Origin of the sequence: Erwinia sp. AnSW2-5 (assembly GCF_045107195.1) — a bacterium.
Lineage (GTDB): Bacteria > Pseudomonadota > Gammaproteobacteria > Enterobacterales > Enterobacteriaceae > Erwinia.
The window spans coordinates 57,672-102,280 of record NZ_JBJGXA010000015.1 but is presented as its reverse complement, the minus strand read 5'-3'; the positions used below and the strand labels follow the sequence as shown (position 1 = coordinate 102,280).

45 protein-coding genes, 1 pseudogene and 1 CRISPR repeat array (1 of these 47 only partly in view) are annotated in these 44,609 nt (G+C 54.8%); of the genes and pseudogenes, 20 read left to right on the top strand and 26 right to left on the bottom strand.

Annotated elements, in window-relative coordinates:
- The first annotated feature begins 108 nt into the window (after positions 1-108).
- From ACFL9S_RS13220 to ACFL9S_RS13195, 6 genes are all read left to right on the top strand, one after another.
- On the top strand, positions 109-297 hold the full coding sequence (locus tag ACFL9S_RS13220; protein WP_405262360.1) for a YhfG family protein: 189 nt from the start codon (positions 109-111) through the stop codon (positions 295-297).
- The gene (locus ACFL9S_RS13215; protein ID WP_405262359.1) at positions 290-871 is read left to right on the top strand and encodes a putative adenosine monophosphate-protein transferase Fic; all 582 of its coding nucleotides are present in this window, start codon (positions 290-292) and stop codon (positions 869-871) included. Before ACFL9S_RS13220 ends, ACFL9S_RS13215 begins: the two co-directional genes overlap by 8 nt.
- Positions 872-940: 69 nt before the next feature.
- Positions 941-1,645, top strand: coding sequence for an SDR family NAD(P)-dependent oxidoreductase (locus ACFL9S_RS13210; protein ID WP_405262358.1), 705 nt, complete (start codon positions 941-943; stop codon positions 1,643-1,645).
- 12 nt (positions 1,646-1,657) lie between these two features.
- Positions 1,658-2,332, top strand: a complete 675-nt coding sequence (locus ACFL9S_RS13205) for an energy-coupling factor ABC transporter ATP-binding protein (protein WP_405262356.1) — start codon at positions 1,658-1,660, stop codon at positions 2,330-2,332.
- The gene (locus tag ACFL9S_RS13200; protein WP_405262355.1) at positions 2,329-2,973 is read left to right on the top strand and encodes an energy-coupling factor transporter transmembrane component T family protein; all 645 of its coding nucleotides are present in this window, start codon (positions 2,329-2,331) and stop codon (positions 2,971-2,973) included. Before ACFL9S_RS13205 ends, ACFL9S_RS13200 begins: the two co-directional genes overlap by 4 nt.
- Positions 2,973-3,509 carry a biotin transporter BioY gene (locus ACFL9S_RS13195; protein ID WP_133842257.1) on the top strand — a complete coding sequence of 179 codons (537 nt, stop codon included), beginning with the start codon at positions 2,973-2,975 and terminating at the stop codon, positions 3,507-3,509. Before ACFL9S_RS13200 ends, ACFL9S_RS13195 begins: the two co-directional genes overlap by 1 nt.
- Positions 3,510-3,620: 111 nt before the next feature.
- On the opposite strand, the gene ACFL9S_RS13190 is transcribed toward ACFL9S_RS13195, so the two are convergent.
- The gene (locus ACFL9S_RS13190) at positions 3,621-4,607 is read right to left on the bottom strand and encodes a zinc-dependent alcohol dehydrogenase family protein (protein WP_405262354.1); all 987 of its coding nucleotides are present in this window, start codon (positions 4,605-4,607) and stop codon (positions 3,621-3,623) included.
- A gap of 46 nt (positions 4,608-4,653) precedes the next feature.
- Here ACFL9S_RS13190 and ACFL9S_RS13185 point away from each other — a divergent pair, with 46 nt between their 5' ends.
- From ACFL9S_RS13185 to ACFL9S_RS13175, 3 genes are read left to right on the top strand one after another with little or no spacing between them, the layout of a single operon-like run.
- Positions 4,654-5,085, top strand: a complete 432-nt coding sequence (locus tag ACFL9S_RS13185) for an acyl-CoA thioesterase (protein ID WP_405262368.1) — start codon at positions 4,654-4,656, stop codon at positions 5,083-5,085.
- A gap of 5 nt (positions 5,086-5,090) precedes the next feature.
- A complete protein-coding gene (locus tag ACFL9S_RS13180; RefSeq protein ID WP_405262353.1) occupies positions 5,091-6,602 on the top strand; it encodes an AMP-binding protein in 1,512 nt (503 codons plus the stop codon).
- The gene (locus ACFL9S_RS13175) at positions 6,565-7,770 is read left to right on the top strand and encodes a thiolase family protein (protein ID WP_405262352.1); all 1,206 of its coding nucleotides are present in this window, start codon (positions 6,565-6,567) and stop codon (positions 7,768-7,770) included. The genes ACFL9S_RS13180 and ACFL9S_RS13175 overlap by 38 nt, the downstream gene beginning before the upstream one ends.
- Before the next feature lie 2 nt (positions 7,771-7,772).
- Here ACFL9S_RS13175 and ACFL9S_RS13170 read toward each other — a convergent pair whose 3' ends face one another.
- Together ACFL9S_RS13170 and ACFL9S_RS13165 are read right to left on the bottom strand one after the other, a co-directional pair.
- Positions 7,773-8,555 carry an enoyl-CoA hydratase/isomerase family protein gene (locus ACFL9S_RS13170; protein WP_405262351.1) on the bottom strand — a complete coding sequence of 261 codons (783 nt, stop codon included), beginning with the start codon at positions 8,553-8,555 and terminating at the stop codon, positions 7,773-7,775.
- The gene (locus ACFL9S_RS13165; protein ID WP_405262350.1) at positions 8,552-9,493 is read right to left on the bottom strand and encodes a LysR substrate-binding domain-containing protein; all 942 of its coding nucleotides are present in this window, start codon (positions 9,491-9,493) and stop codon (positions 8,552-8,554) included. Before ACFL9S_RS13165 ends, ACFL9S_RS13170 begins: the two co-directional genes overlap by 4 nt.
- Positions 9,494-9,594: 101 nt before the next feature.
- Between ACFL9S_RS13165 and ACFL9S_RS13160 the strand changes: the two genes are divergently transcribed.
- The 3 genes from ACFL9S_RS13160 (at position 9,595) to acnB (ending at position 15,095) form a co-directional block, all read left to right on the top strand.
- Entirely contained in the window at positions 9,595-10,599 is a 1,005-nt protein-coding gene (locus ACFL9S_RS13160; RefSeq protein ID WP_405262367.1) for an aldo/keto reductase, read from the top strand.
- Positions 10,600-11,782: 1,183 nt separating this feature from the next.
- Positions 11,783-11,995: an RNA chaperone/antiterminator CspA gene (gene cspA / locus ACFL9S_RS13155; protein ID WP_133842250.1), complete on the top strand. Its 213-nt coding sequence runs from the start codon at positions 11,783-11,785 to the stop codon at positions 11,993-11,995.
- Positions 11,996-12,497: 502 nt separating this feature from the next.
- On the top strand, positions 12,498-15,095 hold the full coding sequence (gene acnB / locus ACFL9S_RS13150) for a bifunctional aconitate hydratase 2/2-methylisocitrate dehydratase (RefSeq protein WP_405262349.1): 2,598 nt from the start codon (positions 12,498-12,500) through the stop codon (positions 15,093-15,095).
- A gap of 52 nt (positions 15,096-15,147) precedes the next feature.
- On the opposite strand, the gene ACFL9S_RS13145 is transcribed toward acnB, so the two are convergent.
- A complete protein-coding gene (locus tag ACFL9S_RS13145; RefSeq protein ID WP_405262348.1) occupies positions 15,148-15,333 on the bottom strand; it encodes an XRE family transcriptional regulator in 186 nt (61 codons plus the stop codon).
- A 252-nt stretch (positions 15,334-15,585) separates the two neighbouring features.
- On the opposite strand from ACFL9S_RS13145, the gene yacL reads away from it, so the two are divergent.
- Positions 15,586-15,948, top strand: coding sequence for a protein YacL (gene yacL, locus ACFL9S_RS13140; RefSeq protein ID WP_133842246.1), 363 nt, complete (start codon positions 15,586-15,588; stop codon positions 15,946-15,948).
- A gap of 120 nt (positions 15,949-16,068) precedes the next feature.
- Here the strand turns inward: yacL and ACFL9S_RS13135 are convergent.
- The 4 genes and pseudogenes from ACFL9S_RS13135 to ACFL9S_RS13120 form a co-directional block, all read right to left on the bottom strand.
- A pseudogene (locus ACFL9S_RS13135) lies at positions 16,069-16,347 on the bottom strand (SDR family NAD(P)-dependent oxidoreductase); the annotation flags it as partial.
- Positions 16,348-16,412: 65 nt separating this feature from the next.
- Complete coding sequence (gene speD / locus ACFL9S_RS13130; RefSeq protein WP_133842235.1) at positions 16,413-17,222, bottom strand: adenosylmethionine decarboxylase; 810 nt, start codon at positions 17,220-17,222, stop codon at positions 16,413-16,415.
- 27 nt (positions 17,223-17,249) lie between these two features.
- Positions 17,250-18,107 (bottom strand): polyamine aminopropyltransferase, encoded by an 858-nt coding sequence (gene speE / locus ACFL9S_RS13125; protein WP_405262347.1) that lies wholly within the window; start codon positions 18,105-18,107, stop codon positions 17,250-17,252.
- 102 nt (positions 18,108-18,209) lie between these two features.
- The gene (locus ACFL9S_RS13120; RefSeq protein WP_048914955.1) at positions 18,210-18,557 is read right to left on the bottom strand and encodes a YacC family pilotin-like protein; all 348 of its coding nucleotides are present in this window, start codon (positions 18,555-18,557) and stop codon (positions 18,210-18,212) included.
- A 206-nt stretch (positions 18,558-18,763) separates the two neighbouring features.
- Here ACFL9S_RS13120 and cueO point away from each other — a divergent pair, with 206 nt between their 5' ends.
- Positions 18,764-20,368 carry a multicopper oxidase CueO gene (cueO, locus tag ACFL9S_RS13115; protein WP_405262366.1) on the top strand — a complete coding sequence of 535 codons (1,605 nt, stop codon included), beginning with the start codon at positions 18,764-18,766 and terminating at the stop codon, positions 20,366-20,368.
- 145 nt (positions 20,369-20,513) lie between these two features.
- Positions 20,514-21,022: direct repeats of the CRISPR family, unit length 28 nt; unit sequence GTTCACTGCCGTACAGGCAGCTTAGAAA.
- Positions 21,023-21,492: 470 nt separating this feature from the next.
- Here cueO and ACFL9S_RS13110 read toward each other — a convergent pair.
- On the bottom strand, positions 21,493-21,816 hold the full coding sequence (locus tag ACFL9S_RS13110) for a microcin (RefSeq protein ID WP_405262346.1): 324 nt from the start codon (positions 21,814-21,816) through the stop codon (positions 21,493-21,495).
- 485 nt (positions 21,817-22,301) lie between these two features.
- The gene (locus tag ACFL9S_RS13105; RefSeq protein WP_405262345.1) at positions 22,302-23,579 is read right to left on the bottom strand and encodes a cystathionine gamma-synthase family protein; all 1,278 of its coding nucleotides are present in this window, start codon (positions 23,577-23,579) and stop codon (positions 22,302-22,304) included.
- Between the two features lie 254 nt (positions 23,580-23,833).
- Here ACFL9S_RS13105 and hpt point away from each other — a divergent pair, with 254 nt between their 5' ends.
- Positions 23,834-24,370 carry a hypoxanthine phosphoribosyltransferase gene (gene hpt / locus ACFL9S_RS13100; protein WP_405262344.1) on the top strand — a complete coding sequence of 179 codons (537 nt, stop codon included), beginning with the start codon at positions 23,834-23,836 and terminating at the stop codon, positions 24,368-24,370.
- A 97-nt stretch (positions 24,371-24,467) separates the two neighbouring features.
- Here the strand turns inward: hpt and can are convergent, their stop codons facing one another.
- Entirely contained in the window at positions 24,468-25,130 is a 663-nt protein-coding gene (gene can, locus ACFL9S_RS13095; protein WP_405262365.1) for a carbonate dehydratase, read from the bottom strand.
- 107 nt (positions 25,131-25,237) lie between these two features.
- Here can and ACFL9S_RS13090 point away from each other — a divergent pair, with 107 nt between their 5' ends.
- Both ACFL9S_RS13090 and ACFL9S_RS13085 read left to right on the top strand, forming a co-directional pair.
- Positions 25,238-26,164 (top strand): ABC transporter ATP-binding protein, encoded by a 927-nt coding sequence (locus ACFL9S_RS13090; protein ID WP_405262343.1) that lies wholly within the window; start codon positions 25,238-25,240, stop codon positions 26,162-26,164.
- Positions 26,161-26,931: an ABC transporter permease gene (locus ACFL9S_RS13085; protein WP_405262342.1), complete on the top strand. Its 771-nt coding sequence runs from the start codon at positions 26,161-26,163 to the stop codon at positions 26,929-26,931. Before ACFL9S_RS13090 ends, ACFL9S_RS13085 begins: the two co-directional genes overlap by 4 nt.
- A gap of 118 nt (positions 26,932-27,049) precedes the next feature.
- Here ACFL9S_RS13085 and panD read toward each other — a convergent pair whose 3' ends face one another.
- From panD to sfsA, 8 genes are all read right to left on the bottom strand, one after another.
- The gene (gene panD, locus ACFL9S_RS13080) at positions 27,050-27,430 is read right to left on the bottom strand and encodes an aspartate 1-decarboxylase (protein WP_405262341.1); all 381 of its coding nucleotides are present in this window, start codon (positions 27,428-27,430) and stop codon (positions 27,050-27,052) included.
- 65 nt (positions 27,431-27,495) lie between these two features.
- Entirely contained in the window at positions 27,496-28,350 is an 855-nt protein-coding gene (panC, locus tag ACFL9S_RS13075) for a pantoate--beta-alanine ligase (RefSeq protein ID WP_405262340.1), read from the bottom strand.
- Positions 28,351-28,364: 14 nt separating this feature from the next.
- Complete coding sequence (gene panB, locus ACFL9S_RS13070; RefSeq protein ID WP_405262364.1) at positions 28,365-29,159, bottom strand: 3-methyl-2-oxobutanoate hydroxymethyltransferase; 795 nt, start codon at positions 29,157-29,159, stop codon at positions 28,365-28,367.
- A gap of 150 nt (positions 29,160-29,309) precedes the next feature.
- On the bottom strand, positions 29,310-29,789 hold the full coding sequence (gene folK / locus ACFL9S_RS13065) for a 2-amino-4-hydroxy-6-hydroxymethyldihydropteridine diphosphokinase (protein WP_405262339.1): 480 nt from the start codon (positions 29,787-29,789) through the stop codon (positions 29,310-29,312).
- Positions 29,786-31,207 carry a polynucleotide adenylyltransferase PcnB gene (gene pcnB, locus ACFL9S_RS13060; RefSeq protein WP_405262363.1) on the bottom strand — a complete coding sequence of 474 codons (1,422 nt, stop codon included), beginning with the start codon at positions 31,205-31,207 and terminating at the stop codon, positions 29,786-29,788. Before pcnB ends, folK begins: the two co-directional genes overlap by 4 nt.
- Before the next feature lie 58 nt (positions 31,208-31,265).
- Positions 31,266-32,174 (bottom strand): tRNA glutamyl-Q(34) synthetase GluQRS, encoded by a 909-nt coding sequence (gluQRS, locus tag ACFL9S_RS13055; RefSeq protein ID WP_405262338.1) that lies wholly within the window; start codon positions 32,172-32,174, stop codon positions 31,266-31,268.
- A gap of 65 nt (positions 32,175-32,239) precedes the next feature.
- Positions 32,240-32,695, bottom strand: a complete 456-nt coding sequence (gene dksA / locus ACFL9S_RS13050; RefSeq protein WP_133842225.1) for an RNA polymerase-binding protein DksA — start codon at positions 32,693-32,695, stop codon at positions 32,240-32,242.
- A gap of 369 nt (positions 32,696-33,064) precedes the next feature.
- Complete coding sequence (gene sfsA, locus ACFL9S_RS13045) at positions 33,065-33,769, bottom strand: DNA/RNA nuclease SfsA (protein WP_405262337.1); 705 nt, start codon at positions 33,767-33,769, stop codon at positions 33,065-33,067.
- A gap of 183 nt (positions 33,770-33,952) precedes the next feature.
- Between sfsA and hrpB the strand changes: the two genes are divergently transcribed.
- Complete coding sequence (gene hrpB, locus ACFL9S_RS13040; RefSeq protein WP_405262336.1) at positions 33,953-36,403, top strand: ATP-dependent helicase HrpB; 2,451 nt, start codon at positions 33,953-33,955, stop codon at positions 36,401-36,403.
- A 78-nt stretch (positions 36,404-36,481) separates the two neighbouring features.
- Here the strand turns inward: hrpB and ACFL9S_RS13035 are convergent, their stop codons facing one another.
- The 7 genes from ACFL9S_RS13035 to ACFL9S_RS13005 form a co-directional block, all read right to left on the bottom strand.
- Positions 36,482-37,174 carry an amino acid ABC transporter permease gene (locus ACFL9S_RS13035; RefSeq protein WP_405262335.1) on the bottom strand — a complete coding sequence of 231 codons (693 nt, stop codon included), beginning with the start codon at positions 37,172-37,174 and terminating at the stop codon, positions 36,482-36,484.
- Between the two features lie 19 nt (positions 37,175-37,193).
- Positions 37,194-37,901 carry an amino acid ABC transporter permease gene (locus ACFL9S_RS13030; protein WP_405262334.1) on the bottom strand — a complete coding sequence of 236 codons (708 nt, stop codon included), beginning with the start codon at positions 37,899-37,901 and terminating at the stop codon, positions 37,194-37,196.
- 68 nt (positions 37,902-37,969) lie between these two features.
- Positions 37,970-38,797: a transporter substrate-binding domain-containing protein gene (locus ACFL9S_RS13025; RefSeq protein ID WP_405262333.1), complete on the bottom strand. Its 828-nt coding sequence runs from the start codon at positions 38,795-38,797 to the stop codon at positions 37,970-37,972.
- A gap of 17 nt (positions 38,798-38,814) precedes the next feature.
- On the bottom strand, positions 38,815-39,555 hold the full coding sequence (locus ACFL9S_RS13020; RefSeq protein WP_405262332.1) for an amino acid ABC transporter ATP-binding protein: 741 nt from the start codon (positions 39,553-39,555) through the stop codon (positions 38,815-38,817).
- Positions 39,556-39,593: 38 nt separating this feature from the next.
- Positions 39,594-40,160, bottom strand: a complete 567-nt coding sequence (locus ACFL9S_RS13015; protein ID WP_405262330.1) for a peroxidase-related enzyme — start codon at positions 40,158-40,160, stop codon at positions 39,594-39,596.
- Complete coding sequence (locus ACFL9S_RS13010) at positions 40,157-40,639, bottom strand: hypothetical protein (RefSeq protein ID WP_405262329.1); 483 nt, start codon at positions 40,637-40,639, stop codon at positions 40,157-40,159. The genes ACFL9S_RS13015 and ACFL9S_RS13010 overlap by 4 nt, the downstream gene beginning before the upstream one ends.
- A complete protein-coding gene (locus ACFL9S_RS13005; protein ID WP_405262328.1) occupies positions 40,636-42,099 on the bottom strand; it encodes an NAD(P)-binding domain-containing protein in 1,464 nt (487 codons plus the stop codon). Before ACFL9S_RS13005 ends, ACFL9S_RS13010 begins: the two co-directional genes overlap by 4 nt.
- Positions 42,100-42,267: 168 nt before the next feature.
- Between ACFL9S_RS13005 and ACFL9S_RS13000 the strand changes: the two genes are divergently transcribed.
- Both ACFL9S_RS13000 and mrcB read left to right on the top strand, forming a co-directional pair.
- Positions 42,268-43,230 carry a LysR family transcriptional regulator gene (locus ACFL9S_RS13000; RefSeq protein WP_405262362.1) on the top strand — a complete coding sequence of 321 codons (963 nt, stop codon included), beginning with the start codon at positions 42,268-42,270 and terminating at the stop codon, positions 43,228-43,230.
- Between the two features lie 164 nt (positions 43,231-43,394).
- A protein-coding gene (mrcB, locus tag ACFL9S_RS12995; protein ID WP_405262327.1) for a bifunctional glycosyl transferase/transpeptidase crosses the window boundary here: on the top strand, positions 43,395-44,609 show its 5' portion. The gene runs 1,323 nt beyond the window's last position; only the first 1,215 of its 2,538 coding nucleotides appear in the window; its start codon is at positions 43,395-43,397; its stop codon lies beyond the right edge, outside the window.

Here is a 44,609-nt window from a genome sequence, read left to right as displayed (position 1 = left end):
TCCAGGTTTTGGGGTTCAGTTCATGCGGGAGCCGTTTTGCTTTGTGTCTGAGCTGTAATAAGCCGTTCGGGCGCGCTATAATAGGTGAATAAAACAGCAGGAGGTATGATGCCAGCCAAATCAACAGAGCAAACCAGTATGCTGAATCATAGTGATGCTTATCAGCGCTTTGAAGAGACTAAAAGAAAAAACTTTAGCAACAGTTCACGTCTGGAGGGTATCCGGCTGTCTGCGGATAAGGCCGACGTTACGCTGGAGGCTGTACTGAAACGGTATCAGACTAATGTGAATGGATAAGTATGATGCTTCTAACGATCATTACTGTTATCCCGGTTCTCTGGTATTACAAAATAAATTAGGTATTCAGGATGCAGATACGCTGATACAGGCAGAAAGAGATATCACCCGTATCAAGATTGAAGATATCCACTATTTTCCTCCTCCCTGGGATCTCACGTACTTCCAGCACCTCCATTCCATACTTTTTTCCGATCTGTACCCCTGGGCAGGTCAGCTCAGAACGGTTGATATTTCTAAAGGCGGAACACGCTTTTGTCGCAGCGGACGGATTATTCCTGAAATACAGAAACTGTTTCAGTTACTGGATCAAGAGCAGTGGCTTAGTGGTTTGTCACGCGAAGAATTTTGTCAAAAAATCGCTGAATACTACTGTGAATTCAATATGATCCATCCTTTTCGCGAAGGAAATGGCCGTGTGCAGCGTTTATTCTTCGAACATCTGACGTTGTCGGCAGGCTTTACACTCGATTGGGCCGATATCACGGTTGAAGAATGGATACAGGCAAATATTGATGGTGTGTTCGTGAATTATGCACCTATGCAGTCGATTTTCATGCGTATCGTCAGCTGACGTTTTTGTATTTTTTTACCAAAATAGCGTATCTTTGCTGGCAATTTCTGACCGGTCAAAAGGCTCGTTGTGTCGAATAAAGTTGCCCTGATCACCGGTGCCTCACGTGGTATCGGCCACCATCTTGCCCGCCATCTCTATGCTGCGGGCTATCACCTGATATTAATTGCACGGGATGCGCAGGCGCTGAACGCCTTCGCCAGCACCCTCGATCCTGCACGCGTGCAGACGCTGGCGCTGGATGTTTGCGATTATCCGGCGGTTGCACAACAGGTGCAGCAGGCGCTGAGCGCGCACTCACAGCTTGATGTGCTGATCAACGCGGCGGGGATCTTCCGTGCCGGATCAACGCAAACGCCGTTGGATGATTTCAGCGCCATGCTGGCGACCAACGTCACCGCCATTCACCATCTCTGCCAGCTGTGTGTTCCCTGGCTGTTGAAATCGCCTGAGGGCCGCATCTTTAATCTCGCGTCGGTGAGCGGCGTGCAGCCTTATGGCAGCGTGGCCAGCTATGCCGCCAGTAAGCATGCGCTGGTCGGATACAGCCGATCGATTGCGCGTGAGCTGGGTGCGCAGGGAATTAAAGTCACCACGCTCTGCCCCGATGTGGTGGATACCGATATGGCGCAGGGTTCGGGTCTGGCAGCCGATGAGATGCTGAGTACCGACGATCTCTGTCGCGCCGTTGATTTTGTGATGTCGTTGTCCCCGGCAGCGGTTGTCGAGCAACTCACCATTGGGCGGCAGTATCGCCCGCGTAAACCCGTCTGACCAGGAGACATTATGCTGGAACTGAAAGGGGTATCGCATGCTTATGGTGAGCGTAAAGTCCTCAATAATATCAATCTGCAACTGGCAGAAAAACGCATCGGTATCGTCGGCAGCAACGGTTGCGGCAAAAGTACCTTTGCCCGTCTGCTGAACGGCCTGCTGCTGCCGCAACAGGGCGAGGTACTGGTGGACGGGTTGAACACGCGTCAGCAGGGGAAAGCGGTACGGCGTAAAGTTGGCTTCGTGTTTCAGAACCCGGACAACCAGATCGTCTTCCCGGTGGTTGAGGAAGATCTCGCTTTCGGTATGAAAAACCTCGGGCTGTCCAAACAGGTGATCCGTGAACGTACCGATGCGGCGCTGGCCCGTTACGATATGCAGGATCTGCGTCAGCATCCGGCCCATCTGCTAAGCGGCGGGCAAAAGCAGCTGCTGGCGATCTCCGGTGTGCTGGTGATGGAACCGGAATATATCGTTTTTGATGAGCCAACCACGCTGCTCGATCTGCGTAATAAACGGCGCATTGCGCAGGCGATTGCCGATCTCGATCAGACAGCGATCGTGGTGTCTCACGATCTGGAATTTTTACAGGATTTCGATCGCGTGCTGGTGTTTGATCACGGCCAGGTGGTGATAGATGACGTACCCGCCGTGGCGCTGAAAGCGTATGTCAGGATGATGTCATGATGTTAAGCGATTACGTGCCGGGAAACTCGTTGGTCCACCGGCTGCCGCCTGGTCTGAAAATCCTCTCGCTGGCGCTGCTGGGGACGCTGCTGTTTGTCTTCCCCCGGCTGGAAACCTCGCTGGCGGCGCTGCTGCTGGTCGGGCTGCTTTACCCGCTGGCGCGTATCTCACCCCGTATTATGCTGTTACAGCTTAAACCGTTGTTATGGGTACTGGTGCTGCTGTTTGCCGTGCAGTGGTGGATGGTCAGCTGGCAGTCCGGCGTGCTGGTGATCGCGCGGCTGGCGGCGCTGATGCTGATGGCGGCGCTGGTGACCCTCACCACGCGCACCACGGAGATGATTGATGCGCTGGAGAAAGGGCTGTTCTGGTTGCGCTATTTACGCATCAATCCGGCGAAAGTCAGCCTGGCGCTGTCGCTGGCGATGCGTTTTATCCCGGTGCTGGCGGCGATTGTTGCTGAAGTGCGGGAGGCGCAAAAAGCGCGTGGGCTGGACCGCAGCCTGATCGCCATTGCCATTCCGGTGATCGTGCGTACCCTGAAAATGGCCGATGATATTGCGGCGGCGCTTGAAGCCCGCGCTTATGACCCCCAACTGCGCCGTGAGCGCACCGATGCTGAGAAAGTGAGAGGATCTTAATGTCCACCCGAGATATTGTTTATATTGCGCTGTTTGCCGCCATCACTGCCGCGCTGGGCCTGTTTCCGGCGTTCAGTCTGCCGGTGATTGCTGTGCCGATCACCGCGCAGACCTTAGGCCCGATGCTGGCCGGTGCCATTGCCGGGGCGAAGCGCGGTGCGCTGGCGCTGGTGCTGTTTGTGGTGCTGGTGGCGATTGGCCTGCCGCTGCTGGCAGGGGGGCGCGGTGGTCTGGGGATTTTCCTCGGCCCAAGTGGCGGCTTTATTCTGGCCTGGCCGCTGGCCGCGCTGCTAATTGGCTTCCTGTATCAGCGTAACCTGCGTTCACTGACGCTGGTCAAAGAGGTGCTGTTCCTGGTGTTGGGCGGGGTGGTATTAATCTACTCGGCGGGTATTCCGTGGATTGCGGCGGTTGCCGGATTGTCCCTGAAGCAGGCGGCGCTCGGCTCACTGGGCTTCCTGCCGGGCGATATTGTTAAAGTGGTGCTGGCGGTACTGATTATTCGTGCGGTACGCCGGGCGTATCCGACGCTGTAAGTAAACGGGTCGGGCATGCCCGACCCCTACGGGGATCTGTTCCGGGCATACGCGATGCTGTCTGCGTAGGGGCGAGGCATGCCTCGACCGGGTCTTGCCCGGAATAATGGATTACAGCCGCAGTAAAACCTTCCCTTTCAGCTCACCTGATTGCACGGCTTTCACCGCGTGGTCGATCTCTTCCAGCGCATATTCTGCGACAATTTCGGTGGCAATCACGCCGTCGCGGATCAGCGCCATCACTTCATTGATCTTACGCTGCACCACGCTTTTCTCGTGATTATGCACCCACAGGCGCAGATGGAAGTTCGAGAAGCGGATATCCGGGCGGCTGCGCCAGAAGGCTGGCGGGATCGGCTGACCCGACAGCAGGCCATAGTGGATAAACTGCCCACCCGGCATCAGTGCCTGAGCCAGCGTCAGCGACTCATCGCCGCCGATACAGTCGAAAATAGCCGCGATGCCGCCGCTTTGTGCGAATGCGGCCAGCGCCTGTGGGTAATCTTGCGCGCTGCTGTTCAGCACCTGCTCAGTGGCATATCCGCTGAATAAGCCGAGATTTTCTGCTTTACGCACAATCGCAATCGGCGTCAGCCCCAGATGATTGGCGATGCGGATCAGCATTTTGCCGATGGCCGAGTTCGCCGCATTGATGATGATGCGCATCCCAGGGGTGAAATGCATCTCCTCGGTCAGCATCAGCAGCGCGGTCATTGGGTTGACGTAGCTGGTCGCCGCCTGCTGGTCAGTGACGAAATCTGGCAGGGTGAAGCACCACTGCGGATCGCTGTCCTTATAACTCTGCCAGGCACCCATGCTACCGACGGGCAGTACACGCTGGCCGACAGGCAACCCGGACTCAATGCTCTGGCTGATTCTGCCCATGCCTTCGAAGCCTGGCACAAAGGGCAGGGCGATACGTGAACGATAGGCGCCAGAAATAGTAATAATATCAGAGGGGTTGATGGTGGCGAATGCCATTTTCACCCGCACCTGGCCTGCGGTTAATTCTGTGAGCTGGCTCGGTTCAAGCTGCATCACCTCACCGATATTGCCGAACTCCCGGACGACTGCTCTGGTGAATAAAGTCTCTTTCATGGTATATTTTCTTCAGTGTTGTCCGGTTGACAGGTTAATGATTTTTATGCAGGAACAGTATAATAGCGAAACATTTCGCGTATCAATGCGAGATATAGATTTAAACGGTCACGTGCATAATTCTGTTTATTTAGACTATTGCGAAGATGCCGTGGTTAATGCGTTTCGCCGCGCTGATATTCTGCCTTTATTTCGACCGCATACCGCCGGTGTGGCCTACCACGTGAAAAAATGCGAAGCCACTTTCTCTCATCCGCTGTCGGTGGATGACGTGGTGTTACCTCAGGTCTTGATTGAGAAAATCGGTAACAGCAGTTTAATTTTCACCATCCGGTTGATGAAGGACGATAAAACGACGCTGTGCGCCGAAGGCAAATTCATCTGGGTCTGCGTGAGTCTGACGGATAATAAGCCGTGTCCGATCCCGGATGAAGCCCGTCAGGCGCTCACCCGGCACTTTCCGTTTGTCGGGGCCTGAGCGTCATGCCGGTTCACGACAGAGTTAAGCATCATGCAGAAACCCATCCCGACCTGACCGCCGTTGATATTGAAGGCAAAACGCTAAGCTGGCAGCAGCTGTGGCAGCGTGCGCAGGCACTGTACCAGCAGCTGCGCCAGACGTCGTCTGCCCGCGAAAATTGCATTGTGGCGATGGCGATCGGTAACGATATTACCTTCCCCGTTGCCTGGCTGGCAGCCACTGCGCAGCCTTTTACGGCGGCGATTATCGATCCTCAGGCGCCAGCGGAACAACGTCACGATATGCTGCAACGGCTGGCTCCGGATCTGCTGCTGCTGAAAGCAGAGGACCGGGCGCTGATCGCACAGGCTGAACAGCTGGCGATCCGCTGGCTTGCCGTCGATGGCGAACCCGATCCACAGATTGTGCCGGACGATCCTGCGTTTACCGCCGGGATGCAGGCTGACACGCCGTTTCTGATTAACTTTACCTCCGGTACTACCAGCTTGCCGAAAGCCTTTATCCGGTCGCGACGATCCTGGCGCTGTAGCTTTGAAAACGGTGAAGCGCTCTTTGGCTTAAAACATGCACCCTCGACGCTGTTTCCCGGTCCGCTTGCGCACGGTATTGGTCTCTACTGCCTGAATGAAACACTGTACGCCGGAGGCACCTTCTACAGCCCCGGTCAGTGGCAGCCTGCGGCGGCGCTGGCACTGATTGCGCAGCGACAGATCGAACGGCTGGTGGTGGTCCCGACGATGATCGCCGGGTTTGCCCGCGTGGCCGAAGGCGGCACGTATCCCAGCCTCAAGCGCCTGTTAAGTGCCGGGGCCAAGCTGGAACTGAACCACTATCGTCAGGCGCGCGCCCTGTTTCCTGCGGCCCGTATGCAGGAGTATTACGGGGCTTCCGAATTGGGCTTTATTGCCGTTTCTACTTTGCAGGATGCGCATATCAGCGCATCACTGGCGACGGTCGGCCAGGCGTTCCCCGGCGTGGAGATTAGCATCCGTAATGATCAGGGAGCGGTGCTTCCTGCGAATCAACCGGGCACTATCTATATTACCAGTGAACAAATTATCGAGCGTTATTTGTGGGGCGATGACGGCAGCGCGTTCATTAAATATCAGTCAACGGCGACGGTGGCCGATATTGGTTATCTCGATGACGATAACTGCCTGCATGTGATTGGCCGTCGGGGAAATATGATCCTCAGCGGTGGCAATAATATTTATCTCTCTGAAATAGAGTCCGCGATTAAATCACTGCCGGGCATTATTGAAGCCGTAGTGATTGCCGTTGATGATGATTATTTGGGTAAGAAGATGGTCGCTATTGTTGAAGGCGAACCGGAAGCGCTGAAACAGTTACCCCAACGTTGCCGATCGCTGCTGGCGAAATATAAAGTCCCGCGCCAGTTTTATCATATTTCACACTGGCCCCTGACGCCGAGCGGTAAAATAAAACGCGCCGAGCTGGAAAATAGGATCGCACAACATGGCAGCAGCACAGACCTTACTGAATTATCAGCCTGAGGATGACTGGCAGCCGGTGATCGTCGTCGCCCGACGCACCCCGGTTGGTAGAGCTTATGGTGCTTTTGACGGTGTGCCGATGGCTGCACTGCTGGCACCGTTGTTTGAGCACATCATGGCAGCCCTGCCAGCGGGTTCTACCGCCATTGATGAAGTGATTATCGGTAATGCGACGGGCGGCGGCGGCAATATTGCCCGGCTGGCAGCGCTGGCGGCGGGCTTACCGCTCTCTGTACCTGCCGTTACGGTGGATCGCCAGTGTGGTTCCGGGCTGGAGGCGGTGATCAACGCCTGCCGTCTGGTGCAGGCCAGAGCAGGGGAGTGCTATCTGGCGGGCGGTGTTGAAAGTGTCAGTACCGCGCCGTGGCGCGTGGAAAAACCCGCATCGCTGAAACAGATGCCGCGCTTCTACGGGCGGGCACAGTTCTCACCTGATGATATCGGTGACCCGGAGATGGGCATTGCTGCCGAGAATGTGGCGCGCCAGTGTGGCATCAGCCGGGAGCGTCAGGATCAGTTTGCCCTGCGCAGCCATCAGCGCGCGCTGGCGGCACAGCAGCAGGGCGCATTTCGCCAGGAGATTGTTCCGGTGAGCGTCAGAGGACGCCAGGTAGAAGACGATGAGTGCCCGCGTGCCGACACCTCGCTGGCTAAGCTGTCGGCCTTGTCACCTGTGTTTGCCGCTGACGGAACGGTGACGGCGGGCAACTGCTGCCCGCTGAATGATGGCGCATCGCTGCTGTTGGTGATGAGCCGCCGCCTGGCACGTGCCAGCGGTTTTACTGAAGGACTGCTGTTTGCCGATGCCTCTAGCGCGGGCGTCGATCCTAATTTGCTGGGCCTCGGGCCGGTGCCCGCTACGCAGAAGCTGTTGGCACGCCAGCCGGGCCTGGCGTTGGATCAGGTTGATGTGATTGAGTTTAACGAAGCCTTCGCGGCCCAGGTGCTGGGTTCCATTGATGCGCTGCACATTGATGAGCTGAAGATTAACCAGCAGGGCGGCGCGATTGCGCTGGGGCACCCTTATGGCGCATCAGGCGCGATGATGGTCACGCGCCTGTTCAGCCAGCTGGTGGGCAAGCCGCGCAGTGATGGCTTTGGTCTGGCGATGCTGGGCATCGCCGGAGGGCTGGGATTAAGTGCGTTATTTAGAGCTGTGCGGCTCTGAACTTATTTTCCGCGCCACTGCGGAGCGCGCTTTTCGCTGAAGGCGAGCAGGCTTTCCTGATAATCAAGGCTCGCCTGAAGCTGCTGTAGCTCCGCAACGCTGCTTTGGCGAAGATCCTGTGCGTGGGCTTCTTTCAGCAGGACGTTACAGGCCTGAACGGCCAGCGGCGCGTTGCGGTTGAGGCTGGCAGCCAGCGTCAGTGCATTTTCCAGAAGGTCTTCCGCTGTCGCAACCTGGTAAAATAACCCCAACGCCAGCGCACGCTGCGCGTTCATGGGTTCACCGATAAGCAGCATCTCTCGTGCAACGCTGGCAGGCAGCCGTGTTGCCAGCTGGCCGATGGCCCCGCCAAGCGGCAGCAGGCCATGCTTCACTTCGGGGAGCGCGATTTTCACCTGTTCAGCGGCAATAATAAAATCACATTCCAGCGCCAGTTCCAGTCCGCCGCCAAAGGCATGACCATTCAGTGCCGCAATCCAGATTTTACGCCGGGGCAGATATTGCAACGGATTAAAGCCACCGTGCGAATTGATCAGGCTTTTGCCCCCGTCGGTAAAGGCTTCCTGAAGATCGGCACCGCCACAAAACACGGTGCCGCTGCCGGTGAGGATCACGGTGCGGATATCGGCCTGCTGTTCGCACCAGTTCAGGCACTGTTCCAGCTCGCTAATCATCACGGCGTTATAGGCATTACTCGCGGCGGGGCGATGCAGCGTCAGGCGCGCAACGTGGGGGATGGGGCGGTCGCAGCGGACCAGTTGCGTGTTTGGTTGTTCGCTATTCATCGTGGCGCACCGTGGTTCAGCAAGGGATTTGAGTGTATCACGGCACGGTTGGCCTGCTGTAACCACTCAATAAAGCAGCGTAGCGCGGCGGAGTGGTATTTGCGGCTGGGATAATAGAGCCAGAAGCTTTCAGCCGGGGCGGCATACTCTGTCAGCAGCTCCACCAGTTCCCCGCTCGCCAGGGCGCTTTCGGCCAGGTTACGCAACACAAAGGCAATTCCTGCCCCGGCTTGTGCGGCCTGTATCATCATCTGATCGTTATCCAGCGTCAGATTGCCTTTGACCGCAATCTCCCTCAGCTTGCCCTGCACCTGGAACTCCCATTTATATTGCATCCCGCTGGGAAAGCGTCGCTGGATGCAGGGATAGTCCGGCAGTCCATCCGGATGCTGCGGCGCACCGTGACGGGCAATAAACGCCGGACTGGCAATCACTGCGCCAGTGATGGGTAAACCAAAGGGGATCGCCACCATATCCTGCGGAATGACGTTGCCAAAGCGTACCCCGGCATCAAAACCCTCTTCTACGATGTTCACAAAGCCGTCGCTGGTGGCGATCTCCAGGGCAATGTCGGGGTAATGCTGGCGGAACGGCAGCAACACAGGATGCAGAGCAAGGGCTTCTGCATTGCGCGGCATATTGAGACGCAGCGTACCACGCGGATCGGCACGCCAGGTGTTCAGCTCATCAACCGCACTGGAAAGATCGACCAGCGCGGGTTCAATACGTGCCAGAAAAGCGCGGCCCGCCTCGGTTAACGACACGCTGCGCGTGGTGCGGTTCAGCAACCGCAGGCCGATACGTTGTTCCAGGTTCGTGATGGTATGACTCAGCGTCGAAGGCGTGACGTTGCGCTCCTCTGCCGCCTTACGGAAGTTGAGATGGCGGGCAATGGCAGCGAAAATCTCTAATTCCTGTAGCGTGGCGCGATTTTTCATATTGATGATAATTTTTCACTAAAGCGCTTAGATAGCGTCAATTGTTGATTTAAACCGGGGTAAGTATAACGACATTGTCGCTAATCAACCGGATAAAAATGATGAAACAGAGAACATTAGGCAGTGAACATTTTCAGGTTTCCGCTCTCGGCCTGGGATGTATGGGAATGAGTTTTGCCTACGGACAGCCGGGCGATGAACAGCAGATGATCAAAACGCTGCATCGCGCCTTCGATCTGGGGGTGGATTTTCTGGATACGGCGGAGGTTTACGGGCCGTTCGCCAATGAGTCTCTGATTGGTAAAGCGCTAAAAGGTCATGCAGGTAAGGTAAAGATGGCGACCAAATTTGGTTTTCATATCACGGATGAGGGGGAAGGCTGGGAACGTATTAAAGGAGTGAACAGCCAGCCTGCCACTATTCGTGCTTCGGTAGAGGCGTCCTTACAGCGTCTGGGCGTAGAAGTGATTGACCTCTATTATCAGCACCGCCTCGACCCGGCGGTAGCGGTGGAGGACGTGGTGGGAACCATGGCGGATCTGGTACGTGAGGGGAAAGTGCTGCATCTGGGCTTGTCAGAGATTTCCAGCGAAACATTACAGCGCGCGCATGCGGTGTACCCGATTACCGCCGTACAGAGTGAGTATTCATTGTGGTCGCGCGAGCCTGAGCACAGCTTACTCTCTACCTGCCGGCAGCTTGGTGTTGGTTTTGTTCCTTATAGCCCTCTGGGGCGGGGTTTCCTTTCAGGGAAGCTGCCTGCGTTGGGAGCGGATGACTTCCGCCATTATCTGCCGCGCTTCCAGAAAGAGGCACTGTCCCACAATCTTGCGTTGGTGGAACAGTTAAAGGAAGTGGCTTACGGCTATTCGTGTAGCGCGGCCCAGCTGGCGCTGGCCTGGGTGCTGGCGAAAGGGGATGACATTGTGCCTGTTCCGGGTGCCAGTAAAATTCCCCATTTGGAAGATAATTGCCGCGCCGTCGATATCCGTCTGGCGGAGGATGATCTTGCCCTGCTCGATCGGCTGTTTGCGGCGGAGAATATTATCGGAGAACGCTATACGCCACAGGAGCTTATGCTGGTGGAGAGTGATCTACCCCGCTAAGCATTGATCACTTCAATCATTTCTCACGTTGAGCGGCATGTTTCCGTTTTGGCCATCCTGGTGGCTCACGTGTTGATTGATACATGTGCATGTTAAAAATAAGTGCTGGCAGAAGGTGGTCGCAGCGTTATTTATTTTTCAGTAATGGCTATCCTGGCATGAATATTGACTTTTACCTTGGTTTTCGGCCATTTATAATAATGTTACCGCCGGGTTTACTGACAAATGGCGTTTATATCACCAGATTTCCGCTTTGCGCGACAATTGAGGTGATAAATACTGATAATAATCACATGGCATTAAAAACAGTATTGACTCTTATTTTTAAAGCAGTAGATTAGAACTCACAGCACGGGAATATTACCGGGTTGTGTCAGAGTAAAGTTTAATTTTTATTTTGCGATGAAGGTCACGAAGCATTTTTGTATGGGAGAGTCGTTGTGAGTTCAGTTTGATATCAACTCGCTCCGATGATGCTTAAGGCCACGCAGTCAGTTGCAAAATCGCAGGGTGGGAACGTAAGCGCGATGACATAAGGCTATGTTTTACCGATATATGCGAGTCTGAATGTTGTGATTGTTCATAATAAGTCACAATGGAAGTCAAGCCACGTATTAAAGAGTCTACGTCGCGTTGGGTGTGTACTTGTTTAACCGGCCATGTCTTTCGACAGGCATGATGATGTTAACTGTCATTTATGGAGGTAAGCTAGAATTTTAGTCATTAATACTATCCGTAATAAACACGTACATTTGACGAAGTATTAATAGAAGTCATTACTCGTTAAGTTCATTAATGTTAAAGTTTGAGTTAGCAGTACCCTAAAAGCCCTGGCAATCTCTGTCAGGGCTTTTATCATTTAAGCTTGGTGACATTTTCATTAGCTTACCCGCACGGGCACTTATCCTTCACGGCATCCTGCTGACAGGAAGTGAACCATAAAGTTCAAAAAATATAAGTGAAATGAATCCTTGCTTGTTCAGTCTTATCCGATCTACTATGTTTGCATCGGTTTGGAATACAGACCTTATGAAAGCAGTTTTAGTAAAGCAGTCCTCAGTACAAGTGTTATCACAGATATCCCTTCATCGAGAGCCTCCTCCTAAGTGCCCATAAGTTTAAATCTGATGAACAGGCCATGTTCGCCATGCATAAGTGGCTCAAAAATTGAAAGGAAATATCTATGTCTAACAAAATGACTGGTTTAGTAAAATGGTTTAACGCTGATAAAGGCTTCGGTTTCATCACTCCAGCAGACGGCAGCAAAGATGTATTCGTACATTTCTCTGCTATCCAGAGCAGCGATTTCAAAACCTTAGATGAAGGCCAGAAAGTTGAGTTCTCTATCGAGAACGGCGCTAAAGGTCCATCAGCTGTAAACGTTATCGCTCTGTAATTTGCGATAATCTCGCTAACACTGACGACAGCGATGATGGCAGTAGCCTGAGCAGTGATGTGTTAGTGATAAAAAAGCCGCCAAGTGCGGCTTTTTTTGTTTTTATCCCCTGCCAAAAGACATCTCCTTTGTGTGCATCCCGTCATTTCCCATCTCCGATAAGTTATTGAACTGCCCATTAAAATAAGCTGCATTTATTTCCACAGGTAATAGCGGGGGATTGGTGTGCGGCAGGAATGCGGTTTTTTTAGTCGCAAGTGAAGAACAACCAATGTGTTCATTCTGAAAAACCAGTTAAAAACGCTGGTAAACAGCTTTTTTTCCCATAAAAACTGTCAGGCTATTGATGTTGCTTTTTTGTAAACAGATTAACACGCAACCGAAATCCTGCTATGCTGGCCCTCGCGGAACCGGGCACCTTACCCTACACATGGATTGTTTTCACTTTGCGGTGACTCAGGTAGCCCGGGATGCTAAATACAATGAGAGCGAGGAGAACGTCGTGCTAGAAGAATACCGTAAGCACGTTGCCGAGCGTGCTGCCCAGGGGATTGTTCCAAAACCGTTAAATGCTTCCCAAATGGCCGCGCTGGTTGAACTGCTAAAAGCCCCTCCAGCGGGTGAAGAAGAATTTCTGTCCGATCTGTTAATCAATCGAGTGCCACCGGGCGTTGACGAAGCCGCGTATGTTAAAGCCGGTTTCCTGGCTGCTGTCGCGAAAGGCGAAACAACTTCTCCTCTGGTTACTCCTGAACTGGCTATCAAGCTGCTGGGCACCATGCAGGGCGGCTATAACATCCATGCGCTGATTGACGCGCTTGATGATGAAAAGCTGGCTCCGATTGCCGCTGAAGCGCTGTCCCACACGCTGCTGATGTTCGACAACTTCTACGATGTCGAAGAAAAATCCAAAGCTGGCAACCCACACGCGAAAAAAATTATTCAGTCGTGGGCCGATGCCGAATGGTTCCTGAAGCGTCCTAAACTTGCAGAAAAAATCACCGTAACCGTGTTCAAAGTGACCGGCGAAACCAATACCGATGACCTCTCTCCGGCACCGGATGCATGGTCTCGCCCGGATATTCCACTGCACGCGCTGGCGATGTTGAAAAACGCCCGTGAAGGCATCGAACCCGACGATGCTGGTAACGTAGGCCCGATCAAACAGATCGAAGCATTACAGGCAAAAGGCTTCCCGCTGACCTACGTTGGTGATGTGGTCGGTACCGGCTCTTCACGTAAATCCGCCACCAACTCGGTGCTGTGGTTTATGGGCGACGATATTCCTTACGTGCCAAACAAGAAGGGCGGTGGCGTCTGCCTCGGCGGTAAAATCGCACCTATCTTCTTTAACACGATGGAAGATGCGGGCGCACTGCCGATTGAAGTTGATGTTGACCGCCTTAATATGGGCGATGTCATCGACATCTATCCGTATAAAGGTGAAGTACGCAATCACGACACCGACGAAGTGCTGGCTAACTTTGAACTGAAAACCAACGTGCTGTTGGATGAAGTTCGTGCTGGTGGCCGTATTCCACTGATCATCGGCCGTGGCCTGACCACCAAAGCCCGCGAATATCTGAATCTGCCGCACAGCGATGTGTTCGAGCAGGCGAAAGATGTAGCGGCAAGCACCCGTGGTTTCTCACTGGCGCAGAAAATGGTCGGTCGAGCATGCGGCGTTGATGGTGTGCGCCCTGGCGCCTACTGCGAACCGAAAATGACCTCGGTTGGCTCGCAGGACACCACCGGTCCAATGACCCGTGATGAACTGAAAGATCTCGCCTGCCTCGGCTTCTCTGCGGATCTGGTGATGCAGTCCTTCTGCCACACTGCGGCTTATCCGAAGCCGGTCGACGTGACCACGCACCATACGCTGCCTGACTTCATCATGAACCGTGGTGGTGTGTCTCTTCGCCCGGGTGATGGCATTATTCACAGCTGGCTGAACCGTATGCTGCTGCCGGACACCGTTGGCACGGGTGGTGACTCTCACACCCGTTTCCCGATTGGTATTTCCTTCCCGGCGGGTTCAGGCCTGGTGGCATTTGCCGCTGCGACTGGCGTGATGCCACTGGACATGCCTGAGTCAGTTCTGGTGCGCTTCAAAGGTAAGATGCAGCCGGGGATCACCTTGCGCGATCTGGTGCATGCAATCCCGCTCTATGCGATCAAAGCGGGCCTGCTGACCGTTGAGAAGAAAGGGAAGAAAAACATCTTCTCTGGCCGCATTCTGGAAATTGAAGGTCTGCCGGATCTGAAGGTTGAGCAGGCATTTGAATTGTCAGATGCATCTGCTGAACGTTCTGCCGCCGGTTGTTCTATCAAACTGAGCAAAGATCCGATCATTGAGTATCTGAACTCGAACATTGTGCTGCTGAAGTGGATGATCTCTGAAGGTTATGGCGATCGTCGTACAATCGAGCGCCGTATTCAGGGCATGGAAAAATGGCTGGCCGACCCGCAGCTGCTGGAAGGCGATGCGGATGCAGAATACGCTGCGGTGATCGACATCGATCTGGCCGATATTAAAGAGCCGATTCTGTGTGCGCCGAACGACCCGGATGATGCCCGTCTGCTGTCTGACGTGCAGGGCACAAAAATCGATGAAGTCTTTATCGGTTCCTGCATGACCAACATCGGTCACTTCCGTGCTGCCGGTAAGCTGCTGGATGCGCATAAAGGCCAGCTGCCTACGCGTCTTTGGGTGGCTCCGCCAACCAAGATGGATGCGGCACAGCTGACCGAAGAAGGTTACTACAGCGTGTTCGGTAAGAGCGGGGCGCGCATTGAAATCCCAGGTTGTTCACTGTGCATGGGTAACCAGGCGCGTGTGGCAGATGGCGCAACGGTGGTCTCGACCTCCACGCGTAACTTCCCGAACCGTCTGGGAACGGGTGCCAATGTGTTCCTGGCATCTGCCGAGCTGTCAGCGGTCGCTTCTCTGCTGGGCAAACTGCCAACGCCGGAAGAGTATCTGACGTTTATGGACCAGGTGGATAAAACCGCTGTGGATACCTATCGTTACCTGAACTTCGACCAGCTGAGTCAGTACACTGATAAAGCCGACGGCGTGATTTTCCAGACCGCGGTTTAATCCACAGTCAGCGCTGACAAAACCGGGCCATGTGCCCGGTTTTTTTATGTGCTCAGTGGATAGCCGCGATCTCGAACTTCACCTGATAGCCCGCTTTGGCCAGCAGTGTGACGAGTTTATCCAGACTGAACAGAGGGTACTTTCCGCTACGAATTTCGGAAATGCGTGAAACGGTGACACCGAGCAGAACGGCGGCGTCTTTCAGCGGCATGCCGTCAATTTTTTCCTGCAAAGCCATCAGTAATTATTACGTAATTTTGTGTAGCATGGTGAACGGGCATTACCGTTGTACCGGGCGGAACATGCCATGAGGGAAAGCGGGCAGGCCAGTATTTTCACTGTTTCGTTACCAATAGTGGAAAGCACTACGTAAAACCCCCTGCTTTTCCCGCGCCGGGCTGCGATAATGCGTGCCAAAGCTCAGTATTGTCGCGGCAGACGCGCAAAATATGGTTGAGCCTGTGAGCAGGCTGGCCGGGAGGAAAGCGCGATGGAATATGAATTTTTAAGAGATATCACCGGTGGTGTGAAGGTACGTATGACGATGGGCCACGAAGCCGTCGGTCACTGGTTTAATGATGAAGTGAATGAAGACCTCACCCTGCTGGATGAGGTCGAAGCGGCAGCTGAAGACGTTAAAGGCAGCGTGCGTCAGTGGCAGCGTGTGGGCAAAGAGTACACGCTGTTGCTGGATGAAGAAGAAGTGATGATCCGTTCAAACCAGCTCAACTTTGAAGGCGATGAGATGGAAGAGGGGATGAATTACTACGATGAAGAGAGCCTGTCCTTCTGCGGCGTGGAAGACTTTCTGGCGGTAATTGCCGCTTACCGGGAGTTTTTGCAGGGGCGTTAAACATGCGTCGCGGGCTGCCCTTTTTTCAGTGAGTAGATGTGTTTCAAAAGTGCTGTGGCAAAAGATCGCGTAGGGGCTGACCCTCTTTTCCGGTCAGCCCGTTGCAGTCTACGTTGCGGTCTACAGTGACGCGCCGCCACACATCACCAGTTCCTGCCCGGTGATGGCGGCGGCGGCGGGCGACAGCAGATACCCCACCAGTTCGGCCACTTCCTGCGGTTGAATAAAGCGTCCGATAGGCGGCAGCTTCGGTGGCGATCCTTCACGTCCGGGGCTGTTCAGCATCGGCGTTTGCGTGGCGCCAGGGGCAACAATATTGGCTGTTACCCCGCGTGGTGCCAGCTCTGCCGCCCAGCTACGAACCATACCAATCATGGCCGATTTAGTGGCGACATACTGGCAGCTTAAAATTAAAAAAGCGACCCGAAGGTCGCCTTGTTACTGATATCAATACATCCTATCAGCTACTGCGTTTTCAATCCCAACGAGGGAATATTTCGGCCGTAATAAATCTCACGCATCTCTTTCCACAGTAAATCTGTTATACGCTTATGCTCCTGCGGACTCAGATCGGCGGGTTCGGTATTAAACAGATAGTGTTTCAGATCGAACTCTTTCAACAGCATTTTGGTGTGGAAGATGTTTTCCTGATACACATTCACATCCATCATGTCGTACATCGATTTCATATCATCAGACATGAAATTCTGAATCGAGTTAATCTCATGATCGATAAAGTGTTTCACCCCGTTCACGTCGCGGGTAAATCCACGTACGCGATAATCGATGGTGACAATATCGGATTCCAGCTGGTGGATTAAATAGTTCAGCGCTTTCAGCGGGGAAATCACACCGCAGGTCGACACTTCAATATCTGCACGGAAGGTACACAGGCCGCCTTCAGGGTGGCTTTCCGGGTAGGTGTGAACGCAGATATGACTTTTGTCGAGGTGCGCCACAACGGAATTTGGCAGCGGGCCAGGATGTTCGGAGGTATCGATGTCGCGCGGGTCGATGGGTTCTTCGCTGACCAGAATCGTGACGCTGGCACCCTGTGGCTCATAATCCTGGCGCGCGATATTCAGCACGTTGGCACCGATAATTGAGCAGGTCTCGCTCAGGATCTCGGTCAGGCGGTTAGCATTATACTGCTCATCAATGTATGCAATATATCCGTCACGTTCCGCATCAGTGTTTGCGTAACAGATATCATAGATACAAAAACTCAGGCTTTTCGTCAGGTTGTTGAAGCCATGTAGTTTAAGTTTTTGCAATTTCGTTCACCCCCTTAAAATGCCCGGTTAGTCGGCCAGCGCATTTAACAGATATTGCGGCAGGGCAAAGCTGCCAGTGTGGATCGCCGGATTGTAGTAACGGCAGGTCAGGCCCGCTTGTGCAAAGCGTGAGGTAATGGTTGCTGCATCGAGCTGGCGCAGCGCGGAATTATCACTGGCCCAGGCAAAGGTCATAATGCCGCCGTAGTAGGTCGGGATCGCAGCCTGGTAGAAGCTGACATCAGCGAAATAGTGGCTGAGTTTACGATGGCTGTTGACCGCTTCATCCTGCTGCAGGAAACAGACGCCGTTTTGCGCCACGAAGATGCCATTCGGGTTCAGGCAACGGTGGCAACCCTCATAAAAGTCTGAAGTGAACAGGCTTTCTCCCGGCCCAATCGGGTCGGTGCAGTCGGAGATAATAACATCGAATTTTTCGCTGGTTTGCTTAACGAAATTCACACCGTCGTCAATCACCAGGGTGAAGCGCGGGTCGTCATAGGCGCCCTGGCTGTGGTTCGGCAGGTGCGCTTTGCAGAAGGTCACCACGCCAGCATCGATTTCGACCATGGTGATCTGTTCGATGTTTTTATGCCGGGATACTTCCCGCAGCATGGCTCCGTCACCGCCGCCGATGATCAGCACACGCTTTGCTGCACCGTGGGCCAGCAGCGGAACATGGGTCATCATCTCGTGATAGATAAACTCGTCGCGTTCGGTGGTTTGTACCACGCCGTCCAGCGCCATCACCCGGCCTAATGCCGCATTCTCGAAGATAATCAGATCCTGGTGTTCGGTCTGTTCGCGATACAGTACGTTGTCGACAGAAAAATACTGTCCGAATCCGGCATGAAGCGTTTCATACCACATTTCTTTATCGGTCATGGTGGGGTTTTTCCTACTCAGCCGCGAAAAATGGGCCAGTATCATAGCGATTAATGACCGTGGTTGCACGGTCAAATCAGCAGCAGGAGGGTGAGAGAACGATTACTTCACGTACGCCAGCAGGCTTAAAGAATCGCGTGCCAGAGATTTACACTTAGTATCGTTCGGGACGGCGATACCGCTGAGATCGCGATAGCTGTCTTCACCTAATGCCTTCATATTGAAACTGTTGTAATTGGTTAAATCCCAACGATTTTGTTGTGCGAAAAACACCAATGCGCGGCGGATTTGCCCATCAGGGAGATCCTGGTAACCACAATCGTTTTTCAAATAAACAAATACGGCGGTTAAATCTGCCAAATCTTCTGCTTCCGATTCGCTCAGTGCGAAACTGGTGGAGGAGAAGCCAAACAGCCCTAACAGCAACAGAGCCTTGATGCTTTTCTTCATGGTTTATCTCATACGTGTGCAATAACCAGACGTTAGCACAGTTCACGCCGGGTGCCAGCCACTTTTCAGACAGAACAGTCCTTAAGGGCTTATCCCGCCCCTTTTTTAACGGGCTTGACCTTCCTCCAGGGGCAGGGTTTATGCTGTCAGTCACTATCAATATCTGACACAGACATCTGGCACAAGGAATGAATAAGGAATGGATGATGCAACGTCGTGATTTTATCAAATTAAGCGCCGCTATCGGTGCAGCCAGTGCATTGCCACTGTGGAGCCGTTCATTAATGGCGGCGGAACAGCGCCCGCTGTTGCCGATCCCTACGTTACTGACTGCCGATGCGCGCAGTGAAATCACCCTGATCGCCCAGGCCGGTAACAGCCAGTGGCACGATAAAAAGGTGCCCAGCTGGGGTTATAACGGCAGCCTGCTTGGCCCGGCGATCCAGTTGGATCGTGGCAAAGAGGTCAATATTACCGTGCATAATCGCCTGCCTGAAGCAACGACGGTTCACTGGCACGGTATGGAACTGCCAGGCAACGTTGACGGCGGGCCGCAGGCGCGGATTGAACCGAACAGCAGCCGCAAGGTGACGTTTACACCCGATCAACCGGCCGCGACCTGCTGGTTCCATCCGCATCAACATGGCCGCACCGGTTACCAGGTGGCGCAGGGGCTGGCTGGGCTGGTGCTGATCAATGACCCGGAGAGCGGCAAGCTACTGCTGCCCAAACTGTGGGGCGTTGATGACATTCCGGTGATTTTGCAGGATAAACGCCTGAGCGCTGATGGCAGCCACATCGACTATCAGCTGGATATCATGAGTGCAGCGGTGGGCTGGTTTGGCGATACGATGCTGACCAATGGCGCCATTTACCCGCAGACCGGCGTACCGCGCGGCTGGCTGCGCCTGCGTCTGCTGAATGGCTGCAACGCCCGTTCGCTCAATCTGACCACCAGCGATCAGCGCCCGATGTATGTGATTGCCAGTGATGGCGGCCTGCTGGCTGAGCCGGTGCCGGTCAGCGAACTGCCGATGATGCCGGGTGAACGTTATGAGGTGCTGGTGGATACTTCTGACGGTAAACCCTTTGATCTGCAAACGTTGCCAGTGCGTCAGATGGGCATGACGCTGAAGCCTTTCGATCAGCCGCTGCCGGTGCTGGCGATTAACCCTCTGCGTGTGCTGGCCAGCGGTACGCTACCGGATAAGCTGGTGGATCTGCCTGCCGTTCCTGCGACCGAAGGGCTGAAAACCCGTTGGATGCAATTAATGATGGACCCGGAACTCGACCGTCGCGGCATGATGGCGCTGATGGAAAAATACGGACATGCATCGATGGCGGGTATGGCGATGGATGGGCACGACAGCGGTAAAGCAACCAGCCCGGCCAAATCTGATATGGCTGGGATGGATCACGGCAGTATGCCTGGGATGGATCATGCCAAACCCGTGAAAGGTTATGACTTCCATAACGGCAATCAGATTAACGGCGTGGCTTTTAATATGGATAAACCGTCGTTTGAGGTGGCGAAGGGCGAGTATGAGAAGTGGACCATTTCAGGCGAAGGCGACGAGATGCTGCACCCGTTCCATATTCACGGCACCCAGTTCCGCATTCTGTCGGAAAACGGCAAACCGCCAGCGGCACATCGCAGTGGCTGGAAAGATACGGTACGCGTAGAGGGCTGGCGCAGTGAGGTGCTGGTACGCTTCAATCATCAGGCTGACGCCGCCAATGCCTATATGGCGCACTGCCATCTGCTGGAGCATGAAGATACGGGCATGATGCTGGGCTTTACCGTGGCGTAACCCCTGACGTGACAGACCCTTTTTTTAGATGCGTTTTTATCTGACTGATTTATATCAGTAAATGAAAACTACAATAAAAAAGGGTCTGGCACGATAAAAGAGGAAAAAAGTTAGTAAGTCAATGGGTTAAGTTTATAAGGTAACGGTTCACTGCCGTACAGGCAGCTTAGAAAATTCTGGCATCTGATAACGCCAGAAATCGCCGGTTCACTGCCGTACAGGCAGCTTAGAAATTCAAAATCTGACTCACTACCTTTGATGTAATGTTCACTGCCGTACAGGCAGCTTAGAAAGTCTGGTTCAATGCCCATCGACATTCCTGTCTGTTCACTGCCGTACAGGCAGCTTAGAAAAAAATATTGAATGCTCCGCTCGTCCATCACTTGTTCACTGCCGTACAGGCAGCTTAGAAAAAACTCTTCAACATCAGGGATCCAGTCAGGTCGTTCACTGCCGTACAGGCAGCTTAGAAATGACGGAAGAAGTTAGCTGGCTTATGCCGCTCGTTCACTGCCGTACAGGCAGCTTAGAAAATAGCAGGCTTGTTAATCATTTGATTGACTTGTGTTCACTGCCGTACAGGCAGCTTAGAAATTATGAAACAGGATCTATACCCCGCTTACGTTGTTCACTGCCGTACAGGCAGCTTAATAAATTGGTACTGGTAGGCTAAAGCCTGAATGCAGGCTGACTTCCATACAGGTAGATAAAAATCAGGGCGAGCATTGATTGAATCCCAAATCATTAAAATTGATAAATGCGTCGGATTATACTGCCGCACGAGATGCTTAGAAATATTATGATATAATCGGATATCGTCGTGTAATCCTCACTGTTGTTCAGTTTTCTCACCAGGTATTATAAATTTTTCTTTGATTTTCCTCGCCACTTAAGTTCACTGGGAGGGGGCGTTGATGAAAATACTCATTTCTTGGTTTTTATTTTTTGTCATTTTTTATCTTATGATTGAATTTTTTGTCAGGTTATTGGGAGAGGAGTTTAACCAGGATAGCGCCGTGGTGTTGTCTTTTACTTTCTCTGGTGTTATAGCTTTTATTTTTACGAAAATTAAAAAACATCATTAATAATAAATCATAATTTTCTGCGAAAAGAATATCTCATTTTTAGCATCCTGACTCTCCGTGTCCCAGCCCTTTCATTTCACAAAATCCGGGAGCTTTTCCTGACCATGAACCACTGCCGTTCCATGTTGGTCCCATTGGAATAGTTGGAATGGGGACATTAACAGGACCATGATTAATGGCTCCTTGCACGACCGTTTGTACAGCAGCACTACCTGCACCAATTAATGCACCACCTGGACCGCCAGTCACCGCGCCAAACCCGGCTCCCCACGCAATGCTACTTGCCAGGTCATGCCCTAACTGTTTGTTTGCATCTCCGGCACCGACTATTTTATATAATAAATCATTTGCAATTCTTTCCATTTTCATAACCTCTATAAATAGAATATAAAATTAAATTTATGCCTATTGCCACCAGTATGGAGCAAATGCAATTTAAGAGAAAAAACCCATCAACAGGGAGGTTGTTGTAGGGGGATGATGTTAGTGGGTATATTGAACCAGCCACGATTGATGCAAGAGAAAGAACGATTAAATGAGTGCTTCTCTTTTTTTTCTTATTTTTAATAATGAATATTATATATGTTGTTACCGATAAGGAAACGGGCATAAATATAAAGGAGAACATATGAGATTCCTTGGTCATTTCTTTACGTTGTTCTGAATATGCTCATGTCATTAATGGGGGGAGTTCATAATAAAAAACTGGCTGAAATTATGTTAATGCAAATGATTCTCAATTTCAACCAGCGAGGGGCGGGATCTTTAGCTTTGCGAGCGGTTCTGTGGGCAGCCTGTAAAGACACAGGGCCGATCGTTGATCGGCCCTTAACATTAAAACGCAGCTCTTATCCCAGCGACAGGCGCACATCCTCGATCAGGTCATCTTTATTCTCAATCCCAATCGACAGGCGAATGGTTGATGAGGTGATGCCAAAACGGTTGCGCACATCGAGCGGTACGCCGGAGTGGGTGGTGCTGGCCGGATGGCTGGCGAGGGATTCGGTGCCGCCCAGGCTGACAGCTAACTTAAACAGTTGCAGGCTATTGAGGAAGCGGAACGCCGCTGCTTCGCCGCCGCGAATATCAAAGGAGAAGGTCGAACCGGCACCGCTGCACTGGGTGGTATACACCTTGCCCTCTGCGGATGCTGGATCCAGGAAAGGTAAATAATGCACTTTTTCCACCTGCGGATGGCTGCGCAGGAACTCAGCAACTGCCGTGGCGTTATCGTTCGCACGTTCCATACGCAGCGCCAGCGTCTCCAGCGAGCGGCCTATCATCCAGCTGGAATGCGGGTCAAGCTGGGTGCCAATGGCGCTGCGCAGGGCTTTCACCTGGCGAATTAACGCCTTGTTTCCCATTGCGGCCCCGGCTATCAGGTCGGAGTGGCCGCCGACATACTTGGTCAGTGAGTAGAGCGAAATATCGGCGCCGTGTTCCGTCGGGCGTGAAAACACCGGGCCAAGCAGGGTGTTGTCGCAGGCGATAATCGGGCGATGCTGCTGCTGGCGTTCAATCTGGTCGGCCACACGCTTAATCAGTGCGATATCCACCAGGCTGTTGGTCGGGTTCGCCGGGGATTCAATCAGGATCACCGATACCCGCCCCAGTTTCATCGCTTCTTCGGCGGCCGCCTGCACCACGGCTTCGTTCACGCCATCAGCAAACCCAAGCGTCGAGACACCCAGATTACGGAAGGTTTTACTCAGCAGCGTCTCCGTGCCGCCATACAGCGGTTGCGAATGCAGGATGGTATCGCCCGGTTTGACGAAAGCCAGCAGGGTGGTGGAGATCGCCGACATGCCGGAAGAGAACAGCGCGGCACTGTCGGTGCGTTCATAGATTGCCAGGCGGTCTTCAACTATTTCGCTGTTCGGATGGTTAAAGCGCGAGTAGACAAGCCCGTTGCCCTCTCCGGCTGGCGGTTCACGGCGGCCGGAAACGTAGTCAAAGAAATCTCGCCCTTCTTCTGCGCTGTTGAACACGAAAGTGGAGGTGAGAAACACGGGTGGCTTGACCGCGCCTTCTGACAATGACGGATCATAACCGTAGTTGAGCATCTGGGTTTCAGGATGCAGTTCGCGGTTACCAATGTGTGTTTTTTTAGAATGTGAAGAAGGCATGCAAACTCCGGCTATCAGGCCTGATGAATGGTTATTGTTGCGCATAAGCTAGCATGCAGCAGGAGTCCGGTATAAATGAATAAACGCTCTATGGTTAAATCAAAATGCCATATGAAATATGGCTATCTGAACGTATGGCAGTCTATATGTCTACTGGTGGCGCTGAGAGAAAGGGGGGCGCAACAGTGATCGATGCATCGTTGAAGTGTGATAAACTTCACCGCTTTCCCTGAGCAATCGACGAAATCTTATCTATGAAACACACCGTTGAAGTGATGATCTCCGAAGCTGAGATCAAATCCCGCGTTGCCGAACTCGGCAAGCAAATCAGTGACCACTACCGTGACAGCGGCAGCGAAATGGTGCTGGTGGGCCTGCTGCGTGGCTCATTTATGTTTATGGCCGACCTGTGCCGCACCATCGATGTTCCCCATGAAGTCGACTTTATGACGGCTTCCAGCTACGGCAACGGTACGTCGAGCACGCGTGATGTGAAAATCCTGAAAGATCTGGATGAAGATATCCGTGGTAAAGACGTGCTGATCGTCGAAGATATTATCGATTCAGGTAATACGCTGAGCAAAGTGCGTGAGATCTTCAGCCTGCGTGGGCCGAAGTCACTGGCGATCTGTACCCTGTTGGATAAACCGTCGCGTCGCGAAGTGGATGTGCCCGTTGAATATGTCGGCTTTGCCATCCCAGATGAGTTTGTGGTGGGCTACGGTATTGACTACGCCCAGCGCTATCGTCACCTGCCGTATGTGGGCAAAGTGGTGATGCTGGACGAATAATCCGGCAGAGCACAATCGACCAAGGCCGGATCCTCCGGCCTGTTATACCATTCGTGCTCGTCATTCAGATCGAATTATTTAGAGTATGGAAGAGAGGCTACGGATTCAGGTCCGGGTCGTTGAGCAGGTTAGCAATACCCTGGCGATAGCGCTGTTCAAGGGTTTCACGATTGGTTGAGCTGACGCCCAGATCGCGCAGGTAACCATCCATGATGCCGTAAACCCAGCCGTGAATATTGACCTTCTGCCCACGTTTCCACGCTGACTGCATCACGGTCGAGTGACCCAGGTTATACACCTGCTCAATCACGTTGATTTCGCACAGTTTATCGAAACGTTTTTCTGGCGGCAGCTCGCCCAGTAACGAACTATGCTTGTACCACAAATCGCGAATATGCAGCAGCCAGTTGTTGATCAGGCCAAGCTCTGGATTTTCAACTGCCGCTTTAACGCCGCCGCAGCCGTAGTGACCACAGATAATAATGTGTTCCACTTCCAGCACTTCAACCGCGTATTGCACGACCGAAAGACAGTTTAAATCAGTATGGATCACCAGGTTAGCGACGTTACGGTGAACGAACAGTTCACCCGGCTCCAGCCCGGTCAGGCGCTCGGCAGGTACGCGGCTGTCTGAACAGCCAATCCAGAGAAAACGGGGGTTTTGTGCCTGAGCGAGACGCTCAAAGAAACCGGGATCTTCCTCTTTCAGCAGCCTGGACCACTGGCGGTTGTTGCTGATAAGGGTTTCAATGTCTTTCATCATGGTGTCGGCCAATAACTCGAAATGCGTACAGTAATATAGGGTAACGCGGCGCAATTGAAAACGACAAACAAGAAACCACAACAAAACAGGGCACTCTTTAACCTATGACTTATGCACTGGAGCTTGAAAAGCTAACTAAAACCTACGCAGGTGGGGTTCAGGCGCTTAAAGGAATCGACCTTGCGGTAGAAGCCGGCGACTTTTATGCGCTGCTGGGGCCTAACGGCGCAGGCAAGTCCACCACCATTGGCATTATCAGTTCGCTGGTGAACAAAACCTCCGGTAAGGTGCGGGTGTTTGGCTACGACCTCCAGCAGGACGTGGTGAACGCCAAGCGCCAGCTGGGTCTGGTGCCGCAGGAGTTCAACTTTAACCAGTTTGAAACGGTGCTGCAGATCGTGGTCAGCCAGGCCGGACTGTACGGTGTGGAAAAAGCAGAAGCGCAGAAACGCGCTGAAAAGTACCTCAAACAGCTGGACCTGTGGGAGAAACGCAACGAACGTGCGCGTATGCTCTCCGGCGGGATGAAGCGACGTTTAATGATTGCCCGTGCGCTGATGCATGAGCCTAAGCTGCTGATCCTCGATGAACCTACCGCAGGCGTTGATATCGAGTTGCGTCGCTCAATGTGGAGCTTCCTGCAAGAGCTGAATGCGCAGGGCACCACCATTATTCTGACGACTCACTATCTGGAAGAAGCCGAGATGCTGTGCCGCAATATCGGCATTATCCAGCGCGGTGAGCTGGTGGAAAACACCTCGATGAAAGGCCTGCTGTCCAAGCTGAAATCAGAAACCTTCATCCTCGACCTCGCGCCAAAAAGCCCGCTGCCGAAGCTGGAGGGGTTCCAGTATCGCCTGGCCGATACCTCAACGCTGGAAGTGGAAGTGCTGCGTGAGCAGGGCCTGAACAGCGTATTCAGCCAGCTCAGTCATCAGGGGGTACAGGTGCTCAGTATGCGCAATAAAGCCAACCGTCTTGAGGAGCTGTTTGTCGACCTGGTGAACGGTCGCAAAGGAGATAAAGCATGACACATTTGTACTGGGTGGCGCTGAAAAGCATCTGGGGTAAGGAAGTGAACCGCTTCGCGCGCATCTGGATCCAGACGCTGGTGCCGCCGGTGATCACCATGACGCTCTATTTTATTATCTTCGGTAATCTGATTGGTTCGCGCATTGGTGAAATGCACGGCTTCAGCTATATGCAGTTTATCGTGCCTGGCCTGATCATGATGGCGGTGATCACCAATGCCTATGCCAACGTGGCCTCCTCTTTCTTCAGCGCCAAGTTCCAGCGCAATATTGAAGAGCTGCTGGTGGCGCCGGTGCCAACGCACGTGATCATTGCTGGATATGTGGGCGGCGGTGTGGCGCGCGGTATCTGTGTGGGCGTGCTGGTGACGGCGATTTCACTGTTCTTCGTGCCGTTCCAGGTGCATTCATGGCTGATGGTGGCGATTACGCTGGTGCTGACGGCGGTGTTGTTCTCACTGGCGGGGCTGCTGAACGCGGTGTTTGCCCGTACTTTTGACGATATCAGCCTGATCCCGACCTTTGTGCTGACGCCGCTGACCTATTTAGGGGGCGTGTTTTACTCGCTGACGCTGTTACCGCCTGTCTGGCAGATGGTGTCTAAGCTGAACCCGATCGTCTATATGATCAGCGGCTTCCGCTATGGTTTCCTGGGAATTAACGATGTGCCACTGGTGTTTACGCTGGGCGTGCTGGTGGCGTTTATCGTGGTGTTTTACGCGCTGGTGTGGGTGTTAATTCAGCGGGGACGTGGGTTACGTACTTAATGTGAAGCGGGTTGACCGGAAAAGAGGTCAATCTGGCAGAGCGGGCCGATCGGAAAAGATGATCGGTCGCTACGAAAAACGGGCCGACATTTCTTTCTGTCGGCCCGTTTTGCGATATTTACGCGACCTGAACCGGCACGGCTTTCGCCAGACGCTTCATCTGGTTGTCGCCTTCAAAATAGGCCACTTTGGGCTGCCATTCACGCGCTTGCGCACCGGACATCTGCACGTAAGAACAGATAATCAGCAGGTCACCTTCGCAGGCACAGCGCGCTGCCGCACCGTTCACCGAAATGATTTTTGAACCCCGTTCTGCGGCAATCGCGTAGGTGGAAAAACGCTGGCCGTTGTTCACGTTATAAATATCAATCGCTTCGTATTGCAGAATGCCGGAAGCGTCGAGGAAGTCCTGGTCGATGGCGCAGGAACCTTCGTAATTCAGGTCCGCCTGAGTCACTTTGACCCGGTGAAGTTTGCCCTGCAACATAGTTCGGTTCATAAAGAGTCACTCTGCAATCAATTCAAAAAAACGGTCGTCAGTATTGCCTGAGAGGGCGCTGCTGTCTACTGCGTCAGATCAACCTGTTGGTTATCTATCAACCGTGCTTTACCCAGCCAGGCCGCCATCAGGATCACTGCCCGCTGGCTGTCGACATTCAGCGGCAGCAGCGTATCGGCATCGACAATCGCCAGCCCGTCAGGCTGTAAACCCCGATCGCTGAGGGCGCTTTCAGCTTCTGCAATCAGTGCATCCACATGGCGTTCGCCCTGGCCCAGTTTCTCCGCAATACTGTTCATGACCCTGCTCACCACGGGGGCAATTTTGCGCTCATCGGCGGTGAGGTAGCCGTTACGCGAACTGAGTGCCAGGCCATCTTTGGCGCGCACGGTGGGTACACCGACGATGTCAATATCGTAGCCCATATCCGCCACCATTTTGCGGATCAGCGCCAGCTGCTGATAATCTTTTTCACCGAAGCAGGCGATGTCGGGCTGCACCAGATTGAACAGCTTGCTGACAATGGTGGAGACGCCACGGAAGTGACCGGGGCGGCTGGCACCTTCCAGCAGCGTAGAGAGGCCGGGAACGTCAACGAAGGTCTGTTCACCCAGGCCTTTCGGGTAAACTTCGCCAGGCGCAGGAGAGAACACCAGGTCAACGCCACGTCGGTTCAGTTTTTCGCAGTCTTCCTGCAATGTACGCGGGTAGCGTGCCAGGTCATCAGCGCGCTCAAACTGCATCGGGTTAACGAAAATCGACACCACGACGATATCGGCACTCGCGCGTGCTTCATCGACCAGCGTCATATGCCCGTCATGCAGGTTACCCATCGTGGGAACCAGCGCGATGCGCTTGCCATCCTGGCGCCAGCGCCGCACTTCACGGCGCAGCATCGGCAGGGTTTCAATAATCAGCACGGCTTACTCCTCGGTTACTGGAAACTGTGTTGGGCAGCCGGATAGCTTCCGGCTTCCACTTCGGCCACATACTGGCGCACTGCGGCGCGGATCTCCCCGGCCTCAGCGAGGAAGTTCTTGGCGAATTTCGGGATATGACCGCCGGTGATGCCAAAGGCGTCGTGCATCACCAGGATTTGGCCATCGGTGACGTTACCGGCACCAATGCCGATGGTCGGAATGGTCAGGGCTTCAGTAATACGCTGCGCCAGTGCCACCGGCACGCACTCCAGCACCACCAGCTGCATGCCCGCGGCTTCCAGCGCCAGCGCATCGTCCAGCAGGCGGTCCGCATCACTGCTGGAGCGCCCCTGCACTTTGTAGCCGCCAAAAATATTCACCGACTGGGGCGTCAGGCCAAGATGGCCGCAAACCGGGACGGCACGTTCAGTCAGCTGTTTTACCGTCTCTGCCAGCCATTTTCCGCCTTCCAGTTTGACCATGTTGGCCCCGGCACGCATCAGCGTAGCGGCGTTATCAAAAGTCTGTTGCGGTGTGGCGTAACTCATAAACGGCAGGTCGGCGAGCAGCAGGGCATTGGCGCTGCCACGGCGTACCGCCTGCGTGTGATAGGCAATATCTGCCACCGTCACGGGCAGCGTGGAGTCATGGCCCTGTACTACCATGCCGAGTGAATCCCCGACCAGCATCACTTCAATGCCTTCATCGGCAAAGAGTTTAGCGAAACTGAAATCGTACGCGGTAATCGAGGCAAATTTACGCCCCTGTTGTTTCCACTGATGCAGGGTCGAGACAGTCGTCGGTTTCATCATTCCACCTAAAGAAATCCAGTTGGGCAGTATCTTAAAGGAAGGGAAGAGGGATGTCAGCACTGTCGCAGGCGAGGCATGCCTCGCCCCTACGATGATGCCAGATGACACCGCATTTCGTAGGGGTCGGGCATGCCCGACCATGATGTGTTACCAGTGCCGGATGTCGCTGCTGTCGAGAGTGGTCAGAATATCAGCGAGGCGCGTACCATCCGGCAGGCAAAGCTCAGGGGCAATTTCCAGTAACGGCAGCAGCATAAAGGCGCGGTTGTGCATATCATAATGCGGCACGATCAGGCGCGGTGTGTTCAGCGTCTGCTCACCAAACAGCATGATATCGAGATCGAGGGTACGTGGACCCCAGCGGTGTGCCTTACGAACGCGGCCCTGTTCCAGCTCAATACGCTGGGTATGGTTCAGCAGGGACTCGGCATCCAGTCGGGTGTCCAGCGCCACGGCGGCGTTGAGGAAATCAGGCTGATCGGGTGGACCGTAAGGTGGCGTGCGGTAGAGGGAAGAGGTGGCAACCCGCGTTGTATCAGGAATGGCCGCCAGTGCATTCAGTGCAGACTGCACCTGATGCAACGGGTCGGCCAGATTACTGCCCAGCGCCAGATAAACGCGGATCATGCGTCGTTATTATGATCGCGACGTGGGCTGCCCGGCACGCGTTTACGCGGACGGCGGGTACGACGGCGTGGCACCGGATCGTCACCCAGGGTGTTAAGCATGGTTTTCTGCTGCGGTGGCGCAGAAACCTGGAACTCGCTCCACCAGGTGGTGAGACGTTGCAGCTCGTGGTTATGTTCCACTTCGGCGCGCAGTGCCAGCAGGTCGTAGGCGGCACGGAACTTAGGATGTTCCATCAGCTTCCATGCACGTTTGCCGTGGCGGCGCGACAGACGAAGCTGCAGCGTCCAGATATCACGCACCAGCGTGGTGATACGTTTCGGGATCGCCAGCGAACGACAGGCTTCATCCAGCACATCATTCATCGACAGGGCGAACGCATCGTAATACGCGAGGCCGCTTTCCTGGGCAATTTTCTGTGCCGCTTCCAGCTGCGGATACCAGAAGATGGCCGCAAACAGGAACGCCGGGTTCACACGCATCTGGTTGTGGATACGGCTGTCGGTGTTTTTCAGCACCTGAAGGATCATCCGCTCCATATTACTGTCACCCTGTTCGGTGAAGTAGCGGGTGATGATCGGGAACAGCGGCTGGAACAACTGATATTCGCGCAGTTTCAGATAGGTATTGTGGCCGTAGCCCGCCTGCAACAGTTTAAGGGTTTCCTCAAACAGACGCGCCGGGGGAATATCATTCAGCAGTGTCGCCAGACGCGGGATAGGTTCGCCCGTCTCGGCTGCGATGCTCATATCCAGCTTGGCGGCAAAACGCACCACGCGCAGCATACGCACCGGGTCTTCACGGTAGCGGGTTTCCGGGTCGCCGATCATGCGGATGATGCCCTGTTGCAGATCGCTGAGGCCACCGACGTAATCACGCACGGAGAAGTCAGACACGCTGTAATACAGGCTGTTAATGGTCAGATCGCGGCGCTGAGCGTCATCTTCAATCGAACCAAAAATATTGTCGCGCAGTAGCATGCCGTTCTGGCCGCGCTGTGAGCTGTTGCGGTCATCGGCAACCTGTTGCTCGGCTTCATGGTGCCCACGGAAGGTGGCAACCTCGATAATTTCCGGGCCAAACATCACGTGCGCCAGACGGAAGCGGCGACCGACCAGGCGGCAGTTGCGGAACAGCTTACGCATCTGGTCCGGCGTGGCGTTGGTGGTCACATCGAAGTCTTTCGGTTTTTTACCCAGCAACAAATCGCGCACGCCGCCACCTACCAGGTAGGCTTCATATCCGGCTTTATTCAGGCGATACAGAACCTTGAGGGCATTTTCACTGATGTCCTTGCGCGAGATGTTATGGGCGTCACGTGGAACGACGGCCATCTGGCGCACTTCCTCGACCACGGCTGGCGCCACCTCATCACGACTGAGGACTTTCCGGCAAAAATTAGCAACTCGGGTAAAAATGGGACACCTCGATAGTGACATTGAATTCTGGTCAGTAAAAACAGCGGCTAATCATAGCTCAGAGTGAGCCGTTTGAGAATGCCGAAGTCGCGGTATGCGCCAGCATGGCGTCGTTAATTGGGATTTTTTCGCAATCCCAGCTATCAATGGCCTGCTGTAATAGTGTTGTTAGCGTTAAATCGCGCCAGCCAGCGGAGACGCTCTGGCCGAGAAAACGCAATGCATCCACCAGTGCCGGGCGCGCATCGCCTGCGGGCAGCGCCGGAGCATGATTCTGCTTGGACAGCTTATTGCCGTCGTGATTAAGCACCAGCGGCAGATGTAAATGTGCGGGCGCACGCCAGCCAGACTGTTGATACAACGTTATCTGGCGCACCGTGGGTTCAATCAGGTCTGCCCCGCGCACCACTTCAGTGATGCCCTGAAAATGGTCATCAACCACCACCGCCAGATTATAGGCAAACAGCCCGTCACGGCGATGAATAATAAAATCTTCACACGCCAGTTTAGGGTCGGCCTCCACACGCCCGCGTAGCCGATCGTTAAACGCCAGCACCGGATGGTCGACTTTTAAACGCAGCGCAGCCTGATGTGGACCATGACCCAGCGTGCGGCAGTGACCATCATATAACCCGCCTGTTTGCTGGATCCGGCTGCGGGTACAGGTGCAGTAATAACAGTGCCCCTGCTGTTGCAGGTCCTGTAATGCTGCACGATAAGCATCATGGCGTTGCGACTGCCACAGCACATCGCCATCCCATTCCAGCCCGTGATCTTCCAACTGCTTCAGGATGCGCGTTGCGGCGCCGGGAATTTCGCGGGGAGGGTCGATATCTTCAATACGGACTCGCCAGATGCCATGCTGCGCACGTGCCTGTAGATAACTGCCTAAAGCAGCAATCAGTGAGCCGAAATGCAGGTCGCCAGACGGGGAGGGGGCGAAGCGCCCAATATAAGATGATGACATATGAATAGATGAGCAGTGAAGCGGCAGCGGAGACCGCCCCTGCTTCACTGCTCAATCAATGACCGTTAACCGGCCATTTGTTTTTCGCGGATTTCCGCCAGCGTTTTGCAGTCAATGCAAAGATCAGCCGTTGGACGTGCTTCAAGGCGACGAATACCGATTTCAACGCCACAGGAATCACAGTAGCCAAAATCGTCATCCAGCACTTTCTTCAGCGTCTTCTCGATCTTCTTGATCAACTTGCGCTCACGGTCACGGTTACGCAGTTCAAGACTAAACTCTTCTTCCTGAGTTGCGCGGTCAGCGGGGTCCGGGAAGTTAGCGGCTTCATCTTGCATATGCGAAACAGTGCGGTCCACTTCATCCCGAAGCTGGTTGCGCCAGGCTTCAAGAATTTTCTTGAAGTGCTCCAGCTGGGCTTTGTTCATATACTCTTCGCCCGGTTTCTCCTGGTATGGCTCCACACCAGCAATGGCGAGAATACTCAGGGACGATGTTTTACGGTTTTGCCCTTCTTGCATGTTGTTTCTCCTGGATAACACGCACTACACACCCTTCATCTTTAAGCTGCAGGTGCGTTGACAGCTACCCTGCAACCCGAATTTTCGGGTATCGATCCCACTAAGGGGAAAAAAACAGGCCGCTATAAATAACAGAAGCGGTCAAGGTTAGCAATTATTCCTGAACATCTATTGACAAGCATGTGAGGAAAAGCGTATTTAGCGCGGCTCATCTTCCTCTCTCAATCTACAGCGATGTTGGCTTCGTCTTTTCCCCCCTGTACTTAACCTGATGTAAGCATTAGGAGATTCTTTCGGTTGCCACTTTTCTGCCGTTTGAAATCGGTTGGAAATGCAGATTGGCCGTATCAAAACAAATTGCGCTAAGTTTTACAACTCCACCTTCAGGGGGCTGTGCAGGTTGATCCCTTCGGGTGATAACTGCGCCTTATAACAGAGCAGTTCAACGCCGCTCTGTTGTGCCTGTGCCAATAGTTCCGCGTAGCGTGCATCAATATGACGCGCCGGGGAAACGTCCTCAATCCCCGAATGCAGAACGGCGAAGAACAGTACCGCCCGATGGCCAGACTGTGCAATCTGCATCAGTTCACGCAAATGCTTCTGGCCACGCTCGGTCACCGCATCCGGAAAATACCCTTTACCCTGCTGTAATAGCGTCACGGATTTGACTTCAATATAGCAGTTACTGCGATTATCTGCCTGTAACAGGAAGTCAATCCGGCTGTTTTCGCTGCCGTATTTCACTTCAGGTAAAATTTTGTCGTAACCGGATAACGCTGGAATACGATTAGCGGTAAGTGCCTCACGCACCAGGCCGTTAGCGCGCAGGGTATTCACACAAATCCAGTGCCCCTGCTGCGTTTGCGTCAGTTCCCAGCTGTGCGGATATTTCCGCGTCAGGCTGGCCGATGTTGAGTACCAGACCGTATCGCCTGGCGTGGCACATCCGGTCATCGCGCCAGTATTCGCGCAGTGAATGGTCAGGGTTTCCCCTTCCGGTGTCACAATATCGGCCAGAAAGCGTTTATAACGTTTAATCAGTTGTGCTGACTGCAAGCCGGGGCCAAATTCCATAGGAATTCCTTATCGTAAATAGCGCGGCAGCAGCAGTGCAGGCTGCGTAGCGTTGCGCAGAAATGTGACAGGCAGATGAACGGGGTGGGTCGTTGCCAACACGCGTTGCGTCCTGCGCTCAATCCCTCGCGGGCAATGCTACAATGCCCGCAAAAATTAGACCATGTCGTTATGGAGCAAAACGTGAGTTCATTACCGGTCAGTGCCGTATTACCTGAGCTGCTGGCGGCATTGCAGACATCAAAGCAGGTGCTGCTGGCTGCGCCCACCGGGGCCGGGAAGTCCACCTGGCTGCCGCTTCAGATCCTGCAACAGGCCGGTTTTTCCGGGCGTATCCTGCTGCTTGAACCCCGCAGGCTGGCGGCACGTAATGTGGCGCAACGGCTGGCTGAACAGCTGGGAGAAGAGCCAGGAGCCACCGTGGGTTACCGCATGCGGGGGGAAAGCCGCAGTGGAAAACAGACCCGCCTGGAGGTGGTGACCGAGGGGATCCTGACGCGCATGCTGCAACAGGACCCGATGCTCGACGGCGTGTCGCTGGTGATCCTCGATGAGTTCCACGAGCGCAGCCTGCAAGGCGACCTGGCGTTGGCGCTGTTGCTGGATGTGCAGGGCGGACTACGTGATGACCTGACAGTACTGATCATGTCTGCGACGCTCGACAACTCGCGGCTGCGCGAATGGCTGCCGGATGCGCCGTTAATCAGCTCCGAAGGGCGATCGTTTCCGGTGGAGCGCCGTTATCAGCCTCTGGCAGCCAACCTGCGTTTTGACGACGCGGTTGCCCGGCAGGCCAGCCAGTTGCTGAGTGAGGAGTCGGGATCGATGCTGCTGTTTCTGCCCGGCGTGGCCGAAATTCAGCGCGTACAAACGCAGCTGGCGGAAAGAGTCGGCAGCGATGTTGACCTCTGCCCGCTGTACGGTGCGCTGTCGCTGGCTGAACAGCGCCGGGCGATCCTGCCTTCCCCAAACGGGCGGCGTAAAGTGGTGCTGGCGACCAATATTGCGGAAACCAGCCTGACCATTGAAGGTATCCGCCTGGTGGTGGACAGTGCTCAGGAGCGCAGCGCGCAGTTTGATCTGCGCAGCGGCGTGACCGGGCTGCAAACGCAGCGCGTCAGCCAGGCATCCATGACCCAGCGCGCCGGACGTGCCGGGCGTCTGGAGCCTGGCATCTGTCTGCATCTGATTGCACGTGAACAGGCGGAGCGCGCTGCTGCCCATAGCGAACCGGAAATCCTCAACAGCGACCTGGCGGCGCTGTGGCTCGATCTGTTGCAGTGGGGCTGCCAGGATGTCAGCCAGCTGAAGTGGCTGGATGTGCCTCCGGCAGCCGGGATCGCCGCTGCCCGGCAGTTACTGCGTCAGCTGGGCGCAACGGATGATGAAGGCCGGTTGACGACACGCGGGCGTAAAATGGCGACGCTGGGCAGTGAACCGCGCTTTGCTGCGCTGCTCATGGCCGCCGGGCAGGATGCTAACGCGGTGGCCACCGCCGCAGAGCTGGTGGCGATGCTGGAGGAACCGGTGCGCGGCAGCACGGATCTGCGTGACAGTTTTCATCGCCGTCTGCCGCAGTGGCAGCGCCGCGCACGCCAGCTTCAGCAACGGTTGACGATCACCGGCGGGCGGGCTGACGACGATCTTATCGCCCCGCTGTTGGCGGCGGCGTTTCCTGACCGGATTGCGCGGCGGCGTGGCGTGGACGGGCGCTACCAGTTAGCGAACGGCAGCGGCGCGTCGCTCGATCGTGAAGACGGTTTAACGCGCCATGAATGGCTGATCGCCCCCGCCCTGTTGCAGGGAAACAGCCAGCCGGATGCGCGTATGCTACAGGCGTTGCCGCTGGATATTGAGCGGCTGGTCAGCCAGTGCCCTGAGCTGGTCCAGCAGCAGACGGATGTTGAATGGGATGAGGAAAAAGGCACGCTGCGTGCCTGGCGACGCGAGCAGATCGGCCAGCTGGTATTGAAATCCCGGCCGCTGGCAAAACCCGAAGAGGGCGAGCTTCACAGCGCGATGCTGCGCTGGGTGCGCACCAAAGGGTTGTCGGTGCTCAACTGGACGCCGCAGGCAGAACAGCTGCGTTTACGTCTGGTGTGTGCTGCGCAATGGCTGCCGGAGGGGGGCTGGCCCGATGCGGAGGAGCCAGCGCTGCTGGCGGTGCTGGAAAAATGGCTGCTGCCTGCGATGAGCGGCGTGCGTGATGGTAAAGGGTTGCGCCAGCTCGATGTCGCCAGCGCGCTAGCGCAACTGCTGAGCTGGGCGCAGCGCCAGCAGCTGGACGCGGTACTGCCCACCCATTATGTGGTGCCCACCGGTAGCCGTTTGCCTATCCACTATCATCAGGATAAGCCCCCGGCGCTGGCGGTGCGTTTACAGGAGATGTACGGCGAAGCGAAAAACCCGAGCGTGGCAAACGGACGCGTGCCGCTGGTACTGGAGCTGTTGTCCCCGGCGCATCGACCGTTGCAGATCACCCGTGACCTGGCGGGCTTCTGGTCGGGTGCTTATCGGGAGGTGCAGAAAGAGATGAAAGGGCGCTATCCGAAGCATCTGTGGCCCGACGATCCGGCCAATACCTTGCCCACCAGCCGGGTGAAACGCTTTTCCCCGTCAGAAACCAAGAAGTAACCTTCCACTGTCAGCCAGCCTGACGACCATCGCCCCGGTAATCGGCCAGGGCGATGCTCTTTCCACAACCCGCGAAACTCAGGTTCTGATCCTGAGCCGTGCTTCCAGTTTGTCGGCCACTTTGGTGATCACCCAGGCGATCACCATATAGAACACCACCGCCACCAGGAACGCTTCCAGATAGTAGTAGTTCAGTGCTGCCGTCAGCTGTGCCTGGGCGAAGATATCCACCACCTCAATGGCGAAGGCCAGCGAAAGCGCCTTCATGATCACCATAAAGGAGTTTGCCAGATCCGGGATCGCGGCAATGATCGTCTGAGGAAACAGCACGCGCCGGAACAGCTGGCCGTTGGAGTACCCCAGCGAACGCGCGGCGTCCGACTGGCCGGTATCAAAGGAGTTCAGCGCCCCTTTGATCACTTCGGCCTGGAAGGCGGACACGCAGGCCGTTAGCGCGACGATCACGATCACCCAGTTCGGCATCGAGTGGCCGTTATAGTCAACGCCGACCAGCGAAGCGCTGAAGTGCAGTGCCGGAGGCAGGCCGTAGTAGGCGAGGAAAATCATCACCACCATCGGCACGCCTTTAAACACCACCTTGTAGCCCACAACCAGTTCCCGCAGCACCGGGATTTGTCGGTATTCGATCAGGGCAAACAGACCGCCTGCCAGCGTCGAGAAGATAAAAATCGTCACGGCCATCATCAGCGTTAATGGCACGGCGTCCATAATGCTTAAAAAATCCGGCAGCAAGACATCTAAATCAAACATGGTTAATCACCTTCTTCAGTCAGATGCTCGCCGTGAGCTTAATTCTGGAGGGCGCTGTTTTCGAGGTGTAGCGAGAGAACCGACGCTCGAAGACGCGCACAATCAGCCAGGAAATCAGGCACAGCAGGGAATAAAGCACACCCAACACCAGATAGGTGCTGAACTGGTACTGGTTGTAATCCCGCTCCATCACCAGATGCGCGGTCGCCATAATGTCAGCGGCCCCGATATACATCACCAGCGCCACGTTGTGGATCATGTAGATCACCGCGTTGCCGTAACCCGGTAACGCAATGTGCAACGCCTGTGGCCCGGCCACACGGGTGAGTTTTTGCCAGAAGCTGTAGCCCAGGCTGTCTGCCGCATCATGCTGGCCGCGTTCCACCGCCAGCCAGGCCGGGCGGATCACCTCGGACAGATAGCCGCCGTGATACAGGCTCAGCCCGACCATCGACGCCAGCGTTGGCGTAACGAAATCTTTCATATCAAACAAGGCGACAAAAACAGGCAGCCCGTAGAACGCCACGAACAGCTGCAATACCACCGGCACGCTGCGGGCATAGGAGACGTAAAGGTCAGCCAGTTGGCTGAGCACCAGTATCCTGCGAACCCTGAAGGTTGTGGCCATCAGCGCCAGCACGAAGCCTGCGATAAGCGCCACAAACATAATCGCGAGCGTTAACGGCAAGGCCGAGAGTAGCTCTGGGATCATGACGGTAAGATCCATGGTGAAACACTCCTGCTAATAATGTCGGCATTGACCGTTGACCCGGCAGCGCCGGGTCATCGTCAGGGTTACTTGATGTACTTCACCACGTCTTCGCCGAACCACTTCTGCGACAGTTTGTCCAGGGTGCCATCGGCTTTCAGGGTTTTCAGTACGCCATCAATATCATCAGACAGTTTCTGGTTTTCTTCTGAGCGGTGGATCAGCACGTAAGTATTGTTAATTGACACCGGCTCACTCGCTTTGATGTCGAGTTTCTGGGTGTCGATAACGGTTTGCTCACCCAGGTTTGAAGGCAGGATCAGGGCATCGTACTTGCCACGCTGCACTTCTTTCAGACGATCCGGGTAAGGAATACCGGCACTGGATGCCGAGATTTTCACCGCATCGTTCGGGTTCTCTTGCTGCCACTGAGTGACAAATTTATAGACGCCGCCACCGGCAGTCACCGGTACAATTTTCTTACCCACCAGGTCTTTCATGGTGTTGATGTTGCTGTCCGTGCGGCTGTAAATTTTCATCAGGCTGGCCCCCATCGGGGTGGCCGGGATCAGGAACTGTTTGCTGCGTGCCGGAGCGGTGTAGAAGCCGCCGGTCGCCATATCGTATTTGCCGGTTGCCAGCCCGGTTTCCTGGGCAATATCTGCGGCACCTTCCAGCTCGAAGCGATACTGCGGCAGTTTGGCGTTAATCGCTCTCAGCAGGTCCGGCTCGTAGCCCTGCGGTTCATGACCAATGGCGCCCCAGGAGAGCGGCTTGGATTCTGCTGCGGTAGCCACTTTAATAACGCGGACAGGCGTTTGTGCATAGGCAGAACCCATGCCGGATGCCACGATGGCGACCCCGGCGAGTAACGCCAGTGTCAGACGACGGAAAGGAGCGGTGTTTGCAGGCATTGTTATTATCCTTTTAATTAGTAGAGAGTTGTTTCGGACTGGAGGAACTGCGCGAGTCGTGGATTTGACGGCGTGTCAAAAATCTCCGTCGGGCTACCTTCCGCCGCGACAACGCCCTGATCCATAAACACGATGCGGTTTGAGACATTTTTAGCAAATTGCATCTCATGGGTGACCAGCAGCGAGGTGATCCCCGATGAGGTGACGTCTTTGATCACTTTCAGCACTTCACCGACCAGCTCCGGGTCCAGCGAGGAGGTCGGTTCATCGAAGAGGATCACATCTGGCCGCACCGCCAGCGCACGGGCGATGCCGGTACGCTGCAGCTGCCCGCCGGAAAGCTGAGACGGATAGTGGTCGCGCTTGTCAGACAAACCGACGCGATCCAGCTCTTCCAGGGCAATTTTACGCGCTTCATCCGCGGATTTACGCTGCACGACAATCAGCGGGTCCATCACGTTCTGAATGACCGTCATGTTTTTGAACACGTTAAACTGCTGGAAAACCATCGCGGTACGCAGACGGATCGCCTGAACGGCATTTTTGTCGACGGACTGATAATCCATGCGGATCTGATCGAAGGTAATACTGCCGGATGAAGGCTTCGCCAGATAGTTAATGCAGCGCAGCAGCGTGGTTTTGCCGGTGCCGCTGGGGCCAATAATCGACAGCACATCACCGCGTTTCACCGAGAGGTTCACGCCTTTCAGAATTTCTGAGCTACCGTAGGCGAGCTTAATATTGTCAAGTTCAAGCATGTTGGTCAGTTTCCTGGCACAGGTGGCGTTAAGGTGCTTCAGTTTCCGCTATCGGCGTGGCCGAGAACGTGCATCAGGCGATTTGCCCAGCCGAAGATGGCGATGGCGTGGATCAGGTCGACAATATCGACGTCATTCATGCCAACGGATTTCAGCAGGGCGATATCTTCCGCCGTCGCTTCCGAGGGCACGGCCGACAGACGACGGGCAAAGCGGTGGATTGCCGCATCGCGGGGACCGAGCTGTTCGGGTTTATCGAAATAGAGCGCGCTGACCACATCGTTGCTTTTGGTCAGACTGGCATGGCGGCGCGCATGGACCACGGCGCAGAACTTGCAGCCATTCACGATCGATGCCCCAAGCGCACCCAGTTCGCGGTCGGCATGCGGCAGACCGCCGTCAACATACATAATGGCATTGAACAGCACGGTGCGGGCCACATAGCTCTCGGGATCGTGTGCCAGCGTGCGCACATATTCTGAGATCTTCTTGTTCGATGGCGTGACCTTCATCGCTTCAATCTGCGCCGGCGTGGCGTCTGCCACTTCTACCGGAGCGATATGCGGGTGCCAGGTCAGCGGCTTCAGGGTAACGGACGGGATCATAACAACCTCATCAGGCGCAAACCGCTGGCCACTTTGGTCTGAAAATTCACGAAGGCGATCAGTTCAGAGAGCGCGACGATCTGCGGATTGTTAAAGCCCGCTGCGGCCAGGCGGGTGATATCACCGGCTTCGGCTTCACCCGGCGTCAGCGTGACCCGGTCAACATGGCGGGCGAGGGTCGCCAGCGGTTCGCCGGAGACGGGAGCCGCGCTGGCGAAGGCCAGCAGCGTATCGTCAGGCGTTAGCGCCGCCAGCTGCGCGCGGTATTCAGCCATAAGCGCCTCATCGGCATTCAGTGTGACAATGCGCAGGGCCACCGCAAGACGCCAGTCGGCAGACAGGCCCTGGTCGTTTTCGGGGTGCAGCACGGAGAGGCGGCACAGTTCGGCACCCTGAACAAATTCCGGGCGAAAGCGTCGGGTAGCGTACAGCGCATCATCGGCGGCAAGGCCTGCTGCCTTGTCGATAGCATCAATCACAATGCGTTATCCTTTTGAAGTTGGGGAGTGGAATCAGTCCATTCATCTCCCTGGAGTTCAGGGATGTCGTAAGCCACCAGACTGGTGAAGTGTGCGTCGACATCTTCAGCAAACAGTGCGGCGGCAATACCGCGTACCAGGCGCTCCGTTCCGGCGCTGACCGCCGGGATATCACCCGATACCTTGCCGTGCGTCAGCATGGCGGCATCGTTAAAGCAGTGAATTTTCGCCAGCATCGGGCAGGCGCCCGGCACCCGCTCACGGAATTCAAAATTCGGCCCCAGGTCCGGTGACGCCAGCATGCCAGGGCGCGGTGCGCCCATGTCCGGCGTGTAGCGGCCATCCGACCAGGTGCGGATATGCGGCGCTATCGCCGCAAATTCCGGGCGGCCGTTAAAATCATTGGAAAAGCCGGTGGCGGCGATCAGAAAATCGTAATGCAGCGGCCCCTGGGTGGTATCAATCCGCAGTGCGCCCGCTTCTTCTTCAACGGCGTTGATGCCGCAGTCGAGCAGGAAGCGGGCATTCCCATGACGGGAGACGCGCAGGGTGGAGGAGCGCGGCGGCGGTGTCTGGGTGGTGTTGGTGTAGTCGACAAACTTCCATTTCCACGCGTCAGGCAGCAGATGCATACCCTGCACCACGCCCTGGCTGCCGATACCGGTCATCTTGTTGATGCGTGGCATCGCTTTGCGGCGGATCAGCAGGTCCACTGAGCCGACACCGGACTCCAGTGCCGCAGCAGCATTGTCCATCGATGACGCCCCCGCGCCGATCACCGCCAGGCGCTTGCCCTTCAGTGTGGTGAAGTCGATATCATCCGCAGAGTGCGCCCAGAGGGAGCGGTCAACGCCTTGCAGGAAATCAGGAATGGCAAAGCCGCCCAGGCCGGAACGTCCTGTCGCCAGCACCAGATGCCGGGTATAGATCCGGCCCGTTTCTGCCCCTTCAAGATCGATAGCGATCAGATCGTCTGTGGCGGTGATGCCGGTCATGCGCACATCATTGTGTACCGGCAGCGCCAGCACCTGGCGATACCAGACCAGATAATCCATCCACTGATCTTTAGGAATCTTATCCAGCGCTTCCCAGGCGTCGACTCCCCAATGCGCGGTAAACCAGGCACGGAAGGTCAGCTGCGGCAGGCCGAGTGCCGGTCCGTGCAGGGTTTTCGGGGAGCGCAGGGTTTCCATACGGGCAAAGGTCACCCACGGTCCTTCCCGCCCGGCAGGGGCGGCGTCGTAGGCGACGACATTCGTGATCCCACTCAGGATCAGCTTGGCGGTGGTGGCCAGGCCGCACATACCGCCGCCAATCACTACCACGTCACGCACCGCATTGCCGTGGTAAACACGTGCGGGAACCCAGGGTTTGGCGGGCAGCTCCAGCAGAGACAAATCCTCAGCCAGGCGTTGTTGCAAGGCGTCTAAACCGGTTTTGTTATCACTCTCTGCTGACATTATTTTGCCCCTGTTTGTCATAGTAAATGCATATAATGAATTATATGGAAAACGCATTATGGATTAGCATGTATGCGTATTCTTAATACTAATTAATAATTAGCTTATTCAAAAATTGCACTTGATAATTATGGCTGTTGAAAAATAAAGGATTCCCGTATGCAGAACCTGGCTTCACTTAACGATCTTGACCTGCGCCAGTTACAGGCTTTCTCGGCGGTCATTTCGTCCGGCAGTGTGACGGCAGCGGCAAAAGTTCTGCAACGTTCGCAGCCGGCCGTGACCCGGCTGATTCAGGATCTGGAGAACACCCTCGGTTATCCGCTTTTTTTGCGTAACGGGCCACGCATTTACCCGACCGAGCAGGCACTGCGTCTGCATGAGTATGTTGAGACGGCGCTGACGTCGCTGCAACAGATACGCCTGCGTGCCAATGAGATCTGGAAAGAAGAAAAAACCCCACTGCTGATTGCCGCCACGCCGTCGATGTCCTCCGGGCTGCTGCCCGTGGCGCTGGCGCAGGTGAATCTGGATGATTCGGTGCAGATCCTGAGCGATTCCGCCGAACAAACGGCACATGCCATCATTACCGGCCAGGCGGAGTTAGGCATCAGCAGCCTGCCGCTGGAGCATCAGGGGGCGCAGGTTCACTGGATTGGTCAGTCGCGCTGCGTGATGGCGCTGAGGGAAGATGACCCGCTGGCACAGAAAGAGCAGGTGCTGTTAACCGACTTAATGTCGCGCAAGTTGATCACCCCTTACAACCCCTATCGTCTGCGCAGGCGCTATGAGCAGGTACTGCGTAAGGCAAAAGTCAAACCGGCGGGTGTGATCGAAACCAACTCATCGGTGAATATTTTGTCCTGCATTCGCTCGGGATTAGGTGTGGCGATTATGGAGCCGGTTACCGCTTACGGTTTGCCCGTGGCAGGCGTGGTGATCAGAGCGCTGGATGTGGATATTCCTTATTACTTTGGTGTCACCACGCCACAATCCCGGCCACCGCGCCCCAGCGTTCTGGCCTTGATTGATGCCTTAAAACAGGCGGCGGCCAGCCTGCTGCCGGAGTTTGTTTGCCTGGACGCGAATGAACATGCGCGCGTAATGCAGTCGCTGCATCAGGAGAATTAAGGTTTTTGTTGCAAAGGCACAATAGATGCTCGCCAGTAATAAATGGTATTCTGTCGCGCTTGCGTGTCTGCCAGAGGCTTTCAGAAGGTTCTGGTTCCGTAACTGTCATCATACGACGAAAGTAGTCGGCCTGGCCGACGCCTGCTTCTGGAGAAATAAACGAGATGTCTGACGATCGCGAACCTATCGGGCGTAAAGGAAAACAGCCCCAGCCTGCGCGCAACAAAGCGGGGCGTGGTCGCCGCAGGGAAGAAGAATATGATGATTATGACGATCAGGATGATGAAGATCTGGATGAGGAAGAGGTCGCTTCGATGCCAAGTAAAGGAAAGGGACGCGGTACGCGTAAGAAAAGGGGCTGGATAGGCTTACTGTTTAAGCTTTTCCTGATCTTCGCGGTGGTGATGGCCATTTATGGTTTCTACCTTGATTCGCAGATCCGCAGCCGTATTGATGGCAAAGTCTGGCAGCTACCGGCCACGGTGTATGGCCGCATGGTCAACCTTGAGCCAGGCATGTCGTACAACAAAAAAGAGATGATCACGCTGCTGGAAGGCACACAGTATCGCGAAGTGACGCGCATGACGCGCCCCGGCGAATTTACCGTGCAGGCCAACAGCATTGAGATGATCCGTCGTCCGTTTGATTTCCCCGACAGCAAAGAGGGGCAGATCCGCGCACGTCTGAGCTTCAGCGGCGATCAGCTGAGCGATATTAAGAACCTCGATAACGGACGCAGTTTCGGCTTCTTCCGTCTCGATCCGCGTCTGATCACCATGTTGCAGTCGCCAAACGGCGAACAGCGCCTGTTTGTGCCACGCACCGGGTTCCCGGACCTGCTGGTGGATACGCTGGTCGCGACCGAAGACCGCCATTTCTATCAGCATGATGGCATCAGCCTCTATTCGATTGGCCGTGCTTTTGTTGCCAACATCACTGCCGGACGCGCAGTGCAGGGCGGAAGTACGCTGACCCAGCAGCTGGTGAAGAACCTGTTCCTCACTAACGAACGTTCGCTGTGGCGTAAAGCCAACGAAGCCTATATGGCACTGATTATGGATGCGCGTTACAGCAAAGACCGCATTCTGGAGCTGTACCTCAATGAGGTGTATCTCGGCCAGGCAGGCAACGATCAGATCCGTGGTTTCCCGCTGGCGAGCCTGTATTATTTTGGTCGTCCGGTGGATGAGCTGAGCCTTGACCAGCAGGCACTGCTGGTGGGGATGGTGAAAGGCGCATCGCTGTATAACCCGTGGCGTAACCCGCAGCTGTCACTGGAGCGTCGTAACCTGGTGTTGCGTCTGTTGCAGCAGCAGAAGGTGATCGACCAGGAGCTGTACGACATGCTGAGCGCGCGCCCGCTGGGCGTGCAGCCGAAA

What these genes read in the sequence shown, in the direction of transcription:
- ACFL9S_RS13205 (WP_405262356.1), top strand. Translation starts at nt 1,658, where the DNA reads ATGCTGGAACTGAAAGGGGTATCGCATGCTTATGGTGAGCGTAAAGTC.
- dksA (WP_133842225.1), bottom strand. Translation starts at nt 32,695, where the DNA reads ATGCAAGAAGGGCAAAACCGTAAAACATCGTCCCTGAGTATTCTCGCC.
- ACFL9S_RS13215 (WP_405262359.1), top strand. Translation starts at nt 290, where the DNA reads ATGGATAAGTATGATGCTTCTAACGATCATTACTGTTATCCCGGTTCT.
- ACFL9S_RS13005 (WP_405262328.1), bottom strand. Translation starts at nt 42,099, where the DNA reads ATGTCAGCAGAGAGTGATAACAAAACCGGTTTAGACGCCTTGCAACAA.
- cspA (WP_133842250.1), top strand. Translation starts at nt 11,783, where the DNA reads ATGTCTAACAAAATGACTGGTTTAGTAAAATGGTTTAACGCTGATAAA.
- ACFL9S_RS13160 (WP_405262367.1), top strand. Translation starts at nt 9,595, where the DNA reads ATGAAACAGAGAACATTAGGCAGTGAACATTTTCAGGTTTCCGCTCTC.
- ACFL9S_RS13220 (WP_405262360.1), top strand. Translation starts at nt 109, where the DNA reads ATGCCAGCCAAATCAACAGAGCAAACCAGTATGCTGAATCATAGTGAT.
- speE (WP_405262347.1), bottom strand. Translation starts at nt 18,107, where the DNA reads ATGACCGATAAAGAAATGTGGTATGAAACGCTTCATGCCGGATTCGGA.
- ACFL9S_RS13195 (WP_133842257.1), top strand. Translation starts at nt 2,973, where the DNA reads ATGTCCACCCGAGATATTGTTTATATTGCGCTGTTTGCCGCCATCACT.
- cueO (WP_405262366.1), top strand. Translation starts at nt 18,764, where the DNA reads ATGCAACGTCGTGATTTTATCAAATTAAGCGCCGCTATCGGTGCAGCC.
- ACFL9S_RS13165 (WP_405262350.1), bottom strand. Translation starts at nt 9,493, where the DNA reads ATGAAAAATCGCGCCACGCTACAGGAATTAGAGATTTTCGCTGCCATT.
- ACFL9S_RS13110 (WP_405262346.1), bottom strand. Translation starts at nt 21,816, where the DNA reads ATGGAAAGAATTGCAAATGATTTATTATATAAAATAGTCGGTGCCGGA.
- ACFL9S_RS13175 (WP_405262352.1), top strand. Translation starts at nt 6,565, where the DNA reads ATGGCAGCAGCACAGACCTTACTGAATTATCAGCCTGAGGATGACTGG.
- ACFL9S_RS13190 (WP_405262354.1), bottom strand. Translation starts at nt 4,607, where the DNA reads ATGAAAGAGACTTTATTCACCAGAGCAGTCGTCCGGGAGTTCGGCAAT.
- sfsA (WP_405262337.1), bottom strand. Translation starts at nt 33,769, where the DNA reads ATGGAATTTGGCCCCGGCTTGCAGTCAGCACAACTGATTAAACGTTAT.
- ACFL9S_RS13085 (WP_405262342.1), top strand. Translation starts at nt 26,161, where the DNA reads ATGACACATTTGTACTGGGTGGCGCTGAAAAGCATCTGGGGTAAGGAA.
- ACFL9S_RS13200 (WP_405262355.1), top strand. Translation starts at nt 2,329, where the DNA reads ATGATGTTAAGCGATTACGTGCCGGGAAACTCGTTGGTCCACCGGCTG.
- ACFL9S_RS13105 (WP_405262345.1), bottom strand. Translation starts at nt 23,579, where the DNA reads ATGCCTTCTTCACATTCTAAAAAAACACACATTGGTAACCGCGAACTG.
- ACFL9S_RS13020 (WP_405262332.1), bottom strand. Translation starts at nt 39,555, where the DNA reads ATGCTTGAACTTGACAATATTAAGCTCGCCTACGGTAGCTCAGAAATT.
- panB (WP_405262364.1), bottom strand. Translation starts at nt 29,159, where the DNA reads ATGAAACCGACGACTGTCTCGACCCTGCATCAGTGGAAACAACAGGGG.
- panD (WP_405262341.1), bottom strand. Translation starts at nt 27,430, where the DNA reads ATGAACCGAACTATGTTGCAGGGCAAACTTCACCGGGTCAAAGTGACT.
- ACFL9S_RS13180 (WP_405262353.1), top strand. Translation starts at nt 5,091, where the DNA reads ATGCCGGTTCACGACAGAGTTAAGCATCATGCAGAAACCCATCCCGAC.
- gluQRS (WP_405262338.1), bottom strand. Translation starts at nt 32,174, where the DNA reads ATGTCATCATCTTATATTGGGCGCTTCGCCCCCTCCCCGTCTGGCGAC.
- ACFL9S_RS13090 (WP_405262343.1), top strand. Translation starts at nt 25,238, where the DNA reads ATGACTTATGCACTGGAGCTTGAAAAGCTAACTAAAACCTACGCAGGT.
- ACFL9S_RS13025 (WP_405262333.1), bottom strand. Translation starts at nt 38,797, where the DNA reads ATGCCTGCAAACACCGCTCCTTTCCGTCGTCTGACACTGGCGTTACTC.
- ACFL9S_RS13185 (WP_405262368.1), top strand. Translation starts at nt 4,654, where the DNA reads ATGCAGGAACAGTATAATAGCGAAACATTTCGCGTATCAATGCGAGAT.
- folK (WP_405262339.1), bottom strand. Translation starts at nt 29,789, where the DNA reads ATGATCCGCGTTTATCTGGCGCTGGGCAGTAATCTGGCCGACCCGTTG.
- ACFL9S_RS13015 (WP_405262330.1), bottom strand. Translation starts at nt 40,160, where the DNA reads ATGATCCCGTCCGTTACCCTGAAGCCGCTGACCTGGCACCCGCATATC.
- hpt (WP_405262344.1), top strand. Translation starts at nt 23,834, where the DNA reads ATGAAACACACCGTTGAAGTGATGATCTCCGAAGCTGAGATCAAATCC.
- yacL (WP_133842246.1), top strand. Translation starts at nt 15,586, where the DNA reads ATGGAATATGAATTTTTAAGAGATATCACCGGTGGTGTGAAGGTACGT.
- ACFL9S_RS13120 (WP_048914955.1), bottom strand. Translation starts at nt 18,557, where the DNA reads ATGAAGAAAAGCATCAAGGCTCTGTTGCTGTTAGGGCTGTTTGGCTTC.
- ACFL9S_RS13170 (WP_405262351.1), bottom strand. Translation starts at nt 8,555, where the DNA reads ATGAATAGCGAACAACCAAACACGCAACTGGTCCGCTGCGACCGCCCC.
- can (WP_405262365.1), bottom strand. Translation starts at nt 25,130, where the DNA reads ATGAAAGACATTGAAACCCTTATCAGCAACAACCGCCAGTGGTCCAGG.
- ACFL9S_RS13145 (WP_405262348.1), bottom strand. Translation starts at nt 15,333, where the DNA reads ATGGCTTTGCAGGAAAAAATTGACGGCATGCCGCTGAAAGACGCCGCC.
- ACFL9S_RS13035 (WP_405262335.1), bottom strand. Translation starts at nt 37,174, where the DNA reads ATGTTTGATTTAGATGTCTTGCTGCCGGATTTTTTAAGCATTATGGAC.
- ACFL9S_RS13030 (WP_405262334.1), bottom strand. Translation starts at nt 37,901, where the DNA reads ATGGATCTTACCGTCATGATCCCAGAGCTACTCTCGGCCTTGCCGTTA.